Genomic DNA, 57,671 nt, shown 5'->3' on the forward strand with positions numbered 1-57,671 from the left:
GTTTGGTTGTCGATAGTCAATTTTCCTGTTACTTGAGATTCAGGGACTGTAGCTGTAGTTTCGGTAATATAAGTTCGTTTACCATCCAACATATAGTAAAGATGGACAGAATAGGTACCAGCATCGCTCTTGTGACTGGCTTTATCTACATGAACCTTGTAGCTACCGTCTGATTGTTTATCAGCATGATACCAAGTGAGGTCATCTTGACCATCTTTATCTGACCAAATTGGAACACGCACTTCTTGGACTGCCTTGCCACCACCTGAAACATTAGTTACGACAACATCAAAGCCATTAGACGTTTGGTTGGTAATCGTCAATTTTCCTGTTACTTGAGATTCAGGGACTGTAGCTGTAGTTTCGGTAATATAAGTTCGCTTACCATCCAACATGTAGTAAAGATGGACAGAATAGGTACCAGCATCGCCCTTGTGGCTGGCTTTATCTACATGAACCTTGTAGCTACCGTCTGATTGTTTATCGGCATGATACCAAGTGAGGTCATCTTGACCATTTTTATCTGACCAGATTGGGACACGGACTTCCCGAACTGTCTTGCCACCACCTGAAACATTGGTTACGACAACATCAAAGCCATTAGAGGTTTGGTTATTGATGGTAAGGTTACCAGAAACACGGTTTTCTTGTGGTTTAGACTCAGTAGCTTTCAAGGTCGCAATATCCACATAACGACGTGTACCACTGTAACTGATGTAAGAAATCCATTGATGGTTATCCGCAGTCAAGACCTTGTCATAGTTCACTTTGTAGCCTTTTTCCAAGGTATAAAGCGTTTCTGCAGAAGCCTTAGGTTCGTTTTTAACATTCAAGCTACGTGTCACATTATAAGTACCGCTTGCTGGAAGCTTTTCAGCACCAGTAGTTTCTGGTTTTGCTTGATTAGTCTCTGTTGGTTTAACAGTTGGTGTTTCAGCTTTGGCAGGTGTCAAAGTCGCAATATCTGCATAATAGCGAACATAGTCATAACCAAGGTAAGAAATCCATTGGTGATTATCCGCAGTCAAAACTTTGTCATAGATAACATGGTCACCCTTACTGAAAACAAAAGTAGATTTGAGGTCTGCTTTTGGTTCTTTCTTAATATCTGTGTCACGTGTAAAGTAGAAAGTTCCTGTCGCTGGGATGTTCAAAGCACCTGTTGTGGCTTGAGTGCCATTAGAAGGCTTACCATCCCCATTACCACTATTACCGTTACCACTACCAGCTGCCACTGGTTTCACTGGCGCATAACGACGCACGCCAGAGTATGATTTGTAGCTAATCCATTGATAGCCGTCAGCCGTCACGACTTGATCGTAAAGGACGCTGTCTCCTGGATTTACATAAAATTCAGCCTTGGCAGACACCTTGGGTTGATTCTTAATCTCTGTACGTTCCTTGTAGACATAAGTTCCTTGACTTGGAAGGTCGCTGTCTGTAGTTGTAGCTGGTTGGCTCACCAAACTAGTATTGACAGCTGCTCTCACCATACTAGATACATCAAGATTAGCATCTTTTTCAGCTAAATTTGTGCGATTTTCCACAGCTGAAGGGGCAACTGCAGTTTCAGATGCTTTATCAGCTGTTTGTGAAGCACTCATTTCACTTCTAGCTTCGCTAGTAGCAACTTCACTGGCTGTTTGACTCGTTGTTGAGGTTTCGCTAGCTTTCTCACTTGATGCCACTCCATTAGTTGCTACGCCACTGAAAATATCAGCCGCTGTTACGGCATCACTATCTGAAGTCGCACGCAAAGTGGCATCTGAGGTCGTTGCAGCTTCATGGTGTTCGTCAGCCAAAGCTTGACCCGCAAAGACCAAACTAGCTCCTAAAAGAACTGACGCAGCCCCAAAAGAATATTTACGAATTGAAAAACGTTGTTGTTCGTGTAAAAATTTTTCTCGTTTCATATTATTATTTCTCTCTATCGAATTAATATTACTGGTTGATTGTAACACTCAGTGACAAATATTACAAGTATTTTACAGAATATTACTAAATATTTCTCACTTGTCCATTAGTATACCAAATTTATTTGACTTGTACACATCTAAATCATAAACTGTCCATTTTTTGTCATAATCGAAAGCCGAAGCAAGCCATACTTATTTATTCGTAATTTTGTTAGGAAAAGTGGAAAAAATATAAAAAACACCACCCTCAAAAGAGAGTGATGTTACAACTCTTAAGAAATATCCACATAGCGTCTTGCACCGCTATAGGTTACATAAGACAACCAGGTATGGCCATCGGCTGTAAGGACCTTGTCATAGCGAACAGACATGCCTTTATCATAGTAGGCTAACTCTGGACTAGCAACACTTGGTTGAGCTTTGATAGAGCTAGGTTTGGTAAAGGTATAAGTGCCAGTTGCAGCTAGGCTTGGACTTGCTGGTTGAGCAACTGCTGTTGCCTTACCATCAATGGCAATGTAACGGCGGTTGCCTCCATGACTAACATAAGAGAGCCATGTGTGACCATCTGCAGTCACCAATCTGTCATAGTTAACGGACATACCAGCATCATAGTAAGCCAACTCTGGACTCGCTACACTTGGTTCTGCTTTAATGCTAGAGCGTTCCTTGAAAGTATAAGTACCAGATGATGGTGTGCTTGGTTGAACAGGTTGTTCTACAGGTTTAGTCACACTCGTTGGTGCGATAGCCACATAGAAACGATGTCCTGAATAGCTGAGATAAGAAAGCCATGTATAGCCGTCATTATTGACAACCTTGTCATAGTTGACTGACATGCCTGAATCGTAGTAGCTAACATCTGGGTTGGCTACCAAAGGTTGAGTCTTGATGCCAGTACGAGCGGTAAAGGTATATGAACCTGAAGCTGGAAGGTTGTGGCGGGTTGCATTTTGAACTGGAACAGTTGTGCTAGTGCCTCCGATACCTACCATCTTACCGTCTTGGACATAGTAGAGATGGACGATGTATTCGCCTGCTTCGGCCTTATGGTCACTAACATTGATACGAACCTTGTAGCTACCATCACTTTGTCTGCTAGCTTGGTGCCATACAAGATCGTCTTGGCCGTCTTTAGCTGTCCAAACTGGAACACTTACGCCTTGGATAGCCTTGTCACCACCAGAAACATTAGTGATATGAACGTCAAAACCGAGGTTAGAGAGGTTTTCAATATTGATAGTACCGCTTGGTTTGCTTTCTTGTTGAGCAAGTTTAGCCACAGCTACATAACGTCGGTTGCCATTGTAGCTGAGGTAAGAAAGCCATTGGTAACCATCACCACTGACAATCTTGTCGTAGTTGACTGACATACCAGCATCGTAGTAGGCTAACTCTGGACTTGCCACACGAGGTTCTGCCTTAATGCTAGAGCGTTCTTTGAAGGTGTAAGTTCCTGCATCAGGAAGGCTATAGCTAGTAGTTGTATGAGTTTCTTCAACCTTAGCAGGAACTGTGTAAGTTGTGCCGCCCACACCAACTAATTTACCATTAGTTTCAACATAGTAAAGATGAACATTGTAGAGACCACGTTCATTCTTGTGGTCAGTTAGACTGACGTTAACCTTGTAGTTACCATTGTTAAGACGAGTCGCATTGTACCAGATGATATCATCTTGACCATTCTTTTCAGACCAGATTGGTACAGATACCCCAAGGATACCGTTTTGGTCTGAAACATTACTGATAACTACACTAAAGTCACCATTGTCATGACTTTCAATAGCGATATCGCCTCTTGGTTTAGCTACAGCCTCTGCAGCGGCACCTAGGTCAACGTAACGACGAGTACCATTGTAGGACACATAAGAAATCCAACGGTGGTTGTCCGCAAGCAAAGATCTATCATAGTTGACTGACATGCCCGGATCAAAATTGAACTCAGTCTTGGCAGTCAAGCTAGGTTGGTTCTTCACATCTGCAGGTTTAGTGAAGTAATAAGTACCACGTTCAGGGATGACTTCATCTCTAGTTGCTTCAGTGGTGCTATTAGTGTTTTCAGCCTTCAATGCTGCGATATCAGCGTAGTAGCGTTCATAGTCGTAGCCAATGTAAGAAATCCATTGATGATTGTCTCTCTTCAAGACCTTATCATATATAACATGGTCGCCTGCACTAAAGACAAAGGTAGGTTTGATATCCATGATAGGCGCTGTACGAATTTCAGTTGTACGACGGAAATAGAAAGTACCGTTTGATAGAATATCAAGAGAACCATCAGCAGTCACAGGACCATCCACACCAGGTTGAGGAGTATCTACAGCTTCACGGTCAGTAACTCTAGTTTCTGCTACTTCTGAACTTGCTGAACGGTTAGTCTCACTTGCTGCTTCAGAGCTAGCTACTGATGACACTTCAGAACGTGGATTAGCCACTTCTGATTTAGAAACAGAAGCGACAGCAGATGCAGAATGAGCAACCTCTGCCGGTACTTCCAAAGAAGCAGCCTCGCTAGCTACTACACTACTAGCTTCAGAAGAAGCAACTTCACTGCTAGCAAGCTTAGGTCTTGGTGCTTCAGATCTTGAAACTGGTTGATTGAGGACATCGGTAACAGCTTCTGAAGTTGCCTGGTCGATTTGAAGTGGTTCAGAATTATTTACAAAAACTTCATAATCCTTGCTGGAATTTACGCTATTGGCTTGTTCCTGAGCCAAAGCATGTCCACCAAGCATCAAGCTCGCACCAATCAAGACTGATGCAGCTCCAAAAGAATATTTACGTATTGAGTAACGTTGACGTTCCTTAAAAACATATGCCTTTCTCATTTTGATCACTCTCACTTTCTAGGCTGTTTGATAAAAATTGGAACCGTTTTCATATTTCTATTATACCCCTTTGAAATATTTTTTACAATTATTTCAATATTATTACTAAACTTTTTTAAGCATGAAAAAAGAGCTGAAAGTTCAGCTCTTCAATAATGTTTTTACTCTGCCCAGGTATTATAGTCTTGAAGCGAAGCGATATCATGCTCTTGTCCATCCTTTGACTCAGAAGCTGAAAGTTTTGTTCCACTAAGCATATCCGTCTGATCTGGCTTAGCTAGCAAATGAGAAACCTGCTCTAGAGCATCATCTCCAAAGAAGACCAACTCTCCAGAAACTTCCTTGTTCAGAATTGTCATAAGTTCTTTATTGGAACTGATGTTTAATTCCCTAATTCTAAAAGTATTTGGGTCAGACAACTCTAGAAATACTGCATTAGATCTATTCCGAATACGAAGTCCATAATAATCTAATCTTTCATTTAGCGATTTACTAAAATAGTCTCGTTTGTAAATCTGTTTATCATCTTTATCTACTCCACCTTGAATAGCAACTCCCGTCACGAACTTGCCAGTCTCAAAATCAAAGACCCTTCGTCGGCCAATTCTATCACGTTCTCCACCAGAATTAGTAATCAAAGTAGTTACGATAAGATAACTTTTCCCACTGATATCCTTGTCAAGATCCAGATCACTAACATATTCTTCAGGAAAATCCTTTCGTAAGATTTTCAAGACATCCCATTTTTTGTAAATCTTCTTGGTGTTAAAAGGGTTATAAATCATCACCTTGTAGTAATCCTTATCAGTGATGTCATAGTTATCCCTAATATCTTCACCCCTATGGTAGTATTCATCAAATAGTATCAGATAATCTTTAGTCAAGGCGACATAATTTTGATTTTCAGGAAGATACAGTACATTGTCCTGAACCGTTCGAATATCTCGAAGAGGAGTGGATCTCTTAATGGTTTCAATTTTATGTGAATATGACTCTATGGGTTTGTGCCTATAAGCAAGATAGAAGCCAAGTAATGCTCCTAGAAGAATAATCACGATTCTCACTTTATCTTTGAAAAGCTCTTTAATTAAAGCCATCTACTCTTCCTCCCTTGGGATTATTACTGTTATGGCCTTACCATTTTGAACAAAAGACATACTATTAGACACTGCCTGTGTTCTCGGACCTTCAAATTCGTTAATGCCATATTTTTCTTTCGCTTGATTACTTGGAGTTGTACCTAAAAGATAACCCCTTTGTACCATATCTGGACTAATGTTAAACGATTCATTATCAATAGCATCCCTAGGTACATCAAGAATGGAATACAGACCAACAGGTGCTCCTTCATTAATAATACGGTTGAAAGCATCTTTACCCTCTTTCATCGCATTTTCAAAGGGATTTGATTGAAGCAATTCAAAAATACTCTCTTGCATAAATAAGATTTGTTTGGGTTCTTGGTTCGCATTTGCAGTATCAATACGTTCTATATAGGGGCTGTAGTCACTCCTATAGTATTGCTCATAATACAATTCCTTAACGACCTCATTCTCCTTAAAACCAGCTCTCCAATTTTGAATTAGTTCGATACTTTTCTTTAGTTTACTTGTTTCAGAACCTATACTATAAGTATAAAAACTATATAAAGGCCCTGAAGCTAAATCGTAAATTACGAGACTATTATCTAAGGCGTTAACACCAATCGGAAGCAAGGTTGAATTCGGATCATATAAAATGGCTTGAACATCCTCTCAAGATTTAAACTCTTTTCTTGTCAAGCTGACGTTTCGATATATCCATCTGTCAAAATCCTGAAAATTTGACAAGAGGTGTTCTTGTCCATCAATTGTTGTATCTGCTTTAGCTACCAAGCCGTCTACAAAACTAGTCTTACCATCTTCTTTGTATAAATCCAAAAGACTTTGGGTCTTTGCCTGATCATTACAAAAACTATCTGTAACTACCAATTGATAACTATCATTTTTAGCCATCTCTAGAAGTTTAGAATTTTGGTCATAAATCGTTCTCGATGTACCATCAAAAGCCCCAACACTAATAGCAACACGTCCCGAATCTAAAGTATGAACATTAGATAAAAGATTATTACCAAGATTATTGATAATCCCAATAGTCTGAGGTAAATAGCCTTTTACACTTTGTTCCTGTTTTGGGATAGTATCTTTTGGGATAGTATCGATATCATAAAGACTAGTGTCTGAAAAATTGCTTACTTGCTTTAATGTTTTATCATCTTTTGAAACCTCAAAAGTATAAGCAGGCTCACGATTTTGCCCTACCTTTGTGCCTTCAAAAGTAACAAGAACATAGGCTTTCTGATTCTCTTCATAAAGCTTTGCTTTAAGATTTCTAATCTCTTTACCTTTCTTTAACTCCGGTACAAACTTAAAAAGGTCTACCTCAATCGGTTGATTACTAGTGTCATTAACATCATATATAGATAGACGATAATATTGATTATCCTTTTGAGATGTTTTCTCTGTGTTTTTAAAAGAATCATGATAACGATAGTTTTGAGACATCATATAGTTATCGGAATATTGGATATTGCCAGTTGATTGGACAGCTAGAACATCAGGATCTGTTAATTTCACATAGGCATCAACCGAACTGAAACCTGTCACATAAGCATAACCATTTAAATAGCGGTCAGTTTGTTGATTATAAGAATTTTGCCACTCAATATACATCAGTGAAAAACAAAACGAGAAAAAGACTGTAATTATGAATATAAGCACATCGTTAAAATCCCTAACATTTTTATCTTCCATAATCCCCCAAAAAATGTGAATCTATTAAAAAAGATAGGATTTTCATCCTATCTTTTCAAGTTACTTTTATTGTATCACATCTTAAAGCTGTTCTGCTACTGCTGAAAGAAGATCTTGGATACCATTGGCATCGCTACCACCGGCCATGGCCATATCTGGTTTACCACCACCACGACCTGATACGATTGGTGCGAGAACCTTGATAACATTACCTGCGTGAACATCTTTAGACTTGCTTGCTACAAGAACATTAACTTTTTCGCCAATGTGAGCTGCAAGGACAAGGACATCAGAGTAGTCTGCTTGTTTCCATTGGTCAGCAAAGGTACGAAGAGCACCTGCGTCAGAAACTTCCACTTGGCTAGCAATGTAACGAACACCGTTAGCTTCTTTAACGTCTTTGAAGACATCACCAGCTGCTGCAGCTGCTGCTTTTTCTTTAAGCGCAGCATTTTCTTTTTGAAGGGCATGCAATTGCTCTTGAAGGCTAGCAACCTTGTTAGGCACTTCTTTCAATTGTGGTGCTTTAAGTGTTGCTGCGATTGCTTTGAGGGCATCTTCTTCTTCACGGTAAGCAAGGTAAGCTTCACGTGATGTCACTGCCAAGATACGGCGTGTTCCTGAACCGATACCCTCTTCTTTGACAATCTTGAACATACCGATTTCAGCAGTGTTGGCAACGTGCGTACCACCACAAAGCTCAACAGAGTAATCACCGATTGAAACGACACGAACATTCTTACCATATTTTTCACCAAAGAGGGCCATAGCTCCCATTGATTTAGCAGTGTCAATGTCTGTTTCAATAGTTGTTACTGGAGTAGCTTTCCAGATTTCTTCGTTAACTTGTTCTTCGATAGCACGTAATTCTTCTGGAGTTACAGCTTCAAAGTGAGTGAAGTCGAAACGCAAGAATTCTTGTTCGTTAAGAGAACCGGCTTGAACAGCATGATCACCGACGATGTTATGAAGGGCAGCGTGCAAGAGGTGAGTCGCTGTGTGGTTCTTCATGACACGGTGACGACGTGTGTGGTCAATTTCAAGTTTGTAGTTAGCTCCTACAACAAGTTCACCTTCAACTTCAACAGTGTGAAGAGCTTGTCCATTTGGTGCACGTTGAACATCAACAACACGCGCAACGACTGTACCAGCTGCATCTGAGATTGTACCGTGGTCCGCTACTTGTCCACCCATTTCAGCGTAGAATGGTGTTTGTTCAAAGACAAGGAGGGTTTGACCAGAGTTAACACTATCGTGACGAGCATCATCAGCAACGATTACGCTCAAACGACTTTCAGCAGTTTCCGCTTCATACAAGAACTCAGATGGTTCAGTGATGTTAGCGAGGGTTTCATTTTGCATACCCATAGAACCACCTTTAACGACGCTAGCACGCGCACGGTCTTGTTGTTCTTTCATGGCAGCTTTGAAACCTTCATGGTCAATCTTGAAGCCTTCATCTTCAGCCAACTCTTCTGTCAATTCCACTGGGAATCCATAAGTATCGTAAAGTTTAAAGATGTCTTTACCTTCAAGCGTATCTTTACCAGATTTCTTAAGGTTAGCAAGAAGCTCGTCAAGCATGCTTGAACCTGCATCGATGGTACGTGCAAAGGTTTCTTCTTCACGTTTAACAATCTTCTCGATAAAATCCTTCTTCTCAAGAACTTCTGGGTAATAGCTTTCCATAATTTGACCAACAGTTGGAACAAGTTTGTACAAGAAAGCGTCAGAAATGCCGAGACGACGACCATGCATTACAGCACGACGGAGAAGACGACGAAGGACATAACCACGACCTTCATTACCTGGAAGAGCACCATCACCGATGGCAAATGCCAATGAACGAATGTGGTCAGCAATAACCTTGAAGCTCATTGTGTCACCATCTGGATCGTAAGTTTTACCAGACATTTTTTCGATTTCACGAATAATAGGCATGAAGAGGTCTGTTTCAAAGTTTGTTTTAGCCCCTTGCATTACGGCTACAAGACGTTCAAGACCTGCGCCCGTATCAATGTTTTTATTAGGAAGTTCCTTGTATTCTGAACGTGGAACTGCTGGGTCTGCGTTGAATTGTGACAAAACGATGTTCCAAATTTCAATGTAACGATCGTTTTCAATATCTTCTTCAAGCAAACGGATACCAATATTATCAGGGTCAAAGTCTTCGCCACGGTCAAAGAAGATTTCAGTATCTGGTCCTGAAGGTCCAGCACCGATTTCCCAGAAGTTATCTTCAATTGGAATCAAATGACTTGGTTCAACACCGCAGGCAATCCAACGGTTGTATGAATCTTTATCATCTGGATAGTAAGTCATGTAAAGTTTGTCTTTTGGAAAATCAAACCACTCTGGGCTTGTCAAAAGCTCATAACCCCACTCAATAGCTTCATCACGGAAGTAGTCACCAACTGAAAAGTTACCAAGCATTTCAAACATAGTGTGGTGACGAGCTGTCTTACCAACGTTTTCGATATCGTTGGTACGGATAGCTTTTTGTGAGTTGGTAATACGTGGATTTTCAGGAATCACAGAGCCATCAAAGTATTTTTTCAAAGTGGCAACCCCTGAGTTAATCCAAAGAAGGGTTGGGTCGTTAACTGGAACCAAGTTAGCTGATGGTTCAACAGCGTGACCTTTTGATTTCCAGAAATCAAGCCACATTTGACGAATTTGTGCTGAAGTAAGTTGTTTCATTGTTTCTCCTTAATCATTTGTTTCTTATTTTGAGCTATTCTCGAGCATTTCCACATAGTCAATAGCGACACATAGGGAAATGGCTAAATCGGCATAAGTATTTTCATAAACGGTAACAGTATAGGTCGATGTTAGATGGAAGAGTTCCTTTTGAATCCTAGCAACTACCTGATCTTGACTATTAAGCAGTTGAAAATCCAGGTCCCAAATATTCCCCTCTATTCGCAAGCCAAGATTATCGACATCATACTTATCACGAAGAAAGGTTAATTTTTTACGAATGTAAAAACTCGAACCATCCTGTAAATCCACCGTAAATTTAGGTAAGAGACTAATAGGCTCCTTGGTGATATGGCTAACCTCACGACCAGCCTCATCAAAAATCGTAAAGGTCTTTGGAATCTTAAAAAAGGACCCTTCTACCTGATAGGCAACTCGACCTTGATCATCCTTGATATCAAATCGTTCACCGCCCAATCGAAACTTCTGTTTGACAAAATAGGTTTTCATACGCCACCTCCAATAATGTCATACATTCATTCAAAAAATACTAAAAGAATAAAAGACAAGACCACTAAACGAAGGGCGACGTGAACCGCGGTACCACCTTCATTCAATGAACTTGTCATTCTTATTTGTCTTTAATTGTGAACTTTGAGTAGCAAGTAACCAGATTCGTCCATGGCTCGCAACGACCGCCATTTTTCTGTATCAGAAGCAATGATTACCAATCTCAAAGGGAAGGCTAAAAATGTCATGATATTAGAACTTTTAGCCACTCTTAATTTTAACGTGTTTTAGGTCTTAGGTCAAGCTGATAATAGCATTATCAACTCTATCTTGTGATTTATTTGCTAGAGCTTGATGATGAACTTGATGAAGCCCCAGAACCAGTCACATACTGGTCAAGAATTGCGCTGAAGGCCTTGTCTACAACTTTAACATTGTATTTTTTAAGGACCTTAGCAATCACTGAGTTAGTGAAGTTAGTATCAGCTTTCTTACCATTGATGATAACCTTAGTCAAATCATCCTTATAGTTTTTCCAATCTGCATTTTTCTCAGATTTTGAAACAGTTTTGACGATATAGTAAGTTGCAGCACCAGTTGAACTATTTGAAACAGTCACTACGTCAGAAACGGCATTAGCATCTTGTTTGAAGGCTGCTGTCAAAACATCTGTCGGGAAGTCTTGAGAAGCTGAGTTAACTGTCTTAGAAGTCACTTCCAAGCTGTTATCTTTAGCAACTTGTGAGAAGTCTGCTCCTTCTGCTTTAGCTTCAGAGTCTACCTTATCTGCCACTGCTTTATCAGTAGTTGAAACTACTTGTACCTCTGTATTTGGTGTGTAGTTATCATAGGCAGCCTTGTAATTTGCTTCCGTCAAATCTTTTTGTGCGGCTTGGTTAACAGCGTACTCAACCAATTTTTGTGTACGGATTTGAGTACGGTATGACTCTTCTGTTTGACCATAGGCTGCTAGTACTTGTGAGAATTGATCTCCGTATTGTTCTGAAGCTTGCTTATAAGCTTTGTCTACGTCTTCTTTGCTGACTTTGCTACCATATTCTTTTTCAAGAGCCTTTTGCAAAGTTGCACTCAAAACACTTTGTTGTGTTTGGCTGCTACCTTTAAGTGAATCAAAGACATCACCGACAGTAACAGTATCACCTTTCATAGATACCAAAGTTGTTTCTTCAGTCGTTTTGTTCCCTAGAGAAACGTACATAGCACCAGCACCAACAAGGGCTGAAACAGCTACAAGGGCAAGACCTCCGAGGAAGCGACCACCTGAACTTGGTTTACCAGCATCACGTGTTTTCTTAGTTTTAGCACGTTTAGCTTTTTCTTTCGCCTTTTCACTAGCGAGGGCGATGCTTTCCTCTTCTTCTTTTTGACGATCAAGTTGCTCTTGTTCTGCGTCTTTGTCTGCTACAACCTCTTCAACAGTTTCTTCTGTTGACTCAAGGTTTTCATTTTCTTTAGCCATTCTATCTACTCCTTAAATTGTCAATATCTTTGTTATTATACCACACTTACTTAAATAATGCTTAATCTGGCAAGATAATATTTTCAGAATTTTTCCGAAGCATAAGAAGTCCGTCACTCATAGGTACCAAACTAGCAGTCAAACCAGGGTTATCTAAGGTCGCATCAAAAAGGCGATGCAAACCACGGTAAATCGTACGCTGACCACGACGAACCTCCATAATGTCTTTGGCAATATCTCCACCTTGGAAAATATCATCAAAGACTATGACACCACCAACCTTAAGACGTTTTAAGATTTCAGGCAGAAAGACAATATATTTAGACTTTGCTGAGTCCATAAAGACAAAATCATAATCAGTGTCCAAATCTTGCAAAACTTCTGCTGCATCTCCTTCGACCAAGGTGATTTGTTTGCGGCTGTCAAACTTGGCTAGATTTTCCTTGGCAAAACCAATCATTTCTTCATTACGATCAACAGTCGTAATCTGAGCATCAGGCGCATATTCAGCCATAAGAAGGGCTGAAAAACCAATAGCCGTTCCTACCTCGAGTATTTTCTTAGGCTGCAAGGTCTGTAACAAAAATCGGAAATAAGCAACAACTTCGTGCTGGATAATTGGAATATTTTCCTTACGAGCAAAGGCCTCCAGTTCAGCCAAATGCCCTTTATTTTCCTGAAGATGCGTTCGCATGTAGTCCACAATATCCTTGTTGACTACAGGACGTCGCATGTTGTGATTTGCGTTTTTACTATATGATTTAACCATGTGTTTTATTATATAAAAAATCCCTAGCGAGTGCTAGAGATTTTTCTTATCTATAAATCAAATCGTCATCATTAGGCTACTTGACGTAACCCCCTCTTTTTCAAGAGGTAAGCAATGACCAAAGCCACCACGTAAAGAGCGATGAAAACAAGCAAGGTCATCTGGTATGATTTTGTCAATTCGTAGGTTACCGACAAGAGCATTGGCCCCACTAAGGCCGCCATCGCCCAGGCAGTCAAAATATAACCATGAAGGGTAGCCAACTCCTTTGCCCCAAAGATATCGCTAAGGTAGGGAGGAATCAAGGAGAATCCTGCCCCGTAGCAAGTCATCAGAACAGCCATCGCAACCACAAAGACAAGTGGCACTTGTAGGACAATTAGGAGGACGGCCATAACAATATTAACCACAAAGAGGAGAATAAAGGTCTTCGGACGCCCAATATAATCCGACAAGCCTGCCCACAGAAGGCGACCAAAACCATTAAAGATTCCCATAACACCTACAACAACCGCCGCTGATTCCGCTGACATCCCAACCATATCTTGAGCCATTGGAGAAATAGCAGAGACAAGGGCTAAGCCACAAGAAATATTGATAAACAGAATAAGCCATAACCAGTAGAAAGTTGATGATTTCAGAGCCTCATTAGCCGTAACTCCCTTGCTCAAATCAGCAGCCTGACGGTTTGGACTCTTGTCAGCCAACAGTTGTGCTTCCTCTACACTTGGTCGTTTAATGAATTGTGAGACAAATAGCATAACAACAAAATAAACGACTCCCAAAATATAAAAGGTCTGCTCAACACCACGTGCCTGAATCAGATATTGAGCAATGGGACTAGTTAGCAGCGAGGCAAAGCCAAAGCCCATAATGGCAAGGCCAGTCGCAAGTCCACGCTTATCAGGAAACCACTTAATAATAGTTGAAACAGGTGTAATATAACCCACACCCAGTCCTAGACCACCAAGAATACCATAACCAAGATAAAGCATCCACAGCTCTCCATGAGCAATGGCAACTCCTGTCAGAATATTTCCCCCAGCATAGAGAACAGCCGACATACTTCCAGTCACCCTAGGACCAAATTTTTCAACCAGACGCCCCATGAAAGCTGCAGAGAGTCCTAGACAAAAGATGGCCAACGAAAAGGCAAAAGAAACTGAAGATTGATCCCAGCCAGTCTGGGCCATAATAGGATTACGATAGATACTCCAAGCATAGGTAGACCCCAACATGAGATGGAGTAAGACACCACATGTTGCTACAAGATAACGATTGGTTGTTTTCACAAAAACCTACTTTCTATTTCTGAACATTGTTCACTTATCAACTATAAAACGTTAGGTTTTTAGTCTATCATGAATATAAACTAGGGGCTATAAATATGCTCATCCATATATTTCCATATCAATTAGAACTTATATTCTAGTAAATGTTCGTTTTTAAACATAAAAAGAATCATCCTGATTCAGAATGATTCTCTCTTATAGTGACTTCTTTTTAAGAAAGGTGAACACCTTTTTCAACCAAGTCTTCCAATTCAACGAGACGGTCTTCAAAAACTTTGAAGGCAGCATCCAAGTAGTCGGTATTGGTCATATCAACACCAGCTTTCTTGATGACTTCCAAAGGATAGTCTGAGCTTCCCGCCTTAAGGTAAGTAAGGTAAGCTTCCTTATCTTCTTCAGTACCATGAACAATTTTTTCAGCCAAGTAGCTTGCTGCCGCAAACCCTGTAGCATATTGGTAGACATAGTAATTCATGTAGAAATGCGGAATACGTTCCCACTCAAACTGAATTTCGTAGTTATCTTCAGCTTTGAGGTTATAGTATTTCTCATTGAGGTCTGCGTAAAGCTTATTCATGAAGTCCGCTGTCAAGATTTGACCAGATGCATCTGCCTCATGGATAGCATGCTCAAACTCAGCAAATTGTGTTTGACGGAAGACAGTTCCTTTGAATCCATCCAAATAGTGGTTAAGAATAGCAAAACGTGTCTTGTCATCTTTGACCTCTTTAAGAAGCGTTTCTGTCAAGATATTTTCATTGGTTGTAGACGCAATTTCCGCCAAGAAGATTGGGTAATCTCCGTAAACATATGGTTGAGTCTGACGTGTGAAAGTTGAATGCAAACTATGACCAGTCTCGTGAACCAAGGTAAAGAGATTGTCCAAAGTATCTTGCCAGTTCAAAAGCATGAAAGCATTGGTATCATAGGCACCACCTGAGTAGGCACCTGAACGTTTTCCTTTGTTAGGGTGAACGTCAATCCAACGTTCCGTAAAGGCTGCATGAACCCCTTTACTATACTCTTCACCAAAGATTGCCAAGACTTCTTCTGCTTTCTTGAGGGATTCTTCATAAGTAAGAGCAGTTTCAGTCTCAGAAAGTGGTGTATAGACGTCATACATCTTAAGCTCATCAAGCCCCAAGACCTTCTTACGCAAATCAAGGTAACGGTGCAAAAGTGGCAAATGCTTGTTCACTGATTCCAAGAGTGAGTCATAAACACTCTCTGGAATAAAGTTAGCCGCAAGTGCTGCATGACGTGCTGAATTATAGTGACGAACTTTGGCTTGGTAATTGTGAACCTTGACAACGCCTTGTAGTGTTTGTGCATAAGTATGTTGAAACTGCTCGTAAGTCCCATACATCGCTTCATAAGCTCCCTTACGAATGTCACGGTCCTTAGATTCCATGAGAGTGATAAAGTTACCATGCGTCAACTCAACCACATCCCCTTGGCCATCTGATACCCATGGGAAGAGGATATCAGCATTATCCAAGACATTGAAGGTATCCGTTGGACCGTTGAAGATATCACCTGCTGCTGCCAAGAGCTCCTCAGCTTCTTGAGAAAGAACGTGGTCCTTGTTTGCCAAAAGGCGTTCGAAATAGTGGTCATAAAGTCCAAGACCTGGCTCTTGTTCTTTAAACTCAGCTAATTTCTTATCATCCAAGGCCATAAATTCAGGCTCAAAGTATGCAAAGGCTTCACTCAACTGTGAGTAAAGGTTTGAGGCCTTAGCTTGGTACTCTTGGTAAAGCCCTACTGTTGTGTCTTGGTCATTTTTCATTGACGCATAGACATAGATTTTCTCCAAGCGACGCATAAGGCTCATATAAAGTTCTGTTGCCTCAAGCAAGTTCTTAGCAGAATCTAAGAGATGACCTGCATAAGCACTAGCCTTCTTCAAATCCTGAACAGTGCTTTCATATTCAGTCTCCCAATCTGCATCTGTCGCAAAAATGGTCGTCAAATCCCATGTGTATTTCTCTTCTAAATGAGCACGATTGTCTGACATAATATTCTCCTTAATTGTATCTATTCTTTACTATTTTAGCATAAAAGGTGGGAGAGTAGAGAGTTTGTCGATAAGAAAAATGCCTTTTTCGATAATATTGCATAAAAAGCTTTTCAAAACCTTCAAGTGACTGTCTAATTTGTACAAAACCCTGCTTAGATTCTGGAAATCTCACTTGTGGAAAAAAATCCTGATCAGACAGGCATAACAAATTCATTCCCTTAAGATAGGCTTTTTCCTGCCTTCTCATCCACCTTGGATTTTTCCCAATTAATTCTCGTTGAATCACATGTGAGACCTTCTTTCGCTGAGTTACTTGATAAGTCTCAACCTGCTCTGCTTGATAAGGAAAACGTAAAACTGTCATGAGATTTTCGGTTAACGGCCAAGCCTTAGTTAAATAATAGACTTTCCCAAAAATATCCTCATAGATGAGATACTTAAGTCTAATTTCCTCACGCTTCCAATCAAGCTCCCATAGGTGAAATCCTATCTTAGCCGTAAAATAGAGAAAGTCCCGCTGTAGGTCTGTTAAACGTCCATTCAACCAGAGTTCCTCACCCAAAAGCCAACGCACTTCGTAACCTGCTTGGTGATAGGCACATGTCCTCTCTCTCAAACGTTGCTGGGATAACCGAGAACACTGAACTTCTAGAGCCAGGGAATCGCCAACAAATAAATCTGCAATTTGCCCCATCTCAGACAAAACTTTTTCAATACTTACTTTTTCACCATGATTAACCAAAGATTTATACAAAGCTGCCTTAAGGGATAAATGTTGGGCCGATTCATTCTCCGAGAAGAACTGACAATCTTGCAAAGACTTATGAGCAAAATGTGGACACATTACCTGGCCATGTCTCAGAAGAACAACTCCCTGGCAACCAGGACAGCTATAGGATTCCTTACGTTGCAAACTGGTTTCTAGAGCTGAAACGAGCTTCCCCTCCTGATTTCTTGCAATTAACATGACTCTCTCCTTCGTGCACTCTCTTACTTATTCGTAAAAGAATTCACAAAATAAAAAAACATCTAGATTACTCTAGATGCGTCCCCCATTCAAACTGAAACTTGCTCCCTGCTGTATGGAAACTTAGGTTTATAGGTGTATTGCTTACCTTGGGATACAAGTGCCGCTCAGTCCATTTGATCTCTTTTCAACAATCTCAATTCTTCAAGGAAAATCCCCCAATTTTCCTAGGAATCAGGATTTTGAAAACAGTTTCTATCCCACATAACCATTAAAAATAGCTATTGTAGCATAGACAGATGCTCTCACAAACATCTGGTCAAATTCCGTCACTGAAGCATCATCCCAATATGCTTATCACCCTTTTGTTCCGCAATCCCACTAAAAACTTAATCCTTGAGTTGATAATGAGATAAAACAATTTTAGACTTTTACAAGTTAAAGTCTTTATTTACTAACATTGAACCACCATTTCCCTAGGTGCAGTTCAATACCAACAAACGCAAAACCGTGTTGGTCCAAAATGGTTTCTAGTTAAGAGTATCTTGTGATTGATAGTCAGTCAATCTGAAGAACTTTCCCTCTAGCTTCTTTACGCAGCACGTCATACTGCTTACAAGATACTATTTCCTAGAAGAGTATTGGCTAAAAACGCCACTCTCAAAACATACCACCTATCAGTCATTAGGTTTAGTCCACCTTCTGATAGGTATATTAGCAGTTACTGCTTTATTTTCTTTCCCTCTTCGCTTTTGACGATTAGTCTCTACCGATTCTGCTGTTTTTGAATCTGTCGTTTGCTCTACACGGATTAAAAATGCCGCTAGCTCCCGCTACGATGATGCTGATGTTTAAAATCGATTAATCTAATTTTTTGCTGTTTAAATCTTCTCTTTTTTAAATCATCACAATGAAACATTGGAATTTGATAACTTAGAATTCCAGATTCTAAGCTAGTCCTTTTTGACTAGGGAGTCACCCTACCAAAAAAACAAACTCTTCCTAACACAATCTATTATACTGTATTATAATTTTTTGTCAATTAATTTATTTCATATTTTTTGAAAATAATATTTACACCCTTATTTTACACATAGTTAACTATAGAGAAAAGCTCATAATATAGGCCTTAGTTGCGATTTTGAAAAATTAGAAAATGTATGTCTATTTTTCTTTTTTCAGTCTAAATCAAGTAATTTTAGGAAATGTCAGAAAATTTCATCTTTATTATTTCTGGTTAACTTGATTTTTCCAAACTAAAAAAACTAGGAAATTTTCCTAGCTTTTTTATGTATTATCTTAGTGTTTACGTTTGTAAGTTGAGATACCGAACAAGGCTAAAGCTGATGTCACCATAGCTGCACCTGCTGCTGCAGAAGCTGCTGTTGATTTTTCACCAGTAGCTGGAAGAGCTGGAGCTTCTTCTTTTACAGGTACTGATGTTGGTGTTACAGGTTTACCTGGTGTAGGTTCTGTTGGAGTTGTTGGTACTTGAGGTTTTGGTTTCTCAGTTGTTTCTTCAACAGATACAAAGTTTTTGTGGTAAGTAACTTTTGCTGAAACAGTGTTTGGAAGAACTGGTTTGTTTGGTTCTTCTGGCAATTCAGGAACAACTACTGTTGAGTTAGTTGCGAACCAGTAAGCAGTTGGAACGTTAAGGTTATTTCCGCTTACGATGAAGTCCATTGGTTCACCCTTGAAGATTGTTGCAGCAGCACCATAGTAGGCATTCTTCGTACGAGGTGTTCCGTCTGGGTTAATCGCATCCCAACCTTCATCTGTAACTTCACCAGTTGTTGGATCAATTGTTGGGTCACTGTTAAAGCGTGAACCGTTAGCCACAAATTCGTTATCATTTGTTGCATAAGCATAACCATCTTCATGTAAAGTGATAGATGAACCAGGAATTTGAACGTATTCATTACCATTCAAACCAACTTTTTCAATGTGGTTTCCAAGCTCAGTGTTCCAGTGGTTAAGTGATGAGATACTCAAAACTGATCCGTTCTTAGACAAATCAAGTGGTGTCACTGATGACTCAGAATCAAAGAAGTTCAAGTTCATCTTAACGTGAAGTTTTTTGTTAGTGTCGTCAGTTTGTGAACCAATGAAAAGTGTCTTAGTTGGATCGTGGTACAACTTAACAATGGCTGAACCATCTGTACTTGGTGTTTCTACCAAAGTGTAAGTTGCAACGATTTTCTTAACTGGAGTACCATTGAATGATGTTCCGTTTAGATTGTTGTATGTTACAGTCAACGTTTGACCTGTAGCCATTTTCAACCATACATCTTCAGTATATTCACCATCAGCATTGATAGTGTACTGTGTACCGTTAGCTGCACTGAAGTCACTTGGAATGTAACGAGATGTGTTGAACTGTTCAAGGATTTCATCTACTGAGTGACCTGATTGGATTGTTTTATCCAAGTAGTCAACTGAACCTGCTGAGTTTTCAACAGTCATAGTAGAATTAGATTCTGTTTTATAAATCAAGCCAGTGGCATTTTCAGCCAAGCCCTTTGTCAAAAGACGAGCTGTTGTTCCACCAGTATATTCCTTGTATGATTTTTCCCAAGCAGCATAAGCAAGAACGTCTTGGTAGTATTTGTCCAATTGTGTTTTGTAATCTGCAAGTTTTTGATTATATTCTGAAACCGCAGTTGTCAAAGCTGTTGTTTGAACTTTGTTGTCATTGTTAGCAGCTTCGACGCTAGTGTGTTTCACACCTGCTTCTTCTGTAGCTGTGAATCCTCCTGTTGCAACAACATTTGCTTTAGCAGATGTAAGAGCTGCATCAGCTTCTTCACGAGTCAATTTATTTTCAGAAACAATTGTATTTGAAGCTTCTTGAGCATCTTTAGCTGCTTGATCTTGAACAGCTTTAACATCAGCAGAATCTTTTGATGCTGCTGCAGTCGTTGTTGCAGCTTCAACAGCGTTATTGAAGTCAGGATTTGAAACTTCAGCAATAGCTTTAGTTGTTGTTTTTACAGTAGTATCTGTTTCAGTAGTAGTTTTTTCTTCTGTTCCAGGTACTGTAGTGACAACTGCTGCATCACCTGTTGTTTTAACAAGATTAGCACTTGATTCTGCAGTCGTATTTGATACGGTTGCATCAGTATCAGTAGTTGCTGTTACATCTTTAGCTTCATCCGCAGCTGCTACGCTTGTAGCCGCGAGTCCTGCAAGCAATACGCTTGAATACAATGTTGTTTTAAATGGATTGACTTTCATTTACACTTTCTCCTTCTTGGTTAACATTTTATTAACCTATTTTCTTCACCGTTTAATATACTACCGTGATTTTCAAAATTTGGCAATAGTTTTCTGAAAAAAATATTATATATTTGCTACATGTTTTTAAAGTTTGACACACTTTTGTTATAATTTAACCATTTCTTTACAATTAATTGTAATTCGTAAGGGGTTCATAGAGTTTTCACTTATTACTTTCTTACAGCCGTTCATTTTTTTCTCATAAAGGACTGTTTCTAAGATAGCATATGTTTTCTACTATATTCGGGTTATCATGAAGTGACCTCTTCATTACTAAAAACACATAAAAAACACCTTCAAGACCTTGACTTTAAGCGTTTTTCGTAGTACGCTTGAAAAAAATGTTAAGAAAGTTGGGGGACTTTTCAATGACAAAAAAAGAAATGAGATTGCTGATTCTTCTTGGGGTTAGTTTTATATTAGCAAACCTTGTACTTCGTTTGCTTCTTAGGCCTTTGCCTGAGAATATAGGTTATCTCATTAAAACGCTTGGCCTTATGTGTCTATACTATTTCCTCGTACAGAGACGCCTTGGATTAGAGATCAAATCGACTAAAAAGATAAGTTGGTCTGAAACCTTAGGGGTTTGTTGGTTTCTTCTTTTGGCAGATTTCTTCTATGTTTCTGCGGTTGCTTTTGGGATCAGTAAAGCACCTCACATGATAGGAACTGCCTTGGTTATTGCCTTAGGAGCCGGGTTTTTTGAGGAATATTTTTTTCGTGGACTTTTCCTTAAACTCGCCTTCCAAGATGGTATTAGATCTTCAAAACAGGTTTTAGGAGTCGTTTTCTTATCTGCCATAATTTTTGGACTAGCCCATCTTGGAAACCTCACTCACCAGCCCTTGAACGCTACCTTGTTCCAGGTTTATTATGCGACAGCTATAGGCATATTCTTTGCTGCTATTTACCTACGTACTGGTAGCCTCTGGTGGACTATTATTCTGCACTGTTTGGTTGATTTTGCCAGTGTCCTTCTCTCGCAATCAACACAGGCTGCACCAGCTACAAGTATCTGGCATTTCATTTTCTGGCTACCTTTAATTGCCCTAGGACTCTTCCTTATTCGTCCTAAAAAATTGAAAGCCATTAGATATCTTAATGACTAGTATTTCAAACTGCATCCCACAAGTTAGATTTTTGGTGTCTAACCTGGGGATGCAGTTTTTCATTTATCAGCACCACATTCTTACAACTTATCTCAATTTCCATTATTACTCCAAAAACGATTTAATCATAGAAATTTCATATCAGGTCTTCATCTATTCCTATCAGAATTTTGCTGATTTTAGACTTCTCATTTTGTTATAATATGACCTACAATCATATTTTTTTAAAGGGGATGCTTATGAATTTTCAACAATGTCGCTATGTTCAGACTATCGCTGAAACAGGGTCTTTTAGTAAGGCTGCTAAAAAACTCTTTTTGACTCAACCTAATCTCTCAGCATCCATCCGTGATTTAGAGGAAGAACTTGGAGTCCAACTCTTTGAACGTTCCAATACAGGAGCTAAACTAACTGATGACGGTCATGATTTTCTCAAATACGCCAAACGTATTCTTGGAGAGCTAGATCTACTAGAAGGACGCTATCGAAAATCCTTTAAGAAATCATTCACTGTTGCCAGTCACCACTACGATTTCTTGTCACTTCCCATGGCTCACATTGCCCAACGTTTTCGTAGTGATTATCAAGAATTTCAACTGATTGAAACAACAACTAGGAAGATTCTCAAAAGCGTTGAAAGCTTCGAAAGTGATCTGGGGATTATTTATCTAGATGAAGATAACGACCATATCCTAGAACGCAGTTTCCAACACATGGATCTGACTTTCACCCCACTTGGAGAGTTTGAAACCAAGATTTTCTTAGGTCGCCAACATCCCCTAGCTCACAAAAAATCCCTCAATCTCAAAGATTTAGAGGGATACTCACAGGTCCGCTTTCGTCAAGAAAGCTCTGGAATTCATTTTGACGAAGATCCTCTCGAGGTTCTGCCTGACCAACAAGTGATCTACAGTAATGACCGAGGCAGTGTCATGAATTTGCTCTGTGCCTCAGATAGTTACGCTTCTGGCCTCGGTATTGTTAATAGTTTCATTAAGGACCAAATTGTTTTACTTCCACTGAAGAACAGTCCAAAGCACACCTTGGGGTTTGTGACAAATAATAAACAGAAACAATCCGCAATTATTCAAGCATTTATCGAGGAAATTCAGGATAGCTTACTACCCCACCACTAAGGAGAAGAAAATGGAATTTCAAACACTTAACAATGGCATCAAAATACCCGTACTCGGTTTTGGCGTCTGGCAAATTTTCGACCAAAAGGAATGTCAAAAAGCCGTAGAAGATGCTCTTTCTGTCGGCTATCGTCTGATTGATACAGCCAGTCTTTACCGTAATGAGGAGGCTGTGGGACGTGCCATTAAGACTTCTGGCATCCCTCGTGAAGATATTTTCCTAACCAGCAAGGCCTGGATTAGCCAGCTCGGCTACGAAGATACCAAATTAGCCTTAAAAGAGACCCTCCGCAAACTAGATACTGACTATCTTGATTTATATTTGATTCATCAACCTTTTGGCGACTTACATGGTGCCTGGCGTGCTATGATTGAGCTTAAGCATGAAGAACTTATTAGAGCCATTGGTGTTTCTAACTTCTCAACAGGACGTTTGGCGGATTTTGCCTTGCAGACACCTGTCATTCCAGCGGTCAATCAAATCGAGTTGCATCCCTATAAACAACACAAACTTATCCAGAAAGCTGATAAGGAATTTGGTACCCTAACACAAGCCTGGGCTCCTTTTCACAGAGGAGAGGATGGTATTTTTCAGGACTCAACTCTGACTGCTATCGCTGAAAAACATGGCAAGACAGTCGCTCAGGTCATCCTCAGATGGCAAACCCAACAAGGCATTCTGACCATTCCTAAAAGTACCCATATCGAACGAATGAAGGAAAACTTTGATAGCTTTGACTTCCACCTAGACCAAGCAGACCTTGATGCTATTAGTAAACTAGACCGATACCCAAATGCTTATGGTCCTGATGAAAGTGTAGAACGCATTAAACATTTATTGAAATATAGTGTATAAAAAAACGAGTTCAACTGAACTCGTTTTCTTATACACTAGCTCCTCTTGGGACTTTCTTTAAGTAGTTACAGACCTTAGGGGACATTCTTCAATAGATAATTTTCAGTTTTAAGGAATCAGAACTCCTAAGTGTTAGACTTAGAAGTGTTTCAATAGCTTTACTCACAACCGAAGATTAGTAAAAAAACAGTTTAGCAATTCTACGAATTGGAAAACTGTTTTTATATGATATTTTACCCAATCACACTTCCATTTGGAACAGATGGATCCACTGTCAAGACAGTGAGTTTGCCGTTATGTTCAGCAGAAAGAATCATACCTTGGCTGACATATTTCTTCATCATCTTACGTGGTTTAAGGTTAGCCACGACTTGAAGTTTTTTGCCGACCAATTCTTGTTCGTTTGGATAGAATTTAGCGATACCTGAGAGGATTTGACGGTCTTCTCCGTCGCCAGCGTCAAGACGGAAGCGAAGCAATTTGTCTGAACCTTCGACTTTTTCCACTTCTTTAACTTCAGCGACACGGATTTCAACCTTGTCAAAGTCGTCAAATTTGATTTGGTCTTTTTCAGACTTAAGTTCGACCTCTTCTGGGTTCCATTCTTTCTCTTGAGGTTTGCCTGCATTCATTTGAGATTGGATGTAGGTAATTTCTTCGTCCATGTCAAGACGTGGGAAGATTGGAGTTCCTTTTGAAACGACTGTCACATTTTCTGGGAAGCCTGAAAGTTCAAGATTTTCAAGGTCAAATGCTACTGGCAATCCAAGTTGTTCCATAATGGCATTTGAAGTTGTCATCATGAATGGTTGGATGAGGTGGGCTACCACACGAAGGCTAGCCGCCAAGTGAGCCATAACCGCTGCCAATTGTTCCTTGTCACCATCCTCTTTGGCAAGTACCCAAGGAGCTGTTTCATCAATATACTTATTGGTACGTGAAATGATGTTCCAAACGGCGTCCAAGGCACGTGGGAAATCTACAGCATTCATTTGTTTATGGAATTCTTCAATATTTTCAGCCACAACCTTAGCCAAATCAGCATCAAAGTCTGTAACGTTCTCAACATAGGCAGGCACTTGACCACCGAAATACTTGTTAATCATGGCAACTGTACGGTTGAGGAGGTTCCCAAGGTCATTAGCCAACTCGTAGTTGATACGAGCCACATAGTCTTCTGGTGTGAAGGTCCCATCTGAACCGACTGGCAAACTACGCATGAGGTAGTAACGGAGTGGATCAAGACCAAAACGCTCTACCAACATTTCTGGATAAATCACGTTTCCTTTAGACTTAGACATCTTACCGTCTTTCATGACGAACCAACCGTGGGCAACAAGACGTGTAGGCAATGGCAAATCAAGAGCCATAAGGATGATTGGCCAGTAAATTGAGTGGAAACGAAGAATATCCTTACCAATCATGTGGATAATTTCGTGGTTTTCATCATTTTGCCAGAACAAATCAAAGTTACCATGCTCATCCTGACCATAACCAAGGGCAGTAATATAGTTGATAAGGGCATCAATCCACACATAAACCACGTGTTTTGGATCTGACGGTACTTTTACTCCCCAAGTAAAGGTTGTACGTGACACAGCCAAATCTTCCAAGCCTGGCTCGATGAAGTTTTTAAGCATTTCATTCATACGACCATCAGGTTGGATAAATTCTGGGTGTTCTTTAAAGAAGGCAGTCAAACGGTCTGCGTAGTTGCTGAGTTTAAAGAAATATGATTCTTCAGAAACCAACTCTACTTCATGCCCTGATGGAGCTACCCCACCAATGACATTACCTTGCTCATCACGGTAAACTTCTTCCAACTGACTTTCAGTGAAGAATTCTTCGTCTGAAACTGAGTACCAACCTGAGTATTCACCAAGATAGATATCTCCTTGTTCCAAGAGACGCTCGAAAACTTGAGCAACAACTTTTTCATGGTAATCATCAGTCGTACGGATGAATTTATCGTATGAGATATCCAAAAGTTGCCAGAGGTCCTTAACACCAACAGCCATACCATCCACATACTCTTGTGGTGTGATTCCTGCTTCTTCAGCTTTTTGTTGAATCTTTTGGCCGTGTTCATCAAGCCCAGTAAGATAGAAGACATCGTAGTTCATCATACGTTTGTAACGTGCCAAAACGTCACAAGCAATGGTTGTATAGGCAGAACCAATATGTAATTTACCAGATGGGTAGTAGATAGGTGTTGTGATGTAGAATGTTTTTGTCATTTTAATTTCCTTTCATGTGTTAACAAATGGGCTAACACTGATGATATAACATCTTATTATAGCACGTTTTGGACACTAAAAAAACCAGACTAGCTGGTTTTAAATAATATTAATTTGCGAGGAACATAAGATTCACTTTGAATGACATTCGCAACTTAAAAGCTTAATATTAACCTTTTCAACTCCCTATCCTTCTTAGAGAATTTATCATAGTCAGATTGTAATTTTTCCTCTTTTGCTTTGGACAAGCGTTTGAAGGTCCGCACAGAATGAATTTCCCCATCTCCATCATAGCTAATAATTGTTAGTCTGTCTCCTATTAACTTATAACGATAAGTCCTTTTCAACTCTGATTTATACCTTTTTCTATATTCTTTTATGTCTCTCTCAATTCCCGACTCAGTTTTAAGAGGAGCACCCTTATAGTATTTTCTTAGAAGCTTACCAACCATATCTTCATATTCTGAAAGTGTCCAAGTATGCTTAAGACTCCTTGACCAAGCGTCACAGTCGAAATTATAACCAGTCATATAATCTATCTTATAAACATAGCCTTCGCCATTACTTAAAAAATAATCACATGTTTTTAAATGATTGCCTCTTACTTTAACAAAGTCTCGAACATATATATCGATGGATTCATTATACTCTAAAACATCAACCATCTCTTTCTCATCTTTGTCATAATAATAGTGAGATTCAATTAGATAGGTTCCCTCAGGAATTTTACCTCTTTGCAGGTGTATAAAGGCGTAAGAACCTAAGGAAAGTGCCAATAGAAGTATTGTCCCAACTAGAGAAACTATTATGATTTTTGCCTTCTTAGACAATCCTGTTTTAGGAGTCCTAACTTGTGAAACTGGTTGTGTCACCTGTTCTCTGAGTTGAACTTGTGGCTTGACTTTCTCTACCTTAGGCCCTTGAGAAATAAAATCGCCACTAGCTTTAGCCTGTTGGATTTCTTCCGCTGTCGGTTGTCGATTATTGATTATTTCGAAATAGTCTAACCACTCTTTTTCATTCATGATAGTACCCCCTTCCCATTTCTACTTTCATTTTACCAGAAAAATACCTTCTTAAACGCTTTTCATAAAAGAAAAAACCAGCTAGGCTGGTTAGTATTACAATCAATGTTTCTTGTTACCTGGTTTGGTATCATGAAAATAGCTAGTATCTAGTTTCTCTGCGTCCTTATATAGTACAGGTGAATAAATACGTTCCTCCATCAGATTACCCAGTTGATCGTATTTATAAATTGTCAATTTTTTATAGTGTTTAGGACCAAATTGCTGATAGTTTACTCTTCCTTGGAGAGACTCACTGTACTCATCAACGATTTTATTTTTTAGAGTCGCAGAATCAGACGCTGACATTTGCCTACCAGCTGCAAATCTGCTGTCAACATAAGATTCTACTTCTTTACGATACTCTGCAAGAGTTTTTGTCGGTTTAAGCGTTTGGTGAAAAGCTTCAACATGGAATTCGGTTCCTATCTGATAACCAGCTAGAGAGTCACTACTTAACGCTCCTTCTTTAGGATAACTATAAAACTTCAAAGTTCTCCCCTTAACCTTAACAAAGTCTGCAATCCCATCTCCGTAAGTATCATGTTCCCTATTAAATGCTTCCTCATCGTATCTAGAAGAACTATAAATATGAATAGATTCAAGTTGATAGGTTCCATCAGAAATTTGATTAGAACCATATACACCCAACAATACAAAACCAGTTATAAGGGCCATAGTCCCCCAAATAATTGAGATGGTAATCAAAGTACCTTTCACACCCTGAAGCCCATCCTGATTGTCAAGCTGTAAATCTTGTTGAGTCATAATTTCCTCTTTTCCACTTAAATTTATTTTATCTGGTATCAAAGAAAAAACCAGCTAGGCTGGTTTTAAACATTACTAGTTTTGAAAGAGCTTTTTATCAGCTCTAACATCACGTTCATAGTCATAATCTAATTTCTTCACGTCATCCTCTGATAGGCGTTTGAAGCTTCTTTCTTCTGTAAGTTTACCTTTCTTATTATAAGTTGTGACGATTAATTTATCACCCTTAACCTTGTATCGAACGGTCTCTTCGAGAGATTCTTTGTAGGATTTAACGTAAATCTTTTTACTTTCATCGTTATCAGCCTTAGTTCGATATTCACTTATTTTGTATTGATTATCTACTGCCTGGTCAATGACTTTCGTATATTCAGATAGTGACATGTTTGGTTTAAGCGTTCTAGACCAAGCATCTGGACGGTATGCTTCGTCAGTATCATAGTCTGTATAGTCAACCAGATTGTTCCCGCCAGCTAAGGTATAAAAATAAAATTTAACATTGTTCCCTTTGACTTTAACAAAATCATGAGCCTCTAGGCCACTTTCCTTGAAAGATTCCATACCATCAACCATTTTCTTCTTATCTTTATGGTAAAAGCGATAAGTTTCAAGTAGATAGGTTCCTTCAGGTATTTTACCACCTTGCAGGTGCATAAACGCATAGCTACCAAATGAAAGTGCCACTAGGACAATCGCTCCCACCACAGAAGCAATAATAATTTTAGCTTTCTTAGACAAGCCTGTCTTAGCAGGAGCAACTTGTGAAACGGCTTGTGTCACTTGATCACTCAACTGAGATTGTTGAGGATTAACACCCTCGTCCTTAGACTCTTGAGAAATAAATTCCCCATTAGCTTTTGCTTGTTGGATTTCTTCCTCTGTCGGCTTACGATTATTGATTGTTTCGAAATAATCTAACCACTCTTTTTCGTTCATAAAAGTCCCCTTTTTCATTGATATTTCCATTCTACCAGAAAAAAGACTCCAAAGCTATTTGACTATTTTCATAAAAAGAAAAGCGGTACCAAGATGGAGTTTTAGCTCTCCTTCTTGTACCACTTTGCTCATTTACATCATTGGCTGATTAAATTTTATCAATGCCTTTTTTGCTGCTTTTACTATCGTCAGAGCCTGATTTAGAACCACTACCATAGTCATCGCTGTAACCATAACCGTAGTCACCTCCATAACCATAATTAAAGTAATCCTTATACTCGTCGTACTGATCACTATAAGTCTTCAATTCTTTCTTATAATCTTTAATTGCATCCTTATAATCATCCCAACGCTCTTCAGCATCCCCCTTACTCATACGCTTAAAAGTAACACGGGATTGAAGCTCTCCATCCTTGTCATAAGTAGATAGCGTATACTCGTTACCTTTTTTGACGTAAGTTCGTTTTTCTTTGAGAGATTTCTTGTAAGATTTTACAGATTCTTTAACGGCTTCTTTTGTAGCGTCTTTAGTGTAAAAAGAATAATCCTTAGACATATCTTTCATGAAGTCTTTGACTGTAGATTCAAGCTCTTCAACTGTTAAAACTTCTGTCTGAGTTTTATTCCATGGATCGAACTGCTGAGGGATTTCATGTTCATACTCTAACAAGCTAACATAAGGTGATTTATTGTCCTCGAGATAAGAATAGTATCTAGATCTATTATTTTTTACTTCTACAAAGGAGTAGACATCATCAAATTCATCGAAAGCATTTACCATCTTATCTTTATCTTCATCACGATAAGAATAGGCCACTACCTCATATGTTCCATCCGCAATCTTACCTGACTGATAACGCCATAATGAATAGCCACCAACAGAAAGTAAAATCACTGCCACAGCACCCAAGACTGATGCTAGAATAATCTTGGCTTTTTTTGACATTCCTTTTTTAGCAGGTACGACTTGTTGGAAGGTTGCTGTTGTTTGGGCAAACTGAGGCTGTTGCGTCATAGAAATAACAGGTTCAGCTGGTTTAATATTTCTTGGCTCATTAGCCTGTCCAGTTGCTCCAAAGACATTAGGTCGTTCAAGGATAAACTCGCCTGCTGCTTGAGCTTGAGATAACTCTGCGGGAGTTGGTTTACGACCGTTGACTAATTCAAAGTACTCAATCCACTCTTGCTGGTTCATAATAATCTCCTTTTTTATTGGTCTACTGTTCTATTGTACCAAAATAAATGGTGAAATAGTATTTGACAATTATCATAAAGACTGTAAGGTTTTTTAATAAAACATTTGGCTATGATTCTCGATAGTAAAGAGGTGCTTGGTCGGTAAGTAGTTCAACGCCAGATGAGAAAATCACTTTCCGTTTGCCAATCAAATCTACTCTCTTTTACAAATTTATATGCACCTTCGTAATCTAAATGAAGGTCCTCTGCCTCACTCGAACTCAAACGCTCAAAAACTCTTCGAGAAGAAATATTTCCGTTCGTATCATAAACATTTATTGCGAAGCCTTTAGGTCTTTTCTCGTAAGTACGTTTTCGTTTCAACATTCTTTTATAATCTTCAACACACTCACTAGTAGAAATCTCTCGCCATTTTCTAAATTGACCACCGTCTTTATTGAACTTTTGAAGATTAGAATGAACCTTATTCCCATATTCTGAGGGTGTTAAATCCTGTTTCAAAGTCCCAGTATGTGGGTCAAAAGTCTGTGGAAGCTTTTCATCGTGCTCAAATGGTGAGACAAAAGGTTCCCCATCCCCCACAAAAACATAATAAAATTGAGATTTCATATTCTCAACAACTATAAAATCCTCATATAAGCTATCATTATTCTCTCCTCGCTCAGTCCAATTTATCAATTCATTGGAATATGCCGATTTAGCCTCATATTTTACCATCTGATAGGTACCATCTGGAATATAGTTCTGTTGATACTTCCAAAATCTTCCCTCTCCTATAGCAATAAAAACTGTCGCAACAAGTCCTAGAAAAACAATAATCCCAATCTTCCATTTTTTTGCCTTAGTCATACCTCTCCCCTTCATATTAGCCTACTCTTTAATACTATTTTACCAAAAATAGAGAGGAAATCTGTGACTTGACTACCAAAGAAAAAGAGGTTGAGAACACATACTCTCAAACCTCTTTTCATCTATTTACTTTTTAAGATCCTCAGCACCTATAACTGGGTATTCGGTCAATCCTGACGCTGTTTCTTCTTCAACCTTGTTTGTTTCCTCTGATTTTTCCTCAAAGTCAACTTTAAGTGCATCTTTTTCATAAGCATTAATGATATCAGCTACAACTGGGTGACGTACGACATCGCTAGCAGAAAAGTGAACAAAATCAATAGCCTTGATTCCCTTCAATTTCTCCATGGCATCGACAAGACCAGATTTAACACGACGTGGAAGGTCAATCTGGCTCATATCTCCATTGACAATCATCTTAGAATTAAACCCAAGACGAGTCAAGAACATCTTCATCTGCATGATGGTTGTATTTTGCGCTTCATCAAGGATAACAAAGGCATCTTCGAGGGTACGACCACGCATATAAGCAAGAGGGGCAATCTCAATAATTTCACGTTCCATTAGGCGAGTCGTTTGCTCTTTGCCAAGAATTTGATAGAGGGCATCATAAACTGGACGAAGGTAAGGATCTACCTTTTCCTTGAGATCGCCAGGCAAAAAGCCAAGACTTTCACCTGCCTCAACCGCCGGACGCGTTAGAACAATACGTTTAACCTGGCCACGTTTAAGAGCTGTAACTGCAAGGGTAACCGCTAGAAAGGTCTTCCCTGTACCGGCTGGACCAATCCCAAAGACCACATCATGATTTTTAATGCTATCAACATAGACCTTTTGTCCTAAAGTCTTCACTCGGATAGGCTTACCACTATTGTCCTTGATAATCTCTTCTTCATATAAAGCAACAAACTTATCAATTGAACCATCTTGAGCCATGGTCAAGGCTGCGACAACATCTGATGTGTTGACTAGCATTCCACGCTCCACTAAAACAAGGAGGGCTTGAATGGTCAAGCGAGCCAATTCAACACTTTCCTCGTCATCTCCAAGAATCTGCACACGCTCTGTTCGAGCATGAATGATAACATTTAGGTTTTCTTCGATAAGTTTTAGATGGCGCTCATTGGTCCCAAAAAGTGACAAGACATCATCTGGGTGATTTAGGGTAATTTCAACAGAATACTCTTGCAAATAGAGTTCCTCTTTCTTTCGTCTTTTTCTCCATTATATCAAAAAAATCACGCCAGGCGTGACTTTTTGTAATTCTTAATTATGCGTTGAATGATACGTGAACGTGGTCATAGTGGTTTTCAGTAACGCTACCACGGTCAGGCATTTGGTTCCAAGTGTTGGCTGGTCCGTAGATATTATCTACTGGTGCGTAGAATTGTTGTCTGTAGATGATGTATGAAATACCTGCATTTGAGATATTGTCTACAGCATATTGTGCGACTTGATTACCAACTTCTGAACCAACTGGTACCATAACGTCAACGGCAAGTCCTTGACCATGGTCTTGTGGGTCACCTTCACGGTAACCACCGATATCAGTAAGACCGAATTGTGCTGCTACATCTTGACGGAAAGCTTCAGCTTGTGGTTGAAGGTGTGGATCCGTTGGAAGTGTATTTGTTGATGCAGGTTGTGCTGCTGGTGCCTCTGAAGCCGCTGGTGCTTCTGATGCTACTTCTGATGTTGCTGCTGGTTCTACCGCTGGCTGTTCTGCTGGCGCCTCTGAAGCCGCTGGTGCCTCTGAAGCAGCTTCTGATGTTGCTGCTGGCTCTGCAGCTGGTTGTTCTGCTGGTGCCTCTGAAGTTGCTGGTGCTTCTGAAGACGCTTCTGATGTTGCTGCTGGTGCTTCTTCTTTTACTTCAGGTTGTTCTGGTGTTGCAGCAGCTGGAGTAGTTTCTGCATCAGGTGTAGCTTCTGCTGACGCAGTTACATGATCAATAGCATCAGCAACTGGTTGTTCAGTTTCTGCGTATGCTGGTGCTTCTGATGCTGATGCGATAGCTTCTGTTACTTCTGAAACAGCTTGAGTTGATTCTTCTGTAGCAGGTGCTTGAGTAGCTGTTGTGCTTACTGTTTCAACTGGAGCCGTCAAGTCCGCCGCAACTACAGATTGACCGTTTACAGTCACTTCGTTAGTTGTCAAATTAGCTTCTGCAACTACAGGTGTGGTTGATGTTTCTGAAGCTGGAGTTTCAACTTTAACAGAGACTGCTTGATTATCAGAATTGTAAGTTGCTGTCAAGACTGTTCCAGGGTAAATCAAATCAATGTTTGTAATTTGATTGATGTTAGCCAAAACGTTCACATTGATACCCATTGCTTCAGCGATACTTCCCAAAGTATCACCGTATTGAACTGTATAAGTTTGTTGGTTATCACTTACAGCGATATCTGCTTTGATTTGATCTACTGAACGTGCTGCCCAGTTTGAAGTTTCATCGGCATGTACGTGACTTGCAGCAAAAAGTGAAAGTGCTGCGGTCGAGTATAGAAGAGCCTTTGTTGTTTTAGATTTTGATAACATGTATAATTCATTCCTTTTTAACAATTTTAACATCTACAATAATACCACACTTTCCATCAAAAAAGTTATGATTTACTGCTCTTTAAAGCAATTACTAACTAGTTGTAACAAGCCTAATTTATTGAAAAACATCTGATATATTTGTAAAAAAATGTAACAATTCATCCCATTTCAAATGGTAATTACTTTTTAAAGAAAATGCTAAAAGTCATTATGCTTATCGTAAACTTAGTCACTATTAATGGGCTAGATAATCTTCCCAAATCTGGTCAAACTGCCCTAGATTAAAGGAAAAGCTAGCTTGATCTTCCAAGTAACGACTGACTTCTTCAAAGTCATCAGTATGCTTCGGGAAGGTTGAATCTTCAAAAGCCAAATCAGCCAAGATTGCTACTGGTTCATTGGATTTGGGATTACGCTGGGCCATCAGCCAAGTATAAAAGGATTTTCTCATGCCTTCTCCTAACCGATTAATTCTGTTCCAAACTGATCTTGTTTGATTTTTTTTGCCTTCATTAGACCACCTAGAGCCTTCTTAAATTGACCCTTAGAAATACCGAAGGTTGCCTTGATATCTGCTGGTGATGACTTGTCATTAAGTGTCATAAAGCCACCATTGCTCTCTAAATAGGTCAAAATCATCTGAGCATCATTTTCAAGCATTTCAAAAGAACGTGGCTTAAGAGAAAGATTGAGGGTTCGGTCAACTTCTCTGAACCCAATCACACGCGCTTCAAGGACCTGACCTAAACGTGGCTCTGCATAACGTTCTGATGGATGGATGAAACCAAGCATGTTATTCTCTGGCAAATAAACAAAAGTTCCTGACAATTTGAGACGGTAGGCAATAGCTGGCCATTTTTGGTTTTGCATATTATCATAAGCAGGTCCAGCCATACGTTGAAAGACCTCAGGTTCGGCAGGAAGTCCCCAAATACGGTCTTTTTTGTCAACATCGAGTTTGATGAAGAGTTTATCCCCCTTCTTAGGCCAAAGCTCTTTGAGTTCTGGCAAAACATCGAGAGAGACAACAATCTCCTTATCTGGAATTCCTACGTCTACAAAGACACCCAAATCCTTACGGACTTCAGTGACCTCTCCCCAATCATAAGAATCACGAGTTGCCTTGATTTCCTTTTGTGTTAGACGTGATTTTTGCTTGCTATCTGTATAGGCGAAGCCTGTCACCATGTCACCAATAGCGTGTTCTCCTTCTTCTTTAGATAAAGCAAAAGTCACACCGTCCTTTTGTACAAAGTAAAATTTATCATTTTCATCAGTTACTAGGGCAGTAATGATCGTTCCAAGTAATGTATTCATCTTTTTCCTCTAAAAAGAGAGTCGGACAAGGAAGCTAACATAGTCCATGCTCTTTTGCTTCTGTCCCACTCTCCTTATTTTTCTATTGATTAAACAGTAAGGAGTTCTTTTTCCTTTTCTGCTGTCATGCTGTCAATCTTCTTAACAGCGTCATCAGTTGCTTTTTGGATATCTTTTTCCAAAGCTTTTAATTGATCTTCTGTGATTTCTTTGTCTTTTTCTTGCTTCTTAGCTTCATCCATAGCGTCACGGCGGATGTTACGGATAGCGATTTTAGCATTTTCGCCGACTTTTTTCACTTCTTTAGCCAACTCTTTACGTGTTTCTTCTGTAAGTGCTGGGATAACCAAGCGCACAACAGAACCATCATTAGCTGGGTTGATTCCAAGGTCAGATTCATTGATCGCACGTTCGATATCAGCAATTGAACCTTTATCAAATGGTGAAATCAAAAGGACACGTGCTTCAGGAACCGTGATTGAAGCCAATTGGTTAAGTGGTGTTGGAGCACCATAGTATTCTACAGTGATACGGTCAAGAAGTGAGGCATTGGCACGACCTGCACGGATAGAGCCAAATTCACGGGCCAATGACTCGTGTGAGTGGGCGAAACGTTCTTTTGCTTTTTCAATAATTGCGTTTGTCATAAATTCTCTCTTTCTTACTTGTGTGATTCTGCTTTGTTAGATACGGTTGTTCCAATTTGCTCACCAAAGATAACACGTTTGATGTTTCCTGGTTCGTTCATGTTGAAGACAACAAGGTCAATGTCATTATCCATTGAAAGGGTAGAAGCTGTGGCATCCATAATTTTCAAACCACGTTTGATAACTTCCACGTGTGTCAATTCATCAAATTTGACAGCATCAGCGTTTTTACGAGGATCGTCATTGTAGACACCATCAACGCCGTTTTTAGCCATAAGAATAGCATCAGCTTCAATTTCAGCTGCACGAAGAGCCGCTGTTGTATCTGTTGAGAAGTACGGTGAACCAATACCTGCTGCAAAGATAACAATACGACCTTTTTCAAGGTGACGAAGGGCACGACCACGAATATAAGGCTCTGCCACAGATTTCATATCAATCGCTGTCTGAACACGTGTATCAACACCGAGTTGTTTCAAACTATCTGCCATAACAAGGGCATTCATAGTTGTTCCAAGCATTCCAGTATAGTCCGCTTGAACACGATCCATTCCTGCTTCAGCTGCAGGTTCCCCACGCCAAAGGTTACCACCACCGATAACTAGAGCAATTTGAATACCTGAATCCGCTACCTCAGCAATTTCTTTAGCCATAGCTTGGACAGTTGGAAGATCAATCCCAACACCTCGTTCACCAGCTAGAGCTTCACCTGAAAGCTTAATGAGGACACGTTTGTATTTTGGTTCTGCCATGATTTCTCCCTATTAACTATTTTGTTTTATGATTTAATTCTTAGCTGAGATTCATCTTTCCTAAGTCGTCAATTACCATCCCTTTAGGGTGGTTAAGGGGCTTATTCGAGCAACTCCTTTTTATGATTAGGATAGGAAAATATTTTCTTTTTTTGCAAAGAAAACACTAAATCTTCATCCTTACTATTCTATCATAAATTAGGGTTTTCACCTAGTCAAATATTTAAAAAATATCCTTACAAGATAACTGTAAAGGTGATAGTGTCATTTTTATAAGAGGCAAAGATACGCCCCTTAAATAATTTGACCATACTTTGAGCCATGGACAGGCCAATGCCAAAACCTTTGTGTTCTTTGTTATTATGGGATTCTTCAATACGATAAAAACGCTCAAAAAACTTGCTATAGTCAACAGCCTTACCTTCTTTATAGGTGTTTGACACTTCTAAACGAGCCCGTTTTCGCGTTCTTCCAATCTGACGAAGTCTTACCGTAACTGTCCCTTCTGGATCACAATACTTGTTAGCATTATCCACAAGGAGAGTCACAAGTTCAAAGAGAGACTTCTCCTCTGCCTTTACATGAATATCCGGTGTGATGTCCATGACAAAAGATTTACCGTCTCGGATAACGGGACCTTTAAAGTCCTCTGCAGCATCCTCAGTAATATAGGAAAAATCCACATCTTGAAGAACAATGTCCGGCTGCTCCTCCAGACGGGATAGAGCCACAAGAGAATTGATTAGATTGGTCAAACGTGCCACTTGGTCATTTGTTGACTTGGTCCATTCATTCTCTCCAGTCATAAGCTCCTGTAGCTCTGTATTGGCAGAAATAATGGCTAACGGGGTCTTCAATTCATGGCTAGCATTAGTAATAAAACGTCGCTGCTTTTCGTAGTTTCGAATGAAGGGACGAATGACGATTCCTGATAAGGCACTGACAATGACAACAAAAAAGATAAAGCCAAACATGGATAAGAGGATAGAAATACTAAGCAAGGCTTGAGAAGAATTATAATAAGAGGTAGTGTCTAGAAAGACTACCAGAATCCTACCTTGGCTAACCTTACTAACCTGATAGCTCAGATTGATGTTTTTTTCTCTAATTGTCCCAATACTAGATGACATACGGCTAGCTGCAAGGGCGTAATCAGCAGCTGATTCATCATCTACTAAAGAAGTATGACTGACATCCTGACTAACCACTTCGTCACCGGACAAGATTACACTGAAAAAGCTAAAGCTATCCGATGGAATTTCACGCCCTTGGTTGGTCTCAATTTTTTTTGTTTTTCCAAAACTACCATTATTTTCTGTAAGCGTGTTAAGAACCTTACTAATTTCCTGCTCTGTCTGAAAGGACCTCACCGTATTGATGATTCCCACCGTAAAGACCAAGATAAAAAGGATAGCCAAGGAAGCAATCGTAATAAATTGAAGTCGCAAACGTCTAAACATAGGCTGCTCCTCTCTAATTGGTACGGAGGCAAAAGTCGCCACCCTTCTCACCAAGAATGCTAATATCAGCCTGGATGGCTTGCAATTTTTGACGCAGATAGGAAATATAGACCCAGACAATTGACTCATCTACATCTTCCTCATCATCCCAGATGGTCTTAAAAAGATGTTCCGTCGTTAGTTTTTTAGCAGGATTGAGCATAAAGTGAGCCAATAACTTGGTCTCACGACTTGAAAGTCGAATAGAATTCCCAGCAACTAACTCTTGCTCCTCTTGGTCCAAACGAACAGAACCAAGAGTCAAAATTTTGGCTGTGAAGCTCTCACTCACACGACGCTCTAATGAGCGCAGACGCGCCAAAAGCTCCTTAAGGGAAATAGGCTTGGTCAAGTAATCGTCTGCCCCAGCATCAAGCCCAGTCACGCGATCATCAATTTCAGCCATAGCTGTCAACATAATGACGTGGGTTCTATCCCCAGAGGAGCGAATCTCTTTCAGGGCCTCAATACCTGTTTTAATGGGCATCATAATATCCATAATCATTACTTGATAGGCATTTTGTGCAGCTAAATCAACAGCCTCTTGCCCATTGAATGCTTGATCCACCTCATAACCCTGATGCTCTAGTGCTGCCTTGTAAACTCGAGAAAGAGCCTCTTCATCCTCAGCTAGTAGAATTTTCAAAGCCATTCTAGTCCCCTCCTTCTTGAATTAAGTTACGGATGGTCTGCATGGTCAAATCACATGAAGCTAATTCATCCGCACAGCGCTTAAGCTCACGAGTAATCATTTCTGGATTCTTGATATCGTGCTTGTACTTCATCTGATGCTCCAAACTGGCCCAGGAATCCTGAGCGATGGTCCGAAGCTGGACCTCGACAAAATAGGTTCCTCTCTCATTTCCTAGCACATCTGGAAACTCGGTTTCGATTTCCAAAATGAGGTGATAAGAACGATAGCCATTGGGCTTAGCATTTAAAATGTAATCTTTCTCGTTATAGATAGAAACGCCAGGGATAGCCTTGATAACATCAATAGTTTTGTAAATATCATCGACAAAGCCACAAACGATTCGAATCCCAATACTGTCACGAATTTCCTTGAGAGCAGATTGGCTGGTTTCAGGTAAATTTTTCCTACGACACTTTTCACGCATAGAATCGCTTTCTTTGATTCGTGAAATAAAATGTTCATAGAGTTTAAAGCCTGTTTCTTTTTTGCTAGTTATATTAGCCGCAATAATCGGGTCTGTTATTTCTTGTAGAATCTTGGGGAGATACTGAGCATATTCCCCATAAATACTTGGAGTTGACATATAAACCTCCTCTAATAGCGTTTCCTAATTATAGCATAGTTAGGCTTAAAAATAAGGAATGAGCCAGACAAGAAGGACTCTAAGGCTAAGAAAAAAATCCAGCCGAAGCCAGATTCATTTTGCTTATCTTAATTAAATAGCACAAGGCTATTCATCAAGCGATTTGACAAAAGGCCAGTTACCTAGTTTGTGTGTTTCATAAGTCAAAGCCTTATAACCACATTGCTTGTAGCCATTTTTCTCATAGAAAGGTACATTGTAATCGCGATTGGTAATCAAACCAAGACTGTGACCTCCTGTACTACGCACAAAAGGTTCAACCCCTTCAAGCAAGAAACGACTCCCTATCCCTTTTCTTTGATAATCTGGAGTCACCGCCAACATCATCAAGTACCAGTCGTATTCTGCAGAATCTTCCAGATGTCTTTCGGACTCTTCAACAAAGTTAAAATACTTGAACAACTTGGTGATACTTATAAAACGGAAAAGCTTGGTCGCTCCGTTCTGAAGATAGTTAAGCATAGAAATCGTCTGATGCTGTAAAATGGCCGCCGCAACAATGCGACCGTCCTTTTCAGCCACCAAACATGAGTCCTGTTTAATCGCCAAACGCACCAATATTTCCTGCAAGGCTAAGACAAATTCCTTATACTGTTCAGGCTTCTTTAAATTAGTGGCAATCATTGAAAGATAGGGATAATCTTCAAAGGCATCTGCACATACTTGTGCAACTTCCTGAACTTCGTCTAGTCTTGCTTTGCGATATTGCATCATAATCTCCTAATCTGTCTGTTTTTTTCAGTATAACACAAAACGTATGACTGACAGTCATACGTTCTATGTTTTTTTGTAAAATCTTATAATTTTATAAGAAAAGTTTAGGCAACTTCTTCTGTAAATTGACTATTATAAAGATCAGCATAGAAACCATCTGCTGCCATGAGCTCATCATGATTGCCCTGTTCAATAATGTTACCATCTTTCATCACAAGGATAAGGTCAGCATTTCGAATGGTTGATAAGCGGTGGGCAATAACAAAGGAAGTCCGACCTTCCATAAGTTTGTCCATGGCTTTTTGAATTAATTCTTCTGTTCTGGTGTCAACAGATGATGTCGCTTCATCCAAGATAAGAAGAGGGGCATCCTTCAGAAGGGCACGTGCAATGGTCAAGAGCTGTTTCTGACCAACTGATAATGTCACAGAATCATCCAAATAAGTGTCATAACCTTTTGGAAGTGTGGTGATAAAGTGGTGAACACCGACAGCCTTGGCTGCAGCAATAACTTGCTCGTCAGAGATATTTTCTTGGTTGTAAATTAAATTATCACGAATAGTACCTTCAAAGAGCCAAGTGTCCTGAAGCACCATAGAGAATTGGTCATGGACAGTTTCACGTTTCATATCGCCAGTATCCACACCGTCAATGGTGATATGGCCTTGATCGATGTTATAGAACTTCATAAGCAAGTTAACAATAGTCGTCTTACCAGCACCTGTTGGACCAACAATCGCAATCTTTTGACCTGGCTTAGCAAGAGCTGAAAAATCATGAATAATAGTCTTTTCAGGAGTATAACCAAAGGAAACATGATCAAAGACAACTTGACCTTTAGTATCTGTCAATTCAGCTGTCTTACTTGATTCGTCATCCATATCTTTTTCTTCCAAAAATTCAAAGATACGACCAATAGCTGCAGTAGCTGACTGGAGTTGTGTAATCCCTTGTGCAATTTGAGAAAGAGGTTGTGAGAAAATACGAACATAAGTCATGAAGGCTACCACATCACCAATAGTCAAGCTACCATCAATAACCTTAATAGCTCCCACAAGACAGACCATGACGTAACCAAAGTTCCCAATGAAAATCATAAGTGGCATCATAATACCTGAGATAAACTGAGATTGCCACATCGATTTATAGAGCTTATCATTAAGTCCCTTGAAAGCTTGACTACTTTCTTCAGATGCATTGTAACTCGTTACAACTGCTTGACCTGTGTAGATTTCTTCAATATATCCATTAATGTTAGCCAAATTTTCTTGTTGACGTTTGAAAAGGGGTTGTGAGAAACCCATGATGAAGGCTACTAGAACAAATCCTATCAAGACAGAACCAATCGCAGTGAAAGCCATAGTGACATTTGAGTAAAACATCATAATAATGGCTGCGACCAAGAGAACACTTGAAGTAATTAGGGTACCCAGACCTTGACTAAGAGATTGTCCCAAAAGGTCAACATCATTAGTCACACGAGAGAGGGTGTCCCCTTGAGAATGACTGTCAAAATAATTAAGGGGAACACTGTTGATTTTCTTTTGGATAGCTGTACGGAAACGTTGTGAAAAGCGTTGTGTAACCGTTGCAACCGTAAAGCTTTGTAAGTAACCCACAATCGCTGAAATGGTATAGAGAACAGCCAAGGTCATAGCAATACTTGTCACCTTATCCAAATCAATACCTGGAATCGTCCCCATTTTGGTAGGTGTAATACCTTCAGTAATAGTATTGGTAATTTCTTTAAGCTTATCTGGTCCAATAACTGTAATGACTGCTGAAATAATTGCTCCAACAATCGCAAGGACAAAAGGAATTGGGAAACCTTTAATATAGGGTTTTAAGCGTTTATAGGACGATGTTTTTGGCTTATTTTCCATTTTCTAACTCCTCCTTAGACAATTGTGAATAAGCAATTTCTTGGTAAACCTCATTGTTAGCCAAGAGTTCCTTGTGGGTTCCTTGCCCGACTACTTTACCTTGATCAAGTACCAAGATTTGATCAGCATCCATAATAGTAGAGATACGTTGAGCAACAATCAACTTGGTCATATCTTGTGTTTTTTCAGACAATTCTTGACGCAGTTTACGATCGGTCTTATAGTCCAAAGCTGAGAAGGAATCGTCAAAAATCAAGATTTCAGGCTTACGGGCAAGTGCACGCGCAATAGCCAAACGTTGCTTCTGGCCACCTGAGAAGTTAGACCCCGCTTGAGCCACTTCTGCCTTAAGTTGGCCTTCTTTATTTTCAACAAAGTCTTTTCCTTGAGCCAATTCGAGAGCTTCCCAAATTTTAGCGTCATCTAGAGGACTATTATTGCTCATTCCCATTGTCATATTTGACGTGATATTACCTGAGAAAAGCACAGCCTTTTGTGGAATATAACCGACTATATTGTGCAAGGTTTCGTGATCATAATGTCGTACATCCACACCGTCAACCTTGATAGTTCCTTGCGTAGCATCATAAAATCGTGGGATAAGGTTGACAAGCGTTGATTTACCAGATCCAGTCGAACCAATAAAGGCAACCGTGTCACCCTTTTTAGCTTTGAAGCTAACATGCTCCAAAACAGGCTCTGAAGTTTCAGAATAACGGAAGGAAACATCATCGAATTCGACAGTGCCCACGTCTTTAGGTTTTTCAGAACTATTTTCAAGGTAAGAGACTGAAGATTGGGTATCTAGAACTTCATTGATACGTCCAGCTGCTACAACTGCTCGTGGAAGAAGGAAGAAGACAACAATCATCATCATGAATCCCATAACAACCTGCATAGCATAAGATGAGTAAACCACCATATCTGAGAAGAGATGGATTTTATTTTCCATGGCAGCAGCAATCTTAGTTGGATCTGTTGGAATCTTAACATCTTCAATCAGATGCGCACCAATCCAATAAATAGCTAGCGTCAAACCACTTGATACAGCAGTCATCACCGGCGTCAGTAAGGCAAAAGAACGACCGATGAAAAGATTGTTTTGGGTCAAATCAGTATTGGCCTTTTCAAATTTATCCTCTTGATAACTCTCAGCGTTATAGGCACGCACCACACGAATTCCAGTAAGAGATTCACGCGTCACACTATTGAGTTTATCTGTCAACGTTTGAATCAAGCGTTGCTTAGGCATGACCATAATCAAGAGGAAGAGCATGAGAATGGCAATTACGGCCACAGCGACAAGCAAGGCAAGAAGCCAATTCCCATTTTTATCAGCAATCTTTGTAATAGCCCAGATTGCCATAATAGGTCCCTGTGTAATAACCTGTAACCCCATGGTCAGTACCATCTGTAATTGTGTAATATCGTTTGTCGTACGGGTTAAAAGACTAGGAATAGAGAATTTCTTAATCTCGGCATCCGAAAAATCTAGAACCTGATGGAAGATATCATCACGAAGACGAGTGGTAAAACTAGCTGCTGTTCTGGCAGCTAGAAAACCAACCACTACAGAGGCCATAAAACCCGCAAAGGACATTAAAAGCATTCGCATCCCTGGGGCATCCGTATTCCAAGCAAAAATATCCGACGCCTTAGTCCCCTTGGTTGATAAGAGGGTTGTAATGTCAGACATATAGTCTGGAATTTTCAAGTTTAGATAGACGTTCAAACAAACAAATATCACAGCTAAGACAATCATACTTAACTCTTTTGCCGTCAAACGTTTAAAAATTTTAAACATAAGTTACTCCTTATTTTTCTCTAAATTCTTGCGAATTTGGTGAAAGACTCGAAAAGCTGTTTCAGCATCTTCTTTCGAAATACCATCTAACAACTGTTCATGGATAGCCTCTCGGAAATGTCCGACATCTTGGGCCTTCTTTTTACCCAAATCTGTCAGATGAACATACTTGTAGCGTTTGTCCTTGTCAGATGTCACCAATTCAACAAAACCATTTTTCTCCATACGTTTAACCAAATTACTAGCCACTGACTTGGAAATAGATAGTCTTTTCTCGATATCTTTGATAAAAATTTCCTTATCTTGGTTGTCAGACAAATACTTCACAGCAAATCCTTGCGGGCCAGCTAAATGCTCAACGCCATACGCTTTACCTAACTCTTGCACGCGAGATTCCATGGTATTGATGAATTCTCTGAAGTCACTAAAAGGATCTTTTCCATGCATTGCAAGCTCCTCCTTAAATAATTCTCATGAAAACTATTTTAGTTTCTATGAGAACTATTGTCAAGAAAAAAGTTCCTATGAGAACTAAAAAAGAGTGAAAAAGAATATTTTTTTCCACTCTCACTCACGTAACTGTGATTATTAAGGCTTTGGACTCTAAAACCTAACAACGCTTGAGCTAGGCTATCTAAATAATAATACCCTCCAAATGGTCCAATTCATGTTGAATAATTTGAGCTGGCATGCCAGAAAAACTTAACTGTTTAGGCATCCATTGTTCATCTAAATAAGCTACCTCAATCGACTCATAACGTCTGGTTGGACGACTTCCTTCTAAAGATAAACAAGACTCCTCTGTTTGAAAAGGTGAGGATTTGCTGACTAAAACAGGATTAAACATGACTAGATTAACAAAACCGATATTTACGATAATGACACGCTTTTTAACTCCAATCATATTGGCAGCCATACCCACACAGGCATCCTTATGAAACTCCAGTGTATCACGTAAATCTTTAGCCAAATAGAGGTCTTCTTTAGTCGCTTCTGTCGATTTTTGTCCAAGGAAAAAGACATCCTTTACGATAGTTTTTATCATCTATTTACTCCCTTTTCTTATCTAAACTATGAAATCATATCTCCTTCTTTTATCAGAGACGAAGGTCTTCATTCCAAATAAATCACCTTGACCTATTATATCAAAAGGCCCACCCTCTAGTAAAACAGACAAAAAAAGAAACCCGCAGGCTCCTTTTTAGTCATCTTTCTTCACTCTATACAAATAACCAATAAAAACCAAAAGACTAATAGTTGAAACACTCATTGCCACTTTAGCAACTGTAGTATAGCTATAGGTCAAAACAACACCATGTTTACCTGGTGGTAAGACTAGATTAGTTGGATTCTTTTCCTTAGCTAAGTAAGTGGTTACTCGCTTCCCATCAATCCTTGCTTCTTGTCCTTTGTAGTAGAAAACTGGCAACGACAAGACCTTAGATTCTTTAGACTCGTTGGTCACCGTAAGTGCTAGCTCGTTGGGAGAACGGCTGATGAATGGCTTGATTTCCTGATTATCCAAGAAGAGGTGTTTGTCAAAGACAAAGCCAAAAGGCACTTCTTTATTGGTATAATCCCCATTTATATTTTTATAAGTTCCCTTGGCCAGCATTTCTCTCATAACTTTTGTATCGCTTGGCAATATATTCTTGGCTTTAGTCATCTTATCTTGGACAGTAACAATCTGAAACATATTCAGACAAAGACCAAACAAGACAAGTATCGTCGCTGCCTTCATAGACATATTTTTCAAGATATTCGCTAAGGCTAAGCTGAAGAAAAGCAAGGCAAAACTCCATAATCTCCAAGGAAATTGAAGATTGGACACTGGACTCTCCTGTAATAACTGCCAAGGAAAACTATTCAAAGTTAAAAAGGCCAAAACAAGAGAAATAAAAAGGTAAACTCTAGCTTCCTTATCCTTCACAAAACGCTTAGTAAAAATCAGGCTTAGCACTAGGCCCAGAAGGTAGAGAAGATTAACTGATGGAGTCCTTAAATCACTTTTTAGAATCAACTCCCAGTTGTCTGCCAGACTTAAAGCTGTCTTTGATAGGAGCGGTTTAAAAGTCGTTCGTAGAGTGACATACTTGAATTGCTCTATCATAGGAACAAAGAAAGCTAGAGACATACTAAGAGTGACAAGGGTGGCCTTAAGAAATCCTAGGACACGTTCTTTTTTATTATCCCAAATCCAAAAACTAATTACCACCGCAAAGAAAATCCCAACAGAAGCCAAAAGGACCGATAAGACATGGGAATATACTAAACCAAGCATCCCAAGAGTCAAGATCCACCATTTCTTGTAATCTCCAAAAGTTATCAAACGAATGCCAACGAAAACTAGAGGTAGAAAAATCATCGCTAGCGTTTCGCCAACGGCTGCCCGGTAATAAGAATTGTGCAAGAAATACCCCGAAAAGAGATAAAAGGTAGCAAATATCATCACCTGTTTATCAGAATAGTTCAATAAACGTAATCCGTAAAAACTAAGCAAACAAGTTACAAAGCGAACAAGCAACTGAAAACTCATCCAGGCTACAAAGACCGACTGAGTCAGCTTATAGATTATGAAAATAGGATAATAAGTTAACCAGGGATAAAAGGTATTGATTAATTGTCCGGTCCCTCCGTTAGTCGTAAAATTGATAGGACTCTTCCAGACAGTATCCAAAGATAACAGTCGGTTAATGTGAAAGACAATATCATCACCATAAAGCTTGTCCCTAAAAAAGAACATAGGCAGTATTGACACCATACTGATTAAGAAACTTATTAGAATGATTATCTGATTAGTATACTTCTTTTCTTTTGCCCCACAGGGATCCTTTCCAACACTCAAAATTATTCCTCTCGTATTCTAATTCATCAAAATCTGCTCTAGAAAGAGATTTCTTACAAGGTATTATACCAAAAAAAGTACAGAACTCCTCTTCCTCCTAAGTCTGTCTAAACAAAAAAAGAAACCCGCAGGCTTCTTTTCTTATTTTATCGAGAGGCTTATCAATCAGGTCAAGGCTGTTAATTAAACAATACCTTGAGCTGACATAGCGTCTGCAACTTTAAGGAATCCAGCGATGTTGGCACCCACAACAAGGTTACCTTCATGACCAAATTCTTTAGCAGCTGCTGCAGCATTTTCGTAGATACCTTTCATGATATCGTAAAGTTTAGCATCAACTTCTTCGAATGTCCATTGTGTACGTCCGCTGTTTTGTGCCATTTCAAGAGCTGATACAGCAACACCACCAGCGTTAGCAGCTTTGGCAGGACCAAATGATACACCAGCTTTAAGGAAGACATCAATAGCTCCCAAAGTTGAAGGCATGTTAGCACCTTCTGAAACAGCCAATACACCATTTGCTACAAGTGTTTCTGCATCTGTTTCATCCAATTCATTTTGAGTTGCACATGGGAATGCCAAGTCAGCTTTAACTGACCAAACTGTCTTTTCACCACCAGCAGGTGTGAAGGTTGCATTTGGACGAGCTTCTGCATATTTAACGATACGTTCACGTTTAACTTCTTTGATTTCTTTCAACAAGTCAACGTCGATTCCGTCTGGATCATAAACAAAACCAGATGAGTCAGAACATGTTACCGCTTTAGCACCAAGGCTTTGCAATTTTTCAATAGCGTAGATGGCAACGTTACCAGCACCTGAAACAACTGCTGTTTTACCGTTAAAGTTTTCACCACGTGCATTAAGCATTTGTTCTGCAAAGTAAACAGCACCGTAACCAGTTGCTTCTGTACGAGCAAGTGATCCACCCCAGTTCAAACCTTTACCAGTAAGAACACCTGTGTACTCATTACGAAGACGTTTGTATTGGCCATAGAGGTAACCAATTTCACGTCCACCAACACCGATATCACCTGCAGGTACGTCTGTATCTGCACCAATGTGTTTGCTCAATTCAGTCATGAAGCTTTGGCAGAAACGCATGATTTCGTTATCTGATTTACCTTTAGGATCGAAGTTTGATCCACCTTTACCACCACCGATTGGTTGACCAGTCAATGAGTTTTTAAAGATTTGTTCGAAACCAAGGAATTTAATGATTGATTGGTTTACTGATGGGTGGAAACGAAGACCACCTTTGTAAGGACCAATAGCTGATGAGAATTGTACACGGAAACCACGGTTTACTTGTACTTGTCCTTTATCGTCAACCCATGGCACACGGAATGAAACGATACGTTCTGGTTCAACCAAACGTTCCAAAAGGTTTTCTTCAATATATTTAGGATATTTGTCGAAGACAGGAACAAGTGAATCGAAAACTTCTTCAACTGCTTGAAGGAACTCAGCCTCATGGCCATTTTGAGCTTTCACTTTTTCAAAAACGCTAGCAACGTACTCTTTACCTGTTGTCATATCAATGTTTCCTTTCAAATAATTACCTTAGTAATTTAATTACATGAATAGTATAAATTTTCAGAATCTTCTTGTCAAGTATTTTCTGCTATTTTTTTGATTTTTATGTTAGGTTTTATGACATAGCAAGTGATCTATCTTTTTTAAGCTACTCCTAAAAAGTTATCAATTCAACAATGTAAGCGAATTCTATTTTTCTAGTTTTTCTCCAAAATTTTTTCAACTTTTTTTGAACTTTAAAGCTAAAATAGCCTAAAAAACAATTTAGTAATTTTACTATTTTTACATTTACAAAGATCCTCAACTATGTTATTATGAATTTAGTAATTTTACTAAATCTTGGAAAGGGTCATTTTTTATGAAAAGAAAGCAATTATCAGGAAAGCACATCGGCATTGTTTTTGGAACTTTCGCTCCAATGCATGTTGGGCACGTTGACCTTATTACCAAGGCAAAACGCGCTAATGACAATGTGCTCGTCATCGTAAGTGGCAGCAACACACAAGAAGATCGAGGGACACGCGCAGGCCTATCACTCAACCGCCGTTTCCGTTATGTTCGAGAAGTTTTCTATGATGATGAATTAGTCGTTGTGGATAAACTGGATGAGGCTGGGATGCCAGCCTATCCCGAGGGATGGGTACCTTGGGTTAATCGTGTCAAAGAGCTTATCTCTAAAAATACGGATGATCTTGAAAAAATTACCTTCTATGTGGGAGAGCCAGAGTACGTGACCGAACTTAATCGTTATTACCCTCAAGCTCATGTAGAACTCATCGAACGTTCTATTATCAATATCTCTGCTACTGAGATTCGCGACAATCCGATGGAAAATTGGCGTTTTATTACCAAGCCTTTCCGTCGTCACTTTACTCGTAAGGTCCTTGTTGTAGGCTCTGCTAGCGGTGGGAAAACTACTCTTGTTAAGGATTTGGCCCGCACTTACAATGCTCCCTGCTCTCTGGAATATGCTAGGGAATATCAAGAAAAGTACAATGTACGAGATGATGAGTTAGATACCAACGACTATATTCACCTCCTAACAGATCAATATGCCCAGACCTCTGATATCATTGATAAAGGGCAACACTCAGGACTTATCTTTGCCGATACCAACTCAACAGTCACAAAAGTCTATATCGACTACTATTTGAAAGAAAATATCTCCCAAGAAGAATTTGATATGCTGGATCGCCTCTATCAGGTAACTCAAGCCCGTGAGAAATGGGATTTGATTTTTGTGATTCTGCCAAAATCAAACTATGTGGATGATGGTTTCCGTGACATGACTATGGCTGATAACCAAACACGTGACTGGTTTACCAAACATCTCTTAGACCTCCTATCACCATTCAAAGATAAAATTGTTATTTTAGGGGAAAATAGTAATAGTGAAAGCTTCTTTGCGGACAACTACCACAATGCCAAAAAAGCAATCAAAGAACGTCTACACATCGAGATTTAAAAGACCAATCCAACGTAATCATCACTTAAAACTTACAATACAAACATGGAGGAAACCTATGACTAGAACCTTCGAAAACTCTGGTAGCGAAAAAGAATTTTTGGACATCTATCAGCGAGAGGAAATGGATAAGTACGTTAAGCCCTCAGTGACCGTTGACTCGGTCATCTTCCGCTATTATGAAGGAAGAGTTCAAACCTTACTTATCAAGCGAAAAAACCATCCCTTCATGGGGAAATACGCCCTCAGTGGTGGCTTCGTTCAGGAGCAAGAAGATCTCAATCTAGCTGTTTGTCGCGAGGTACAGGAGGAAACATCCATTAAACTCAATCCTAATCATATTGAGCAACTCATTACAGTGGGAACACCTTATCGGGATCCTCGAATGTGGACCATTACAGTGGCTTACCTCTGCTTCATGACCTTCAATGACATTCAAGTGGAAAAGGCTGCCGACGATGCAGTGTCTACACATTGGTTAGACATCGCCATGGTAGACGGTCAACTGCAACTTGTTGATGGTGATAAGACACTGTCACATGATGACCTTGCCTTTGACCATTGGGAAATTCTCTTAACAGCTATGGAACGTATCAAGGGACGACTCGAATACTATCCAACTATCCTTTCCATTATGCCCGAGGAAAACACTTTGACCACCTACCGTCAACTTTTTGGTACCTTTAATGAGGACTACCTCAAGATGGATTCGACAAATTTCTTGCGACGCTTTAAACACCTCTTCCAAAAAACAGGTCGTCAGGTAGCTACGAGAACCAGAAAGGCTGCCACCTACACTTATCACATCAAGCCACTCTAAACTGGGTCTTTGTTTGACAATTTGATACTTACATAGTAGTATTAAGAAAAATTAATAAGAGGTATCCTATGAAAAGTTTTACATTGATTAGCGGAATTCTCATTACTCTCTTGGGTGTCTTTTTCTTCGCTAATCCTACAAATCTTCTTGCCATCGTTGGTTGGCTGTTTGCCCTAGTGATGCTGGTATCTGGTGTTTCAAGTCTCATGGTTTATTTTAAACGAGATAACGAAAACCGCTCCTTCTTCCAACTGCTTCAGAGTATCATTTCCATCGTTTTTGGTATTATCCTGCTATCAACATCAGCATGGGTACTCTCAGGTGTAGCTGTAACCATTATCGCTTGGTGGCTTCTTGTCTCAGCTTTTACACAAGGCTTTCAAGCTTATCGCCAACGTCAATTCGGTTTCTCAGGACAACCTGCCCTGTCAGTCGCCTTGATTTGTTTGGTATTTGGACTCTTGCTCTTTAGTGCTCCGTTTTTCTCAGCATTTCTTATTGGGCGCTTGGTAGCTTCCTTAATTATCTTTGCGGGTGTTTCAGTCCTCTCCTTCTCATTCCGCTTGTGGTAGGAAGAAAGCAGTCACTACATAAACATAAAAAGCCTTGCAGTTCACATCTGCAGGGCTTTTGTCATACTTTGATTACTAAAGAGCTTATCCTTCTAGCTCACTTAAATACTCATAGCGTTCATACTTTTCAAGTAAGGTTTCGTTAGCAGCATCCAAGTCTCGTTGAAGGGTGGCTAACTGTCCATAATCGCTAGCATTTTCAAGCATGGCTGCTTCAATCTCTTCGATTTTGGCTTCAAGGTCAGCAATCTCATCCTCGATGGTCGCCCACTCTTGTTTTTCAAAGTAGCTCATGCGTTTTTTGTCTTCTTTGACTTTCTCAACTTTAACGCTAGCTTGCTCTTTTTCCTTCTCTAAGAGGGCTGCTTGCTCTTGGAAGAAGGCTTTTTCATCAAGGTAGTCAGTGTAGTTACCAAAGAACTCTCGCACACCACCCTCTTCAAAGGCTAGAATCTTGTTAGCCACCTTGTCCAAGAAATATCGGTCGTGACTTACGGTAACGACAGGGCCGCCAAAACCATTGAGGAAGTTTTCCAAAACTGTCAAAGTCGCAATGTCTAAATCATTTGTCGGCTCATCCAAGAGCAGAACGTTAGGCTTTTCAATCAGAATCTTAAGTAGATAAAGACGTTTCTTTTCCCCACCAGAGAGCTTGGTAATCTGTGTCCCATGGGTAGAACGAGGGAAAAGGAATTGCTCTAAGAGCTCTGTGATACTAGTTGTTCCAACCGTTGTCTTAACTTCATCTGCAACTTCTTGCAAGTAGTTAATGACACGCTTACTCTCATCCATATCTTTAATTTGCTGTGAGAAATAACCAATACGTACCGTCTCACCAATATCTAAGACACCAGCTGTAGGCACAAGGTCACCATTAATCAGATTGAGCAGGGTCGATTTTCCGACACCATTATCCCCAACAATACCGATACGATCACGATTTTGCATGATAAGATTGAAATCACTGAGAATTTGCTTGCCATCTTCATAAGCGAAATCGACATGCTCGAAGTTCACTACCTTCTTACCAATACGGCTGGTCTCAAAGTTAATTTCAAGATTGTCATTATTGACTGTTTGGTGAACTTCACCCTTAAGCTCCTTAAAGCGATTAATACGAGCTTGTTGCTTGGTCGCGCGTGCCTGTGGTTGCGTTCGCATCCATGCCAACTCCTGCTTATAGAGTTGCTTTTTCTTGTGAAGAGCCGCTGCATCTCGTTCATCTTGTTCAGCCTTTAGACGCACATAGTCTTGATAATTTCCCTGGTATTCAATCAGATTAGCCTGGTCTAGCTCAAAGATACGTGTGGCCACATTGTCCAAGAAATAACGGTCGTGGGTAATAAAGAGGACCGTTTTTTTAGAAGACTTGAGAAAATTAGTCAACCAAGCAATAGTATCAATATCCAAATGGTTAGTTGGCTCATCCAAGAGCAAGAGATCTGCATCATTCAAGAGAACCTGAGCCAACTGCACACGGCGACGAAGACCACCTGAGAGGTCCCCGACCTTTTGCGAGAGGTCTGACAATCCCAACTTAGACAAGACTGTCTTAACCTCGCTCTCAATGGACCAAGCATCTAGACTATCCATCTCTGCCATAACCTTCTCCAAGCGAGCCTGATTCTCCTCAGAATATTCTGCCATAAGGGTTTCATATTCTCGAATCAAAGCCATCTCACGAAGGTCTGATGACAAGACAGTTTCAAGAACCGTCTTGCTATCATCAAATTCTGGCTCTTGAGTCAAATAAGCAATCTTATAGCCATTAGCCTTGGTGAAAGGTGACACATCACCATCAAAACCAATACGCTCAGATACAACATCTAGCAAGGTTGTCTTACCTGTCCCATTGACACCAATAATCCCAATACGATCCAAATCATGGATAATGAATGAAATCTCTTTAAAAACCGTCTTATCTCCAACGGACTTGGTTAATTTATCAACAATAAAATCTGACATCTTACTTCCTTCTTACAAATAACACCGCTACGGATCCTACGCATGCTCTGTAGCGGTGTGTCATTTTTATCACGTCTCTAGACTTATTTCATAGCTTGAACAAAGGCTATAATGGCTTCCTTGTCATTAGCTAGCTTCCCATCAACGATGGTATTTTCGATGACTTTAAGTGCACGACCAAGATCTGGACCAGGTTTGAATCCTAGCTCCTTCATCAGTGTGCCACCATTCACAACGATTTCGTGCTTATCATGGATGAGCAACTGACCATCCAACTCGGCAATACGCTCATAATCGACGTCCAAGCCCTGAGCCCGTCTCAAGGTTTCAGCCTCCTCTAAGAGTTCCTTACCATACTGATAAACATCTTGCTTAGTCACAGCTCTCTCCAAACGGAAATTGAAAATGTCAACCAGGGACTGAACTGTCTTTTGGAAATTAACAGATGTCTTCCATTTTTTAAGAAAAGAGCGTGGATTATCGTGCTTGAGAGCCAGAAGAGTTGCCGCCCAGGCCTGCTCAGAACTTGTAAATCTAAAGTCATCAGCATAATCTGACACAAAAGACTGCCATTCTTCAGCAGTTTCTTGAAAATCTGGAAGATACTGATAAGCCTTAGTTGCTAGAAGTGCCTTGATTCCTTTTTTCCAATGTGGTGCCAAAAGCAACTTATCGAACTCGATGAAACTTCGCTCAATCGAAATCTTTTCCAAAAGAGGAGCATGGCTGGTCATAGCCTCAAAAGTCTTTTCTTCAATATCGAAATCTAAGCTCGCTGCAAAACGTAGGCCACGCATGATACGAAGAGCATCCTCGTTAAAGCGTTCCTCAGCCTTACCAACAGCCCTTAAAACACGGTTGTCCAAATCAGCAAGACCATTGAACTTATCAATAATCTCAGCATTTTCATTAAGAGCAAAAGCATTGACTGTAAAATCACGACGCTTAAGATCCTCTTCCAATGAACGCACAAAGGACACGCTAGACGGACGACGGTAATCCACATAGACGTCCTCTGTTCGGAAGGTCGTTACCTCATACTCACCGCCATTTTCCAAGACCAAAACGGTCCCATGCTCAATACCAATGTCTACCGTACGCTCAAAAATCTGTTTAGTCTCCTCAGGATAAGAAGACGAAGCAATATCAACATCGTGAATAGGACGGTTGAGAAGGGCATCGCGGACCGATCCACCAACAAAGTAAGCCTCAAACCCTGCAGCCTTAATTTTCTCTAATATTGGTAAAGCCTTCTGAAATTCAGAAGGCAAATAACTTAATCTCATAGTAAATGTTCCAAACCATAAACAAGCTGATTACGTTTAACAACTTCTTTAATCCCAAGATTAACACCACCCATAAAGGAAATGCGGTCGTAAGAGTCGTGACGCAAGGTCAATCCTTCTCCTTGGGCACCAAAGATAACCTCTTGGTGAGCCACAAGACCTGGCAAACGCACACTGTGAATACGGAAACCATCAAACTCCGCACCACGTGCCCCAGCAAGTGTTTCCACCTCATCCTCAGCTCCCTGACGTTTAGTCTCGCGAACCTCACGAATAAGTTCAGCCGTTTTCACTGCTGTACCTGAAGGCGCATCTTTTTTCTTGTCATGGTGAAGCTCAATGATTTCAAGATCTGGGAAATATTTGCTGGCTTCTGCCGCAAACTTCATAAGAAGGATAGCACCAATAGCAAAGTTAGGCGCAATCAAACCACCAATAGACTTGTCTTTAGAAAGGTCTGTTAATTCCTGAATTTGTGCTTCAGTAAATCCTGTTGTACCCACAACTGGTGCAAAACCATTCTCCAAAGCAAAACGAGTATTTTCATAGGCAACAGCAGGCATAGTGAAATCCACCCAGACATCTGCATCAAAGCCAACCAAATCCGCTTTATCTGTGAAGACAGGAATACCGTCCACTTCTTTTTCTGTCGCAAATGGGTCAAGCAAGGCAGCCAAAGTCAATTCGTCATCTCCCTTGACCATCTCAACCGCAGTTGAACCCATTCTTCCTTTAAATCCAGCAACAATAACTTTAATAGACATGTCATTTTTCCTCTCTATTGATCTTAATCATAGACAAGCCCCATCCCACATGGATAGTACTTATTTGGTAAATTTAGGTGTTAGACCTAACACTAGTGCTCCTTCACCCAAGTGTGTCGCAATTACGGCACATAAGGATACCACTGTTGAAACGCTAATTCCCTGTGCTTCTAGCTGTCTTTTAAATTCCTCAGCTTTTGCAGGAGCATTAGTGTGAAGGATACTAAGCTCCATTTCACGATTTTCCTCAGCTAGGGCAACCAAACGTTTCACAGCCTTCTTCTCTGTACGCACCTTTTCAAAAACAACGATTTTTCCTTCGTCATTAAAATTCAAAATAGGTTTGATAGACAAAAGATTTCCTAAAATCGCCGAACCATTCGACAAACGACCACCCTTAACCAGATGATTAAGATCATCCACAAGAATATAGGCCGTCGTTTGGTCAACTTGCTCCTCAAGCTTCTTCAAAATGTTCTCAAAAGACATTCCTTGGGCTGACCAATGCAAAACGTTTCTCACCATAGCTCCCATAGGAGCTGCTGTGATTTTTGTATCAGGAAAAGCAATCTTCAACTTGGCATGGTCCTCAATCAAAAACTGACTATTAGCCCAAAAACCAGAGATTCCTGAAGAAAGGAAAAGCCCAATGACATGGGTATAACCTTCCGCCTCCAACTCCATAAGCAAGTTATCCAAGTCAGCTAGATTTGGTTGTGATGTCTTGAGCAGTTCCTCAGAGTTTGCCATTTGTTCATAAAACTGATTGACATCCAAGTTTTTTCCTTCAACAAAAGGCTGCCCCTCAATGATGACTGGAATATCTAAAACATAAACATCAGCATGGCCCTAAATCTCAGCAGGGAGATTAACCGATGAATCCGTAATAACTGCAAGAGACATCTTAGAACTCCAAGTTGATACCTGGGCGATCCAAGGCAATTTCAGTTACTTCATAAGTCAAACGTTGAAGCGTATCCAAGAGCGGTGCAGCCAAGGCTTCTGCTTCTTCTTGTGAGAAGTCTTTTGGTTCATTGACGATACGGTTTTGAATATGGTCCATTTGAGAAACAATCCCTGAGATAACAAACTCATCACGGACAATCATAAATTGCAAAACAGCTACAACAGACGTATTGTTAGCTTCTTCATCTTTATTGTGCAACTGGAAAGTTACTTCAACATTTGTTTTAGGCACACCATTCTCTTTTTCCCACTCATGGTTACGAACATCATAGTGGTAACGGTTAACAAATACTTTTTCGCGAATTAAATCCATTAGTCATATTCTCCTTGATACAATTACTCTTTATTATAGCATAAATATGCTTTATTATGGGAATATTATTGACAGAAAAATGAGTATTTAGACTGAGTTTGACAGTAATAATAATCACTAGAAAAGTAGGAGCTTTGATTTAGGTCTAAGAACACTAAAATAAGGCTCCTTCATCAGAAAAGAGCCTTACATTGACAGCTAACAGTCCCTCAGAGAACGTTTCTGCTGTCCCTGTTCATCAAAATTCTCAGGAGACAACCAATTCTCAAATCGTTTCTTAAGTACTGGCCACTCACTATCAATAATCGAGAACCAGTCCGTATCACGGCTACGTCCCTTATAGATAGCATGGTTACGAAAACGCCCCTCATAGGTGAACCCTAAACGCATGGCAGCATTGGCAGAAGGACGGTTAAGACTATCACATTTCCACTCATAACGACGATAGTTAAGATCTTCAAAAACATATTTCATAAGCAGGTATTGAGCTTCTGTGGCTGCTCGAGTCTTTTGTAAAGCAGGTGCTAAAATCACTCGTCCCATCTCGACACTACGATTTTTTGGTGTAATAGCCATAAGTGAAAAGGTTCCCAGAACCTTACCTGAAGCCTTATCCCTAATGGCAAAGAAATAAGGATTCTTGGATCGCTCATAATCCTCCAAACACTGACGGACAGCTTCTTCAGATTCAAAAGGATCCGCATACATATAGGTCCAATCAGAAAGAATCTGATTAGTAAAGTAAAAGTCTAAAATGTCCTCATAATGCTCTGCCACCGTCAAATGTTCAACGCTACAATAACGACCTTCTAATAGAGCAACATCTGGCATCTTACCCGGACTGGCATCTACTAGACTTGGCCCTACTTCTTGTTGGTAGTGATTTAAAGGCATAGGATTCTCCTTTTTTCATAAAGAAAAGCCTACACAAAAGTGCAGACTTTAGCTTAATTATTTAGCAACTGGGTATACAGATACTTGTTTTTTGTCGCGACCTTTACGTTCGAAACGTACAACACCTTCAACTTTAGCGAAGAGTGTATCATCACCACCACGGCCTACGTTTACACCTGGGTAGATGTGTGTACCGCGTTGACGGTAAAGGATTGATCCACCTGATACAGTTTGTCCATCAGCTGCTTTAGCACCAAGACGTTTAGCTTGTGAATCACGACCATTGGAAGTAGAACCCCCACCTTTTTTGTGGGCGAAAAGTTGCAAGTTTTCAAGAGTTTTCAACATAAGATTGTGTCCTTTCTTAGTGATTAGTCGCTAACTTACGCGTTGATAGCGTTGATAACAACTTTTGTATAAGGTTGACGGTGACCTTGTTTACGGTGGCTACCTTTTTTAGGTTTGTATTTGAAAGTAACAACTTTCTTTTGTTTACCTTGTTTTTCGATAGTTCCGACAACAGTAGCTCCCTCAACAACTGGAGTACCTACTACAGTTTTATCACCACCGACAAGAACAACTTCGTTAAAAGTTACTTCTGATCCAGCTTCAGCGTTGATTTTTTCAACGTAGATCGCTTGACCTACTTCAACTTTAACTTGTTTTCCACCAGTTTTGATGATTGCGTATGTGCTCATGATGCACCTCCTATTAAAATTTTTAATGTGTCTGAGGTTTCCCTCTGTGAAGACTCGCCTAGTACTGCGGGGACGAACCCACTTGCAAACAGTAGTCGTGCGGTTGCACAGGACGTGCATTTAGTCAACGTTACAATTCTATCATTTTTTCCCTCTAATGACAAGAGAAAAAGTTATTTTGATTATTCTTATTCTGCTCATTGAAATTTATCAAAGTAACGATTACCCTAATCAACTCTTATTCCATATCTTCCTAAGAAAGTCTTAGCTAAAGCCCGCTCCAGATCAACTAAGGAAAGGCTCTTATCCGTTGTCAAAATTTGATAACGTTCACTTCCTTCAAAATAGAA

49 protein-coding genes, 1 pseudogene and 1 other annotated feature (1 of these 51 cut by a window edge) are annotated in these 57,671 nt (G+C 39.8%); of the genes and pseudogenes, 6 read left to right on the plus strand and 44 right to left on the minus strand.

From position 1 onward, the window contains the following. From H7U01_RS09965 to H7U01_RS01425, 13 genes are all read right to left on the minus strand, one after another. Positions 1-1,913: SH3 domain-containing protein (locus H7U01_RS09965; protein ID WP_260318061.1), on the minus strand; the 1,913-nt coding region annotated here is incomplete at its 3' end. A 275-nt stretch (positions 1,914-2,188) separates the two neighbouring features. After that, positions 2,189-4,744: an SH3 domain-containing protein gene (locus H7U01_RS01370; protein WP_201040983.1), complete on the minus strand. Its 2,556-nt coding sequence runs from the start codon at positions 4,742-4,744 to the stop codon at positions 2,189-2,191. Positions 4,745-4,905: 161 nt separating this feature from the next. Further along, positions 4,906-5,841 carry a hypothetical protein gene (locus H7U01_RS01375; protein ID WP_080611529.1) on the minus strand — a complete coding sequence of 312 codons (936 nt, stop codon included), beginning with the start codon at positions 5,839-5,841 and terminating at the stop codon, positions 4,906-4,908. Continuing rightward, positions 5,842-6,459, minus strand: coding sequence for a hypothetical protein (locus H7U01_RS01380; RefSeq protein ID WP_201040985.1), 618 nt, complete (start codon positions 6,457-6,459; stop codon positions 5,842-5,844). 39 nt (positions 6,460-6,498) lie between these two features. After that, on the minus strand, positions 6,499-7,536 hold the full coding sequence (locus tag H7U01_RS01385; RefSeq protein ID WP_201040987.1) for a hypothetical protein: 1,038 nt from the start codon (positions 7,534-7,536) through the stop codon (positions 6,499-6,501). An 81-nt stretch (positions 7,537-7,617) separates the two neighbouring features. Next, positions 7,618-10,236, minus strand: coding sequence for an alanine--tRNA ligase (alaS, locus tag H7U01_RS01390; protein ID WP_175057084.1), 2,619 nt, complete (start codon positions 10,234-10,236; stop codon positions 7,618-7,620). A 24-nt stretch (positions 10,237-10,260) separates the two neighbouring features. Next, positions 10,261-10,746: an LURP-one-related/scramblase family protein gene (locus tag H7U01_RS01395; RefSeq protein ID WP_037599532.1), complete on the minus strand. Its 486-nt coding sequence runs from the start codon at positions 10,744-10,746 to the stop codon at positions 10,261-10,263. Positions 10,747-11,083: 337 nt separating this feature from the next. Further along, a complete protein-coding gene (locus tag H7U01_RS01400) occupies positions 11,084-12,226 on the minus strand; it encodes a peptidyl-prolyl cis-trans isomerase (protein WP_037599534.1) in 1,143 nt (380 codons plus the stop codon). Between the two features lie 61 nt (positions 12,227-12,287). Continuing rightward, positions 12,288-12,995 carry an O-methyltransferase gene (locus H7U01_RS01405; protein ID WP_037599536.1) on the minus strand — a complete coding sequence of 236 codons (708 nt, stop codon included), beginning with the start codon at positions 12,993-12,995 and terminating at the stop codon, positions 12,288-12,290. A gap of 71 nt (positions 12,996-13,066) precedes the next feature. Then, positions 13,067-14,287: an OFA family MFS transporter gene (locus H7U01_RS01410; RefSeq protein ID WP_048676292.1), complete on the minus strand. Its 1,221-nt coding sequence runs from the start codon at positions 14,285-14,287 to the stop codon at positions 13,067-13,069. A 211-nt stretch (positions 14,288-14,498) separates the two neighbouring features. Next, complete coding sequence (gene pepF, locus H7U01_RS01415; RefSeq protein WP_014633984.1) at positions 14,499-16,304, minus strand: oligoendopeptidase F; 1,806 nt, start codon at positions 16,302-16,304, stop codon at positions 14,499-14,501. Between the two features lie 10 nt (positions 16,305-16,314). Continuing rightward, a complete protein-coding gene (locus H7U01_RS01420; protein ID WP_037599542.1) occupies positions 16,315-17,274 on the minus strand; it encodes a competence protein CoiA in 960 nt (319 codons plus the stop codon). A 1,299-nt stretch (positions 17,275-18,573) separates the two neighbouring features. Continuing rightward, positions 18,574-20,511, minus strand: coding sequence for a GbpC/Spa domain-containing protein (locus H7U01_RS01425; RefSeq protein WP_201040989.1), 1,938 nt, complete (start codon positions 20,509-20,511; stop codon positions 18,574-18,576). A 410-nt stretch (positions 20,512-20,921) separates the two neighbouring features. Between H7U01_RS01425 and H7U01_RS01430 the strand changes: the two genes are divergently transcribed. The 3 genes from H7U01_RS01430 (at position 20,922) to H7U01_RS01440 (ending at position 23,654) form a co-directional block, all read left to right on the plus strand. Next, positions 20,922-21,662, plus strand: coding sequence for a CPBP family intramembrane glutamic endopeptidase (locus tag H7U01_RS01430; protein ID WP_064523779.1), 741 nt, complete (start codon positions 20,922-20,924; stop codon positions 21,660-21,662). Positions 21,663-21,901: 239 nt separating this feature from the next. Continuing rightward, positions 21,902-22,798 (plus strand): LysR family transcriptional regulator, encoded by an 897-nt coding sequence (locus H7U01_RS01435; RefSeq protein WP_064523775.1) that lies wholly within the window; start codon positions 21,902-21,904, stop codon positions 22,796-22,798. 10 nt (positions 22,799-22,808) lie between these two features. Further along, a complete protein-coding gene (locus H7U01_RS01440) occupies positions 22,809-23,654 on the plus strand; it encodes an aldo/keto reductase (RefSeq protein WP_073949871.1) in 846 nt (281 codons plus the stop codon). A gap of 233 nt (positions 23,655-23,887) precedes the next feature. Here H7U01_RS01440 and metG read toward each other — a convergent pair whose 3' ends face one another. The 22 genes from metG to gdhA form a co-directional block, all read right to left on the minus strand. Then, positions 23,888-25,891: a methionine--tRNA ligase gene (gene metG / locus H7U01_RS01445; RefSeq protein WP_064523769.1), complete on the minus strand. Its 2,004-nt coding sequence runs from the start codon at positions 25,889-25,891 to the stop codon at positions 23,888-23,890. 155 nt (positions 25,892-26,046) lie between these two features. After that, a complete protein-coding gene (locus H7U01_RS01450; protein ID WP_002890119.1) occupies positions 26,047-26,916 on the minus strand; it encodes a hypothetical protein in 870 nt (289 codons plus the stop codon). A gap of 102 nt (positions 26,917-27,018) precedes the next feature. Beyond that, a complete protein-coding gene (locus H7U01_RS01455; RefSeq protein WP_050989605.1) occupies positions 27,019-27,723 on the minus strand; it encodes a hypothetical protein in 705 nt (234 codons plus the stop codon). A 75-nt stretch (positions 27,724-27,798) separates the two neighbouring features. Continuing rightward, complete coding sequence (locus H7U01_RS01460; protein ID WP_201040990.1) at positions 27,799-28,677, minus strand: hypothetical protein; 879 nt, start codon at positions 28,675-28,677, stop codon at positions 27,799-27,801. A gap of 130 nt (positions 28,678-28,807) precedes the next feature. Next, positions 28,808-29,854 carry a hypothetical protein gene (locus tag H7U01_RS01465; protein ID WP_037599554.1) on the minus strand — a complete coding sequence of 349 codons (1,047 nt, stop codon included), beginning with the start codon at positions 29,852-29,854 and terminating at the stop codon, positions 28,808-28,810. Between the two features lie 152 nt (positions 29,855-30,006). After that, on the minus strand, positions 30,007-30,705 hold the full coding sequence (locus H7U01_RS01470) for a hypothetical protein (RefSeq protein WP_064525591.1): 699 nt from the start codon (positions 30,703-30,705) through the stop codon (positions 30,007-30,009). Between the two features lie 126 nt (positions 30,706-30,831). Next, the gene (locus H7U01_RS01475) at positions 30,832-31,896 is read right to left on the minus strand and encodes a PhoH family protein (protein ID WP_064523763.1); all 1,065 of its coding nucleotides are present in this window, start codon (positions 31,894-31,896) and stop codon (positions 30,832-30,834) included. Positions 31,897-31,975: 79 nt separating this feature from the next. Then, complete coding sequence (locus tag H7U01_RS01480; protein ID WP_201040992.1) at positions 31,976-33,241, minus strand: LysM peptidoglycan-binding domain-containing protein; 1,266 nt, start codon at positions 33,239-33,241, stop codon at positions 31,976-31,978. A 238-nt stretch (positions 33,242-33,479) separates the two neighbouring features. Then, a complete protein-coding gene (locus tag H7U01_RS01485; RefSeq protein ID WP_002885591.1) occupies positions 33,480-33,695 on the minus strand; it encodes a YozE family protein in 216 nt (71 codons plus the stop codon). 8 nt (positions 33,696-33,703) lie between these two features. Further along, complete coding sequence (gene cvfB / locus H7U01_RS01490) at positions 33,704-34,561, minus strand: RNA-binding virulence regulatory protein CvfB (protein ID WP_070576550.1); 858 nt, start codon at positions 34,559-34,561, stop codon at positions 33,704-33,706. An 89-nt stretch (positions 34,562-34,650) separates the two neighbouring features. Further along, complete coding sequence (gene frr, locus H7U01_RS01495) at positions 34,651-35,208, minus strand: ribosome recycling factor (protein WP_002885567.1); 558 nt, start codon at positions 35,206-35,208, stop codon at positions 34,651-34,653. A 14-nt stretch (positions 35,209-35,222) separates the two neighbouring features. Then, complete coding sequence (gene pyrH / locus H7U01_RS01500; RefSeq protein ID WP_002885551.1) at positions 35,223-35,960, minus strand: UMP kinase; 738 nt, start codon at positions 35,958-35,960, stop codon at positions 35,223-35,225. 236 nt (positions 35,961-36,196) lie between these two features. Beyond that, the gene (locus tag H7U01_RS01505) at positions 36,197-37,420 is read right to left on the minus strand and encodes a sensor histidine kinase (protein WP_201040994.1); all 1,224 of its coding nucleotides are present in this window, start codon (positions 37,418-37,420) and stop codon (positions 36,197-36,199) included. Between the two features lie 13 nt (positions 37,421-37,433). After that, positions 37,434-38,111 carry a response regulator transcription factor gene (locus H7U01_RS01510; protein ID WP_048790160.1) on the minus strand — a complete coding sequence of 226 codons (678 nt, stop codon included), beginning with the start codon at positions 38,109-38,111 and terminating at the stop codon, positions 37,434-37,436. Position 38,112: 1 nt separating this feature from the next. Beyond that, the gene (locus H7U01_RS01515) at positions 38,113-38,736 is read right to left on the minus strand and encodes a GTP pyrophosphokinase family protein (RefSeq protein ID WP_013990132.1); all 624 of its coding nucleotides are present in this window, start codon (positions 38,734-38,736) and stop codon (positions 38,113-38,115) included. A gap of 147 nt (positions 38,737-38,883) precedes the next feature. Beyond that, the gene (locus H7U01_RS01520) at positions 38,884-39,507 is read right to left on the minus strand and encodes a GNAT family N-acetyltransferase (protein WP_201040996.1); all 624 of its coding nucleotides are present in this window, start codon (positions 39,505-39,507) and stop codon (positions 38,884-38,886) included. A 107-nt stretch (positions 39,508-39,614) separates the two neighbouring features. Next, positions 39,615-41,393 carry an ABC transporter ATP-binding protein gene (locus H7U01_RS01525; RefSeq protein WP_070839711.1) on the minus strand — a complete coding sequence of 593 codons (1,779 nt, stop codon included), beginning with the start codon at positions 41,391-41,393 and terminating at the stop codon, positions 39,615-39,617. After that, positions 41,383-43,197 (minus strand): ABC transporter ATP-binding protein, encoded by a 1,815-nt coding sequence (locus H7U01_RS01530; protein WP_070839708.1) that lies wholly within the window; start codon positions 43,195-43,197, stop codon positions 41,383-41,385. The genes H7U01_RS01525 and H7U01_RS01530 overlap by 11 nt, the downstream gene beginning before the upstream one ends. Positions 43,198-43,200: 3 nt before the next feature. After that, complete coding sequence (locus tag H7U01_RS01535; RefSeq protein ID WP_070839705.1) at positions 43,201-43,644, minus strand: MarR family winged helix-turn-helix transcriptional regulator; 444 nt, start codon at positions 43,642-43,644, stop codon at positions 43,201-43,203. A 187-nt stretch (positions 43,645-43,831) separates the two neighbouring features. Further along, positions 43,832-44,242 carry a peptide deformylase gene (locus H7U01_RS01540; protein ID WP_002886693.1) on the minus strand — a complete coding sequence of 137 codons (411 nt, stop codon included), beginning with the start codon at positions 44,240-44,242 and terminating at the stop codon, positions 43,832-43,834. A gap of 156 nt (positions 44,243-44,398) precedes the next feature. After that, a complete protein-coding gene (locus H7U01_RS01545) occupies positions 44,399-45,940 on the minus strand; it encodes a YfhO family protein (RefSeq protein ID WP_260318062.1) in 1,542 nt (513 codons plus the stop codon). Positions 45,941-46,225: 285 nt separating this feature from the next. Continuing rightward, entirely contained in the window at positions 46,226-47,578 is a 1,353-nt protein-coding gene (gene gdhA, locus H7U01_RS01550; RefSeq protein ID WP_002885547.1) for an NADP-specific glutamate dehydrogenase, read from the minus strand. Between the two features lie 358 nt (positions 47,579-47,936). On the opposite strand from gdhA, the gene H7U01_RS01555 reads away from it, so the two are divergent. From H7U01_RS01555 to H7U01_RS01565, 3 genes are all read left to right on the plus strand, one after another. After that, positions 47,937-49,043, plus strand: a complete 1,107-nt coding sequence (locus tag H7U01_RS01555; protein ID WP_198463448.1) for an AAA family ATPase — start codon at positions 47,937-47,939, stop codon at positions 49,041-49,043. A gap of 58 nt (positions 49,044-49,101) precedes the next feature. Continuing rightward, complete coding sequence (locus tag H7U01_RS01560) at positions 49,102-49,863, plus strand: NUDIX domain-containing protein (RefSeq protein ID WP_195435755.1); 762 nt, start codon at positions 49,102-49,104, stop codon at positions 49,861-49,863. Between the two features lie 68 nt (positions 49,864-49,931). Next, on the plus strand, positions 49,932-50,435 hold the full coding sequence (locus H7U01_RS01565; protein WP_155198016.1) for an HdeD family acid-resistance protein: 504 nt from the start codon (positions 49,932-49,934) through the stop codon (positions 50,433-50,435). Positions 50,436-50,519: 84 nt separating this feature from the next. Here the strand turns inward: H7U01_RS01565 and H7U01_RS01570 are convergent, their stop codons facing one another. The 9 genes and pseudogenes from H7U01_RS01570 to H7U01_RS01610 all read right to left on the minus strand — a co-directional run. Next, complete coding sequence (locus tag H7U01_RS01570; RefSeq protein WP_198463449.1) at positions 50,520-52,400, minus strand: ABC-F family ATP-binding cassette domain-containing protein; 1,881 nt, start codon at positions 52,398-52,400, stop codon at positions 50,520-50,522. Positions 52,401-52,483: 83 nt separating this feature from the next. Continuing rightward, a complete protein-coding gene (locus tag H7U01_RS01575) occupies positions 52,484-53,686 on the minus strand; it encodes a CCA tRNA nucleotidyltransferase (protein ID WP_201041001.1) in 1,203 nt (400 codons plus the stop codon). Further along, positions 53,683-54,450: a 4-hydroxy-tetrahydrodipicolinate reductase gene (gene dapB / locus H7U01_RS01580; RefSeq protein ID WP_049545670.1), complete on the minus strand. Its 768-nt coding sequence runs from the start codon at positions 54,448-54,450 to the stop codon at positions 53,683-53,685. The genes H7U01_RS01575 and dapB overlap by 4 nt, the downstream gene beginning before the upstream one ends. 60 nt (positions 54,451-54,510) lie before the next feature. Beyond that, a pseudogene (locus tag H7U01_RS01585) lies at positions 54,511-55,353 on the minus strand (DegV family protein). A 1-nt stretch (position 55,354) separates the two neighbouring features. Further along, complete coding sequence (locus tag H7U01_RS01590; RefSeq protein ID WP_002885550.1) at positions 55,355-55,729, minus strand: DUF1149 family protein; 375 nt, start codon at positions 55,727-55,729, stop codon at positions 55,355-55,357. A gap of 198 nt (positions 55,730-55,927) precedes the next feature. After that, positions 55,928-56,623: a GNAT family N-acetyltransferase gene (locus H7U01_RS01595; protein WP_002890087.1), complete on the minus strand. Its 696-nt coding sequence runs from the start codon at positions 56,621-56,623 to the stop codon at positions 55,928-55,930. Positions 56,624-56,680: 57 nt separating this feature from the next. Continuing rightward, on the minus strand, positions 56,681-56,971 hold the full coding sequence (rpmA, locus tag H7U01_RS01600) for a 50S ribosomal protein L27 (protein WP_002885483.1): 291 nt from the start codon (positions 56,969-56,971) through the stop codon (positions 56,681-56,683). Positions 56,972-57,006: 35 nt separating this feature from the next. After that, positions 57,007-57,321, minus strand: a complete 315-nt coding sequence (gene rplU / locus H7U01_RS01605) for a 50S ribosomal protein L21 (protein WP_002885597.1) — start codon at positions 57,319-57,321, stop codon at positions 57,007-57,009. A gap of 40 nt (positions 57,322-57,361) precedes the next feature. Beyond that, positions 57,362-57,436: a sequence feature (ribosomal protein L21 leader region), on the minus strand. Between the two features lie 112 nt (positions 57,437-57,548). Continuing rightward, on the minus strand, positions 57,549-57,671 hold the 3' portion of the coding sequence (locus tag H7U01_RS01610; protein ID WP_037597449.1) for a GNAT family N-acetyltransferase. 414 nt of this gene lie beyond the right edge of the window; the window shows 123 of its 537 coding nt (coding positions 415-537); its start codon lies off the right edge, out of view; its stop codon occupies positions 57,549-57,551.

It is taken from the genome of Streptococcus sp. 21.1, from assembly GCF_016648635.1.
GTDB lineage: Bacteria > Bacillota > Bacilli > Lactobacillales > Streptococcaceae > Streptococcus.

Excerpts from the sequence above, each read along its gene's own strand:
- metG (WP_064523769.1), bottom strand. The coding sequence starts at position 25,891 with ATGACAAAAACATTCTACATCACAACACCTATCTACTACCCATCTGGT.
- H7U01_RS01375 (WP_080611529.1), bottom strand. The coding sequence starts at position 5,841 with ATGGCTTTAATTAAAGAGCTTTTCAAAGATAAAGTGAGAATCGTGATT.
- H7U01_RS01440 (WP_073949871.1), top strand. The coding sequence starts at position 22,809 with ATGGAATTTCAAACACTTAACAATGGCATCAAAATACCCGTACTCGGT.
- rplU (WP_002885597.1), bottom strand. The coding sequence starts at position 57,321 with ATGAGCACATACGCAATCATCAAAACTGGTGGAAAACAAGTTAAAGTT.
- H7U01_RS01570 (WP_198463449.1), bottom strand. The coding sequence starts at position 52,400 with ATGTCAGATTTTATTGTTGATAAATTAACCAAGTCCGTTGGAGATAAG.
- H7U01_RS01575 (WP_201041001.1), bottom strand. The coding sequence starts at position 53,686 with ATGAGATTAAGTTATTTGCCTTCTGAATTTCAGAAGGCTTTACCAATA.
- gdhA (WP_002885547.1), bottom strand. The coding sequence starts at position 47,578 with ATGACAACAGGTAAAGAGTACGTTGCTAGCGTTTTTGAAAAAGTGAAA.
- H7U01_RS01420 (WP_037599542.1), bottom strand. The coding sequence starts at position 17,274 with ATGTTAATTGCAAGAAATCAGGAGGGGAAGCTCGTTTCAGCTCTAGAA.
- alaS (WP_175057084.1), bottom strand. The coding sequence starts at position 10,236 with ATGAAACAACTTACTTCAGCACAAATTCGTCAAATGTGGCTTGATTTC.
- H7U01_RS01530 (WP_070839708.1), bottom strand. The coding sequence starts at position 43,197 with ATGTTTAAAATTTTTAAACGTTTGACGGCAAAAGAGTTAAGTATGATT.
- pyrH (WP_002885551.1), bottom strand. The coding sequence starts at position 35,960 with ATGGCAGAACCAAAATACAAACGTGTCCTCATTAAGCTTTCAGGTGAA.
- H7U01_RS01595 (WP_002890087.1), bottom strand. The coding sequence starts at position 56,623 with ATGCCTTTAAATCACTACCAACAAGAAGTAGGGCCAAGTCTAGTAGAT.
- H7U01_RS01555 (WP_198463448.1), top strand. The coding sequence starts at position 47,937 with ATGAAAAGAAAGCAATTATCAGGAAAGCACATCGGCATTGTTTTTGGA.
- H7U01_RS01590 (WP_002885550.1), bottom strand. The coding sequence starts at position 55,729 with ATGGATTTAATTCGCGAAAAAGTATTTGTTAACCGTTACCACTATGAT.
- dapB (WP_049545670.1), bottom strand. The coding sequence starts at position 54,450 with ATGTCTATTAAAGTTATTGTTGCTGGATTTAAAGGAAGAATGGGTTCA.
- H7U01_RS01565 (WP_155198016.1), top strand. The coding sequence starts at position 49,932 with ATGAAAAGTTTTACATTGATTAGCGGAATTCTCATTACTCTCTTGGGT.
- H7U01_RS01470 (WP_064525591.1), bottom strand. The coding sequence starts at position 30,705 with ATGACTAAGGCAAAAAAATGGAAGATTGGGATTATTGTTTTTCTAGGA.
- frr (WP_002885567.1), bottom strand. The coding sequence starts at position 35,208 with ATGACAAACGCAATTATTGAAAAAGCAAAAGAACGTTTCGCCCACTCA.
- H7U01_RS01400 (WP_037599534.1), bottom strand. The coding sequence starts at position 12,226 with ATGGCTAAAGAAAATGAAAACCTTGAGTCAACAGAAGAAACTGTTGAA.
- H7U01_RS01435 (WP_064523775.1), top strand. The coding sequence starts at position 21,902 with ATGAATTTTCAACAATGTCGCTATGTTCAGACTATCGCTGAAACAGGG.
- H7U01_RS01370 (WP_201040983.1), bottom strand. The coding sequence starts at position 4,744 with ATGAGAAAGGCATATGTTTTTAAGGAACGTCAACGTTACTCAATACGT.
- H7U01_RS01505 (WP_201040994.1), bottom strand. The coding sequence starts at position 37,420 with ATGTTTAGACGTTTGCGACTTCAATTTATTACGATTGCTTCCTTGGCT.
- H7U01_RS01560 (WP_195435755.1), top strand. The coding sequence starts at position 49,102 with ATGACTAGAACCTTCGAAAACTCTGGTAGCGAAAAAGAATTTTTGGAC.
- H7U01_RS01545 (WP_260318062.1), bottom strand. The coding sequence starts at position 45,940 with ATGTTCTTTTTTAGGGACAAGCTTTATGGTGATGATATTGTCTTTCAC.
- H7U01_RS01395 (WP_037599532.1), bottom strand. The coding sequence starts at position 10,746 with ATGAAAACCTATTTTGTCAAACAGAAGTTTCGATTGGGCGGTGAACGA.
- H7U01_RS01385 (WP_201040987.1), bottom strand. The coding sequence starts at position 7,536 with ATGGAAGATAAAAATGTTAGGGATTTTAACGATGTGCTTATATTCATA.
- H7U01_RS01520 (WP_201040996.1), bottom strand. The coding sequence starts at position 39,507 with ATGCAATATCGCAAAGCAAGACTAGACGAAGTTCAGGAAGTTGCACAA.
- H7U01_RS01425 (WP_201040989.1), bottom strand. The coding sequence starts at position 20,511 with ATGAAAGTCAATCCATTTAAAACAACATTGTATTCAAGCGTATTGCTT.
- H7U01_RS01525 (WP_070839711.1), bottom strand. The coding sequence starts at position 41,393 with ATGGAAAATAAGCCAAAAACATCGTCCTATAAACGCTTAAAACCCTAT.
- H7U01_RS01455 (WP_050989605.1), bottom strand. The coding sequence starts at position 27,723 with ATGACTCAACAAGATTTACAGCTTGACAATCAGGATGGGCTTCAGGGT.
- pepF (WP_014633984.1), bottom strand. The coding sequence starts at position 16,304 with ATGTCAGACAATCGTGCTCATTTAGAAGAGAAATACACATGGGATTTG.
- H7U01_RS01540 (WP_002886693.1), bottom strand. The coding sequence starts at position 44,242 with ATGATAAAAACTATCGTAAAGGATGTCTTTTTCCTTGGACAAAAATCG.
- rpmA (WP_002885483.1), bottom strand. The coding sequence starts at position 56,971 with ATGTTGAAAACTCTTGAAAACTTGCAACTTTTCGCCCACAAAAAAGGT.
- H7U01_RS01510 (WP_048790160.1), bottom strand. The coding sequence starts at position 38,111 with ATGGCTTTGAAAATTCTACTAGCTGAGGATGAAGAGGCTCTTTCTCGA.
- H7U01_RS01405 (WP_037599536.1), bottom strand. The coding sequence starts at position 12,995 with ATGGTTAAATCATATAGTAAAAACGCAAATCACAACATGCGACGTCCT.
- H7U01_RS01480 (WP_201040992.1), bottom strand. The coding sequence starts at position 33,241 with ATGTTATCAAAATCTAAAACAACAAAGGCTCTTCTATACTCGACCGCA.
- H7U01_RS01430 (WP_064523779.1), top strand. The coding sequence starts at position 20,922 with ATGACAAAAAAAGAAATGAGATTGCTGATTCTTCTTGGGGTTAGTTTT.
- H7U01_RS01485 (WP_002885591.1), bottom strand. The coding sequence starts at position 33,695 with ATGAGAAAATCCTTTTATACTTGGCTGATGGCCCAGCGTAATCCCAAA.
- H7U01_RS01515 (WP_013990132.1), bottom strand. The coding sequence starts at position 38,736 with ATGTCAACTCCAAGTATTTATGGGGAATATGCTCAGTATCTCCCCAAG.
- H7U01_RS01460 (WP_201040990.1), bottom strand. The coding sequence starts at position 28,677 with ATGAAAAAGGGGACTTTTATGAACGAAAAAGAGTGGTTAGATTATTTC.
- H7U01_RS01450 (WP_002890119.1), bottom strand. The coding sequence starts at position 26,916 with ATGAATGAAAAAGAGTGGTTAGACTATTTCGAAATAATCAATAATCGA.
- H7U01_RS01535 (WP_070839705.1), bottom strand. The coding sequence starts at position 43,644 with ATGCATGGAAAAGATCCTTTTAGTGACTTCAGAGAATTCATCAATACC.
- cvfB (WP_070576550.1), bottom strand. The coding sequence starts at position 34,561 with ATGAATACATTACTTGGAACGATCATTACTGCCCTAGTAACTGATGAA.
- H7U01_RS01465 (WP_037599554.1), bottom strand. The coding sequence starts at position 29,854 with ATGAACCAGCAAGAGTGGATTGAGTACTTTGAATTAGTCAACGGTCGT.